Source organism: Amycolatopsis sp. La24, from assembly GCF_029087445.1.
GTDB classification, from domain to species: domain Bacteria; phylum Actinomycetota; class Actinomycetes; order Mycobacteriales; family Pseudonocardiaceae; genus Amycolatopsis; species Amycolatopsis nivea.
Genome location: NZ_JARACH010000028.1, coordinates 57,538 through 113,059 on the forward strand (window position 1 = coordinate 57,538; position 55,522 = coordinate 113,059).

Annotated in this window: 54 protein-coding genes (2 of these 54 running past the window's edge); 24 read left to right on the top strand and 30 right to left on the bottom strand. The window is 68.6% G+C overall.

All coding sequences use genetic code 11. The annotated features are described in order from the left end of the window. From PUT80_RS25150 to PUT80_RS25185, 8 genes are all read left to right on the top strand, one after another. Nucleotides 1-551 carry the 3' portion of a substrate-binding domain-containing protein gene (locus PUT80_RS25150; protein WP_037808854.1) on the top strand. Its footprint begins 469 nt before the window's first position, so the window shows 551 of its 1,020 coding nt (coding positions 470-1,020); its start codon lies off the left edge, out of view; its stop codon occupies nt 549-551. Next, nucleotides 548-1,537 (top strand): ABC transporter permease, encoded by a 990-nt coding sequence (locus tag PUT80_RS25155; protein WP_009084957.1) that lies wholly within the window; start codon nt 548-550, stop codon nt 1,535-1,537. The genes PUT80_RS25150 and PUT80_RS25155 overlap by 4 nt, the downstream gene beginning before the upstream one ends. Further along, the gene (locus PUT80_RS25160) at nt 1,534-2,358 is read left to right on the top strand and encodes an ATP-binding cassette domain-containing protein (RefSeq protein WP_037808853.1); all 825 of its coding nucleotides are present in this window, start codon (nt 1,534-1,536) and stop codon (nt 2,356-2,358) included. The genes PUT80_RS25155 and PUT80_RS25160 overlap by 4 nt, the downstream gene beginning before the upstream one ends. Before the next feature lie 7 nt (nt 2,359-2,365). Next, the gene (locus PUT80_RS25165; RefSeq protein ID WP_134727762.1) at nt 2,366-3,232 is read left to right on the top strand and encodes a PfkB family carbohydrate kinase; all 867 of its coding nucleotides are present in this window, start codon (nt 2,366-2,368) and stop codon (nt 3,230-3,232) included. Further along, nucleotides 3,229-3,864, top strand: coding sequence for a nucleoside/nucleotide kinase family protein (locus tag PUT80_RS25170; protein ID WP_009084950.1), 636 nt, complete (start codon nt 3,229-3,231; stop codon nt 3,862-3,864). Before PUT80_RS25165 ends, PUT80_RS25170 begins: the two co-directional genes overlap by 4 nt. Nucleotides 3,865-3,872: 8 nt before the next feature. Then, nucleotides 3,873-4,394: a hypothetical protein gene (locus PUT80_RS25175; protein ID WP_037808850.1), complete on the top strand. Its 522-nt coding sequence runs from the start codon at nt 3,873-3,875 to the stop codon at nt 4,392-4,394. Nucleotides 4,395-4,404: 10 nt separating this feature from the next. After that, on the top strand, nt 4,405-5,148 hold the full coding sequence (locus tag PUT80_RS25180; RefSeq protein ID WP_275293692.1) for an SDR family oxidoreductase: 744 nt from the start codon (nt 4,405-4,407) through the stop codon (nt 5,146-5,148). Nucleotides 5,149-5,280: 132 nt separating this feature from the next. Continuing rightward, complete coding sequence (locus tag PUT80_RS25185; RefSeq protein WP_043834805.1) at nt 5,281-5,691, top strand: VOC family protein; 411 nt, start codon at nt 5,281-5,283, stop codon at nt 5,689-5,691. 4 nt (nt 5,692-5,695) lie between these two features. Here the strand turns inward: PUT80_RS25185 and PUT80_RS25190 are convergent, their stop codons facing one another. From PUT80_RS25190 to PUT80_RS25205, 4 genes are all read right to left on the bottom strand, one after another. Further along, nucleotides 5,696-6,373: a DedA family protein gene (locus PUT80_RS25190; RefSeq protein ID WP_037808846.1), complete on the bottom strand. Its 678-nt coding sequence runs from the start codon at nt 6,371-6,373 to the stop codon at nt 5,696-5,698. Between the two features lie 165 nt (nt 6,374-6,538). After that, nucleotides 6,539-7,363, bottom strand: a complete 825-nt coding sequence (locus PUT80_RS25195) for a YceI family protein (protein ID WP_275293693.1) — start codon at nt 7,361-7,363, stop codon at nt 6,539-6,541. Next, nucleotides 7,360-9,987, bottom strand: a complete 2,628-nt coding sequence (locus PUT80_RS25200) for an MFS transporter (protein ID WP_275293694.1) — start codon at nt 9,985-9,987, stop codon at nt 7,360-7,362. Before PUT80_RS25200 ends, PUT80_RS25195 begins: the two co-directional genes overlap by 4 nt. Continuing rightward, nucleotides 9,984-10,511, bottom strand: a complete 528-nt coding sequence (locus PUT80_RS25205; RefSeq protein ID WP_037808841.1) for a MarR family transcriptional regulator — start codon at nt 10,509-10,511, stop codon at nt 9,984-9,986. The genes PUT80_RS25200 and PUT80_RS25205 overlap by 4 nt, the downstream gene beginning before the upstream one ends. A 252-nt stretch (nt 10,512-10,763) precedes the next feature. Between PUT80_RS25205 and PUT80_RS25210 the strand changes: the two genes are divergently transcribed. Then, on the top strand, nt 10,764-11,189 hold the full coding sequence (locus tag PUT80_RS25210) for a PPOX class F420-dependent oxidoreductase (RefSeq protein WP_134664355.1): 426 nt from the start codon (nt 10,764-10,766) through the stop codon (nt 11,187-11,189). A gap of 83 nt (nt 11,190-11,272) precedes the next feature. Here PUT80_RS25210 and PUT80_RS25215 read toward each other — a convergent pair whose 3' ends face one another. Then, on the bottom strand, nt 11,273-11,833 hold the full coding sequence (locus PUT80_RS25215) for a TetR/AcrR family transcriptional regulator (RefSeq protein ID WP_275293695.1): 561 nt from the start codon (nt 11,831-11,833) through the stop codon (nt 11,273-11,275). A gap of 89 nt (nt 11,834-11,922) precedes the next feature. On the opposite strand from PUT80_RS25215, the gene PUT80_RS25220 reads away from it, so the two are divergent. Beyond that, nucleotides 11,923-13,437: an MFS transporter gene (locus PUT80_RS25220; protein WP_275293696.1), complete on the top strand. Its 1,515-nt coding sequence runs from the start codon at nt 11,923-11,925 to the stop codon at nt 13,435-13,437. A gap of 562 nt (nt 13,438-13,999) precedes the next feature. Here the strand turns inward: PUT80_RS25220 and PUT80_RS25225 are convergent. After that, nucleotides 14,000-14,575 carry a TetR/AcrR family transcriptional regulator gene (locus PUT80_RS25225; RefSeq protein ID WP_275293697.1) on the bottom strand — a complete coding sequence of 192 codons (576 nt, stop codon included), beginning with the start codon at nt 14,573-14,575 and terminating at the stop codon, nt 14,000-14,002. Nucleotides 14,576-14,663: 88 nt separating this feature from the next. Here PUT80_RS25225 and PUT80_RS25230 point away from each other — a divergent pair, with 88 nt between their 5' ends. The 3 genes from PUT80_RS25230 to PUT80_RS25240 all read left to right on the top strand — a co-directional run bounded on the left by PUT80_RS25230 (nt 14,664) and on the right by PUT80_RS25240 (nt 17,646). Continuing rightward, nucleotides 14,664-15,545, top strand: a complete 882-nt coding sequence (locus PUT80_RS25230; protein WP_275293698.1) for an SDR family oxidoreductase — start codon at nt 14,664-14,666, stop codon at nt 15,543-15,545. A gap of 74 nt (nt 15,546-15,619) precedes the next feature. Then, nucleotides 15,620-16,201 (top strand): class I SAM-dependent methyltransferase, encoded by a 582-nt coding sequence (locus PUT80_RS25235; RefSeq protein WP_275293699.1) that lies wholly within the window; start codon nt 15,620-15,622, stop codon nt 16,199-16,201. A gap of 50 nt (nt 16,202-16,251) precedes the next feature. Further along, nucleotides 16,252-17,646, top strand: coding sequence for an FAD-linked oxidase C-terminal domain-containing protein (locus PUT80_RS25240; protein WP_275293700.1), 1,395 nt, complete (start codon nt 16,252-16,254; stop codon nt 17,644-17,646). Between the two features lie 63 nt (nt 17,647-17,709). On the opposite strand, the gene PUT80_RS25245 is transcribed toward PUT80_RS25240, so the two are convergent. From PUT80_RS25245 to PUT80_RS25260, 4 genes are all read right to left on the bottom strand, one after another. Beyond that, entirely contained in the window at nt 17,710-18,414 is a 705-nt protein-coding gene (locus tag PUT80_RS25245; RefSeq protein ID WP_275293701.1) for a VTT domain-containing protein, read from the bottom strand. Between the two features lie 140 nt (nt 18,415-18,554). Continuing rightward, nucleotides 18,555-19,112, bottom strand: coding sequence for a hypothetical protein (locus PUT80_RS25250; protein ID WP_275293702.1), 558 nt, complete (start codon nt 19,110-19,112; stop codon nt 18,555-18,557). Nucleotides 19,113-19,144: 32 nt separating this feature from the next. Beyond that, nucleotides 19,145-20,335: an N-acetylglucosamine-6-phosphate deacetylase gene (gene nagA / locus PUT80_RS25255; RefSeq protein WP_043834785.1), complete on the bottom strand. Its 1,191-nt coding sequence runs from the start codon at nt 20,333-20,335 to the stop codon at nt 19,145-19,147. 52 nt (nt 20,336-20,387) lie between these two features. After that, nucleotides 20,388-20,963: a SigE family RNA polymerase sigma factor gene (locus PUT80_RS25260; RefSeq protein ID WP_051172562.1), complete on the bottom strand. Its 576-nt coding sequence runs from the start codon at nt 20,961-20,963 to the stop codon at nt 20,388-20,390. A gap of 197 nt (nt 20,964-21,160) precedes the next feature. Here PUT80_RS25260 and PUT80_RS25265 point away from each other — a divergent pair, with 197 nt between their 5' ends. Then, a complete protein-coding gene (locus PUT80_RS25265) occupies nt 21,161-21,445 on the top strand; it encodes a YciI family protein (RefSeq protein ID WP_037808820.1) in 285 nt (94 codons plus the stop codon). On the opposite strand, the gene PUT80_RS25270 is transcribed toward PUT80_RS25265, so the two are convergent. From PUT80_RS25270 to PUT80_RS25285, 4 genes are all read right to left on the bottom strand, one after another. Next, nucleotides 21,442-22,440, bottom strand: coding sequence for a PDR/VanB family oxidoreductase (locus tag PUT80_RS25270; protein WP_275293703.1), 999 nt, complete (start codon nt 22,438-22,440; stop codon nt 21,442-21,444). The genes PUT80_RS25265 and PUT80_RS25270 overlap by 4 nt on opposite strands. Next, entirely contained in the window at nt 22,437-23,297 is an 861-nt protein-coding gene (locus tag PUT80_RS25275; protein ID WP_134727676.1) for a metal-dependent hydrolase, read from the bottom strand. Before PUT80_RS25275 ends, PUT80_RS25270 begins: the two co-directional genes overlap by 4 nt. Then, on the bottom strand, nt 23,294-24,763 hold the full coding sequence (locus PUT80_RS25280; protein ID WP_275293704.1) for an NAD(P)/FAD-dependent oxidoreductase: 1,470 nt from the start codon (nt 24,761-24,763) through the stop codon (nt 23,294-23,296). The genes PUT80_RS25275 and PUT80_RS25280 overlap by 4 nt, the downstream gene beginning before the upstream one ends. A 75-nt stretch (nt 24,764-24,838) precedes the next feature. Continuing rightward, the gene (locus PUT80_RS25285) at nt 24,839-25,606 is read right to left on the bottom strand and encodes a helix-turn-helix transcriptional regulator (RefSeq protein WP_275293705.1); all 768 of its coding nucleotides are present in this window, start codon (nt 25,604-25,606) and stop codon (nt 24,839-24,841) included. Nucleotides 25,607-25,675: 69 nt separating this feature from the next. Between PUT80_RS25285 and PUT80_RS25290 the strand changes: the two genes are divergently transcribed. Continuing rightward, nucleotides 25,676-26,719 carry a zinc-binding dehydrogenase gene (locus PUT80_RS25290; RefSeq protein WP_275293706.1) on the top strand — a complete coding sequence of 348 codons (1,044 nt, stop codon included), beginning with the start codon at nt 25,676-25,678 and terminating at the stop codon, nt 26,717-26,719. Here the strand turns inward: PUT80_RS25290 and PUT80_RS25295 are convergent. From PUT80_RS25295 to PUT80_RS25305, 3 genes are all read right to left on the bottom strand, one after another. Next, nucleotides 26,716-27,189 (bottom strand): pyridoxamine 5'-phosphate oxidase family protein, encoded by a 474-nt coding sequence (locus PUT80_RS25295; protein ID WP_037808811.1) that lies wholly within the window; start codon nt 27,187-27,189, stop codon nt 26,716-26,718. The genes PUT80_RS25290 and PUT80_RS25295 overlap by 4 nt on opposite strands. Before the next feature lie 8 nt (nt 27,190-27,197). After that, a complete protein-coding gene (locus PUT80_RS25300) occupies nt 27,198-28,088 on the bottom strand; it encodes an SDR family oxidoreductase (RefSeq protein ID WP_134664376.1) in 891 nt (296 codons plus the stop codon). 81 nt (nt 28,089-28,169) lie between these two features. Beyond that, nucleotides 28,170-29,084, bottom strand: a complete 915-nt coding sequence (locus PUT80_RS25305) for an aldo/keto reductase (protein ID WP_275293707.1) — start codon at nt 29,082-29,084, stop codon at nt 28,170-28,172. A gap of 62 nt (nt 29,085-29,146) precedes the next feature. On the opposite strand from PUT80_RS25305, the gene PUT80_RS25310 reads away from it, so the two are divergent. The 3 genes from PUT80_RS25310 to PUT80_RS25320 all read left to right on the top strand — a co-directional run bounded on the left by PUT80_RS25310 (nt 29,147) and on the right by PUT80_RS25320 (nt 31,847). Continuing rightward, nucleotides 29,147-29,968 carry an LLM class F420-dependent oxidoreductase gene (locus PUT80_RS25310; protein WP_275293708.1) on the top strand — a complete coding sequence of 274 codons (822 nt, stop codon included), beginning with the start codon at nt 29,147-29,149 and terminating at the stop codon, nt 29,966-29,968. 104 nt (nt 29,969-30,072) lie between these two features. Next, nucleotides 30,073-31,104 (top strand): class II fructose-bisphosphate aldolase, encoded by a 1,032-nt coding sequence (gene fbaA, locus PUT80_RS25315; protein WP_037808805.1) that lies wholly within the window; start codon nt 30,073-30,075, stop codon nt 31,102-31,104. An 86-nt stretch (nt 31,105-31,190) separates the two neighbouring features. Next, nucleotides 31,191-31,847, top strand: coding sequence for an MBL fold metallo-hydrolase (locus PUT80_RS25320; protein WP_275293709.1), 657 nt, complete (start codon nt 31,191-31,193; stop codon nt 31,845-31,847). Nucleotides 31,848-31,926: 79 nt separating this feature from the next. Here PUT80_RS25320 and PUT80_RS25325 read toward each other — a convergent pair whose 3' ends face one another. Both PUT80_RS25325 and PUT80_RS25330 read right to left on the bottom strand, forming a co-directional pair. After that, nucleotides 31,927-33,189, bottom strand: a complete 1,263-nt coding sequence (locus PUT80_RS25325) for an ATP-binding protein (protein WP_037808801.1) — start codon at nt 33,187-33,189, stop codon at nt 31,927-31,929. 117 nt (nt 33,190-33,306) lie between these two features. Further along, a complete protein-coding gene (locus PUT80_RS25330; protein WP_275293710.1) occupies nt 33,307-34,719 on the bottom strand; it encodes an alpha-L-fucosidase in 1,413 nt (470 codons plus the stop codon). A gap of 203 nt (nt 34,720-34,922) precedes the next feature. Between PUT80_RS25330 and PUT80_RS25335 the strand changes: the two genes are divergently transcribed. After that, nucleotides 34,923-36,689, top strand: coding sequence for a hypothetical protein (locus PUT80_RS25335; protein ID WP_275293711.1), 1,767 nt, complete (start codon nt 34,923-34,925; stop codon nt 36,687-36,689). Here PUT80_RS25335 and PUT80_RS25340 read toward each other — a convergent pair. Further along, nucleotides 36,686-38,614, bottom strand: a complete 1,929-nt coding sequence (locus PUT80_RS25340) for a UvrD-helicase domain-containing protein (RefSeq protein ID WP_275293712.1) — start codon at nt 38,612-38,614, stop codon at nt 36,686-36,688. The two genes, PUT80_RS25335 and PUT80_RS25340, sit on opposite strands and share 4 nt — an antisense overlap. Nucleotides 38,615-38,626: 12 nt before the next feature. After that, entirely contained in the window at nt 38,627-39,796 is a 1,170-nt protein-coding gene (locus tag PUT80_RS25345; RefSeq protein ID WP_275293713.1) for a hypothetical protein, read from the bottom strand. 234 nt (nt 39,797-40,030) lie between these two features. On the opposite strand from PUT80_RS25345, the gene PUT80_RS25350 reads away from it, so the two are divergent. Together PUT80_RS25350 and PUT80_RS25355 are read left to right on the top strand one after the other, a co-directional pair. After that, on the top strand, nt 40,031-40,447 hold the full coding sequence (locus tag PUT80_RS25350) for a DUF3151 domain-containing protein (protein WP_275293714.1): 417 nt from the start codon (nt 40,031-40,033) through the stop codon (nt 40,445-40,447). 123 nt (nt 40,448-40,570) lie between these two features. After that, nucleotides 40,571-41,464, top strand: a complete 894-nt coding sequence (locus PUT80_RS25355; RefSeq protein WP_037808795.1) for a Scr1 family TA system antitoxin-like transcriptional regulator — start codon at nt 40,571-40,573, stop codon at nt 41,462-41,464. On the opposite strand, the gene PUT80_RS25360 is transcribed toward PUT80_RS25355, so the two are convergent. The 3 genes from PUT80_RS25360 to PUT80_RS25370 form a co-directional block, all read right to left on the bottom strand. Further along, complete coding sequence (locus PUT80_RS25360; RefSeq protein ID WP_275293715.1) at nt 41,445-41,951, bottom strand: GNAT family N-acetyltransferase; 507 nt, start codon at nt 41,949-41,951, stop codon at nt 41,445-41,447. The two genes, PUT80_RS25355 and PUT80_RS25360, sit on opposite strands and share 20 nt — an antisense overlap. 72 nt (nt 41,952-42,023) lie before the next feature. Then, a complete protein-coding gene (locus PUT80_RS25365; protein WP_051728675.1) occupies nt 42,024-43,208 on the bottom strand; it encodes a GGDEF domain-containing protein in 1,185 nt (394 codons plus the stop codon). Nucleotides 43,209-43,531: 323 nt separating this feature from the next. After that, a complete protein-coding gene (locus PUT80_RS25370; RefSeq protein WP_275293716.1) occupies nt 43,532-44,791 on the bottom strand; it encodes an MFS transporter in 1,260 nt (419 codons plus the stop codon). Between the two features lie 317 nt (nt 44,792-45,108). Between PUT80_RS25370 and PUT80_RS25375 the strand changes: the two genes are divergently transcribed. Then, complete coding sequence (locus tag PUT80_RS25375; protein ID WP_275293717.1) at nt 45,109-46,986, top strand: FAD/NAD(P)-binding protein; 1,878 nt, start codon at nt 45,109-45,111, stop codon at nt 46,984-46,986. Here the strand turns inward: PUT80_RS25375 and PUT80_RS25380 are convergent. The 3 genes from PUT80_RS25380 to PUT80_RS25390 form a co-directional block, all read right to left on the bottom strand. Beyond that, a complete protein-coding gene (locus PUT80_RS25380) occupies nt 46,976-47,875 on the bottom strand; it encodes a glycosyl hydrolase family 18 protein (protein ID WP_275293718.1) in 900 nt (299 codons plus the stop codon). The two genes, PUT80_RS25375 and PUT80_RS25380, sit on opposite strands and share 11 nt — an antisense overlap. Nucleotides 47,876-47,924: 49 nt before the next feature. Beyond that, a complete protein-coding gene (locus tag PUT80_RS25385; protein WP_275293719.1) occupies nt 47,925-48,563 on the bottom strand; it encodes an HNH endonuclease family protein in 639 nt (212 codons plus the stop codon). Between the two features lie 152 nt (nt 48,564-48,715). Then, a complete protein-coding gene (locus PUT80_RS25390) occupies nt 48,716-49,387 on the bottom strand; it encodes a hypothetical protein (protein ID WP_275293720.1) in 672 nt (223 codons plus the stop codon). A 76-nt stretch (nt 49,388-49,463) separates the two neighbouring features. Here PUT80_RS25390 and PUT80_RS25395 point away from each other — a divergent pair, with 76 nt between their 5' ends. After that, complete coding sequence (locus PUT80_RS25395; RefSeq protein ID WP_037808782.1) at nt 49,464-50,750, top strand: adenylosuccinate synthase; 1,287 nt, start codon at nt 49,464-49,466, stop codon at nt 50,748-50,750. A 51-nt stretch (nt 50,751-50,801) separates the two neighbouring features. Here the strand turns inward: PUT80_RS25395 and PUT80_RS25400 are convergent, their stop codons facing one another. Then, entirely contained in the window at nt 50,802-51,299 is a 498-nt protein-coding gene (locus PUT80_RS25400) for an OsmC family protein (RefSeq protein WP_275293721.1), read from the bottom strand. A 150-nt stretch (nt 51,300-51,449) separates the two neighbouring features. On the opposite strand from PUT80_RS25400, the gene PUT80_RS25405 reads away from it, so the two are divergent. After that, nucleotides 51,450-52,352, top strand: coding sequence for a TIGR03564 family F420-dependent LLM class oxidoreductase (locus PUT80_RS25405; protein ID WP_043834744.1), 903 nt, complete (start codon nt 51,450-51,452; stop codon nt 52,350-52,352). Here PUT80_RS25405 and PUT80_RS25410 read toward each other — a convergent pair. Next, a complete protein-coding gene (locus PUT80_RS25410; RefSeq protein WP_275293722.1) occupies nt 52,333-53,970 on the bottom strand; it encodes a Na+/H+ antiporter in 1,638 nt (545 codons plus the stop codon). The two genes, PUT80_RS25405 and PUT80_RS25410, sit on opposite strands and share 20 nt — an antisense overlap. Before the next feature lie 1,066 nt (nt 53,971-55,036). Continuing rightward, nucleotides 55,037-55,522, bottom strand: partial view of an amino acid permease gene (locus PUT80_RS25415; protein ID WP_037808775.1) — the 3' end only. 1,050 nt of this gene lie beyond the right edge of the window; 486 of the gene's 1,536 nt are visible here — the last part of the coding sequence; its start codon lies off the right edge, out of view — the gene reads right to left on this strand; it ends in the stop codon at nt 55,037-55,039.

Consider the following 55,522-nt stretch of genomic DNA (forward strand, 5'->3'; position numbering starts at 1 on the left):
TCAAGGCGGCGCTGAAGGGCGCGGACCCGAAGCTCCTGATGGTCGACGGCACCGCGGGCAGTTCGGTCGACACCCAGCGGCACGGCGGGTTCCTTAAGGGCATCGGGCTCAAGGACGGCGCGCCGGAGATCAAGGGCCACACCAACGCCAACGGCGACCAGAGCCTCGCCCAGCAGGGCATGGAGAACCTCCTCCAGCGCACCACCGACCTCAACGCGGTGTACACGATGAACGAGCCGATGGGCCGCGGCGCGTACGCGGCTCTCAAAGCGCGCGGCCTCACCAACCAGCTCACCGTCGGTTCGATCGACGGCGGCTGCGAGGGCGTGCAGAACGTCAAGAACGGCCAGTTCGCCGTCACCGTGATGCAGTTCCCGCGGAAGATGGCCGAACAGGGCGTGCTCGCGGCGGTCGAGTACGCGAAGACCGGCAAGAAGCCGAGCGGGTTCGTCAACACCGGCTCGACCGCGATCACCGACCACCCGATGCCGGGGGTGCCGAGCAAGGACACCGCCTGGGGTCTGCAGAACTGCTGGGGAGGCGGGAAATGACGACCGCGACGGTCAACAACCGCGAGCGCGAGACGCTCGGCGAGTTCTTCCTGCGCGCCCCCGCGGTCGGTCCCGCGCTGGCGCTGGTCGTGGCGGTCCTGGTGTTTTCCTTTGCCACGGACACCTTTTTCGACCTGGACAATCTGTCCACAGTGGTCCAGCAGTCGCTGGTGGTCGGCACGCTCGCGCTCGGCCAGACGCTGATCATCCTGATCGCGGGCATCGACCTTTCCAACGCGTCGTCGATGGTCGTGGCGACGCTGGTGATGGCGAAACTGGCCGCGGTCACGAACGTTTTCTTCGCCCTGCTTGCCGGAGTCGCGCTGACCGTCGTGGTCGGCCTGTTCATCGGCACGCTGGCGACGCGGATCAAGCTGCCCGCCTTCATCATCACGCTCGGCACGTTCACCGGCCTGACCGCGGTGGCGAAGCTGATCGCGGGCGGCCAGGCGGTTCCGGTGTCCGACGGACTGCTCACCTGGCTCGGCACGAAGCGGTACCTCTTCGGCGGCATCCCGATCACCTACGGCATGACGCTCGCGCTGCTCATGTTTCTCGCCGTCTGGTACGCGCTCACGAAAACCGCGTGGGGCAAGCACGTTTACGCCGTCGGCAACGCGCCGGAGTCCGCGCGGCTGTCCGGGATCAAGGTCAACCGCACCGTGCTGTCGGTCTACCTCGTCGCCGGGCTGTGCTTCGGCATCGCCGCGTGGCAGGCGCTCGGCCGCACGCCGAACGCCGACCCGAACCAGTTCCAGCTCGGCAACCTCGACTCGATCACCGCGGTGGTGCTTGGCGGCACGAGCCTGTTCGGCGGACGCGGTTCGGTGCTGGGCACGCTGTTCGGCGCGCTGGTCGTCGCCGTGCTGCGTTCGGGGCTGACGCAGATGGGCGTGGACGGCAACTACCAGGACCTGGCGACCGGCGCGTTGCTGATCGCCGCGGTGGTCGTGGACCGGATCGCACGGAGGCAGCAGCAGTCATGACTTCCTCGAACGAGCAGCAGCCGACCCTTTCCGCGCGCGGCCTGGTGAAACGCTACGGCCGGGTCACCGCCATCGACGGCGCCGATTTCGATCTCTACCCCGGCGAAGTGCTCGCCGTCGTCGGCGACAACGGGGCCGGGAAGTCCAGTCTCATCAAGGCATTGTCCGGTGCGGTGGTGCCGGACGCCGGAGAGATCAAAGTGGACGGCAAGACGGTCCACTTCAAGTCCCCATTGGACGCGAGGCACTACGGAATCGAGACGGTGTACCAGGATCTGGCCGTCGCGCCGGCGCTGGACATCGCGTCGAACATGTTTCTGGGCCGGGAAAAGCGGCTGAAGGGACCGTTCGGCATCGGGTTGCGCAAGCTCGACAGCGCGACCATGCGCACCGAGGCGCAGCGGATCCTGGACGACCTCGGCATCAAGGTCAAATCCATTACCCAGCTGGTGGAAACGCTGTCCGGCGGGCAGCGGCAAGGCGTCGCGGTGGCGCGCGCGGCGGCGTTCGGCACCAAAGCGGTGATCATGGACGAGCCGACGGCCGCGCTGGGCGTCGCGGAATCCGCGAAGGTGCTGGAACTGATCGGCCGGATCCGCGACCGCGGCCTGCCGGTGGTGCTGATCAGCCACAACATGCCGCACGTCTTCGAAATCGCCGACCGCATCCACGTGCACCGGCTCGGCAAGCGCGTCGCCGTGGTGACGCCGAAGACGCACAGCATGAACCAGGTGGTCGGCCTGCTCACCGGTGCGTTGAAGCTCGACGACAACGGCGAGGTCGTCGAGGTCGCGTCCACCACGCACGCCGGGTTGACCTGACGTGCGAGTGCTGCTGGCGGGGTTGTGCACCGTCGATGTCGTACAGCGGGTCGCGGAATTCCCGGAGCCGAGCGAGAAAGTGCAGTCGCTGCAGGTGGATGTCGCGGCCGGTGGGCCGGCGACGAACGCCGCGGTGACCGTCGCGGCGCTCGGGGCCGAAGCGACTCTTGTGACGGCTCTCGGTGCGCACCCGCTGGCCGCGCTCGCCCGGGCTGACCTCGAAGCCTGCGGCGTCGATCTGGTCGACCTCGCTCCGGAACGTGCGCAGGCGCCGCCGGTCAGCGCGGTCGTGGTGCGGGACGGCGACGGCGAACGCACCGTCGTCTCCCGCAACGCCGCCTCCGACGAGCCACTGGAACTGCCTGACCTCACCCAGATTTTCGAGCGCGTGGACGCGGTCCTCGTCGACGGGCATCATCCCGAGCTAGCGCTTGCTGTCGCCGAGGAAGCCCGCGCCCGCGAAGTGCCGGTCGTCCTCGACGCGGGCAGCTGGAAACCGGTACTGGACCAGTTGCTGCCACTGGTCCACGTGGCAGCCTGTTCCGCGCGGTTCCGTGCTCCCGCACCGAGTTTGGCCGAACGCGGAGTGTCAGTGACGATCACGACGGCGGGCCCGGAGCCGGTCGCCTGGAGCACTACGGAAGACTCTGGGCAGGTCCCCGTGCCGCTCGTCGAAGCGCGGGACACCCTGGGGGCCGGAGACGTGTGGCACGGTGCGCTCGCGTACGCGGTCGCGACGCGGGAAGGCGCGGTCGCCGACTGGATCGGATACGCGAACGCGGTGGCAGCGGAACGGGTCCGGCATGTCGGTCCGCGTTCGTGGACGGGGCCGGTCGGGGAACTGGCGAAGAGCAGAGAAGAGGGAGTGCGATGACGGCGTTCGAGGATCTGCTGGCGCGGGCCGAGAAGCTGGCCAAACCGCGGGAACGGCACGTGCTCGGCATCATCGGCGCGCCCGCCTCCGGAAAAACCACGCTGGCCTGGGCGATCGCCAACGCGCTCGGCTCGCGGGCCGCGGTCGTCGGGATGGACGGCTTCCACCTGGCCCAGGTCGAACTGCAGCGGCTCGGCCGCACCGACCGCAAGGGCGCGCCGGACACCTTCGACGCGGCCGGCTACGTGCACCTGATCCGCCGGCTCGCCGAGGGCCGCGAGACGGTGTACGCGCCGGAGTTCCGCCGCGAGATCGAGGAGCCGATCGCCGGCGCCGTCCCGGTCGCTCCCGAGGTGCAGCTGGTCATCACCGAGGGCAACTACCTGCTGCTTCCGGACGACCCGTGGAGCGGCGTGCGGCAGTACCTCACCGAGGCGTGGTTCCTCGCGCCGGACGAGCCGGAGCGGATCGAGCGGCTGGTGTCCCGGCACCGGCGCTACGGCCGTTCGCTGGTCGAGGCCCGGCAGCGCGCGCTCGGCTCCGACCAGCGCAACGCGGACCTGATCGCGAACACCCGCGACCGCGCCGACCTGGTGCTCGAGAACCTGCCGCTGACGAATTTCGCCCTCTGAGCAGGGTGATGTTCGACGATCCGGCGACGACGGATCCCTACGCCGGCGCGGTCACCTGGGACCGGGCCGGCGAAGCCCGGATCGCCGTGCTGTACCCGCCGTATGTCCCGCTCGTGCGCACGCACCTGAACGGGCTGCGGACGCTGGTCGACCGCCGACTGTCCGAACCCGCTGGTCAGGGGCCGGATCCGAGGCTGGCGCTGCTGGTCGAGCGGATGCGCGAGACCACCAGCGAACCGCAGCTCGAACCGGAGGTGCTCAGCGAGGTCCGGACCCGGCTGGACTGGGCGTTGTCGGTGCTGCCGGAACACGGCGGTGTCCTCGAGCTGCACACCCCGATGCATCAGTGGTGGTGGGGACGCGCGTTGCTCGACGTGTGCACGGCCATCACCGCGCTGCTGGGAGCATGGCTGCGGGGTGAAGCGGTCGACGGGCAGCACTGTCCGGACGACGCGACGTGGTGGATGTGGATGGCGCAGATGCGGTGGCTCGACGCCCAGTTCGTGGAGCCGCTCAAGCCTCGTTCGTAAGGAGTGACCCGTGGGGGTTTTGGTCGTCACCGGCGGCAGCCGGGGCATCGGCGCGGCGATCTGCGAACTGGCCGCGACCCGTGGTTACGACGTGGTGGTCAACTTCTCCGGCGACCCGGCCCCGGCCGAGGAGGTCGCCGAACGGGTGCGGTCCCACGGAGCGCAAGCGCTTGCGCACCGCGCCGATGTGTCCGACGAACAGCAGGTCAGCGACCTTTTTTCGGCGGCGGCCGAACTGGGCCCGCTCGTCGGCTTGGTGAACAACGCGGGCGTCACCGGCAACACGCCCGGCAGGCTGGACGAGCAGAGCGTCGAGACCGTCCGCCGGGTGCTGGACATCAACGTCACCGGGGTTTTCCTGTGCTGCCGCGAGGCGGTGCGGCGGCTGTCGACGCGCTACGGCGGGTCCGGCGGAGCGATCGTGAACGTCTCGTCCACGGCGTCGCGGAACGGGTCGGCGGGCGAATGGGTGCACTACGCGGCGTCCAAAGCGGCGGTCAACACGCTCAGCCTCGGCCTCGCGCGAGAGGTCGCCGACGAGGGAATCCGGGTCAACGTCGTGTCTCCCGGCCTGGTGGAGACCGGATTGCACGCCGCCGCGGGAATGCCGGACCGGATCGAGCGACTCAGCTCGGTCATCCCGCTCGGACGCGCTGGCCAGCCGGAAGAGATCGCCGCGGCCGTGCTGTGGCTGTTGTCCCCGGAGGCGTCCTTCACCGTCGGCGCGGTGCTCGAGGTCGGCGGCGGCCGCTGATCCATCTCGGACAGTGAGACGCCCGGCGACGGGCAGATCACGATTGACCCCGGAACTCGGTGAACTCGCCCGTGGCGGTCGTACCGGTGTGCGAGTCTGGAACGAGGGGTTGAAAGGACGGCCGCGAAAGTCATGCCCAAGCTCACGTCTGTGCACCATCTGGCGCTCACCGTGACCGATGTGGACCGAAGTGTTCCCTGGTACGTCCGGGTGCTCGACCTCGAGGAAAGCCATCGGCGCGAAGACCCGGAAACCGGGGTGCGCAAAGTAGTTCTGCGTTCGGCGGGAGACGGATTCTCCGTGGTGCTTGTCCAGCATCCGGACACCGAACGGCCCGCGTTCGACGAAAGACGCACTGGTCTGGACCACGTCGCGTTCTCGGTGTCGTCCCGGGCCGAGGTCGCCGAATGGGAGGACCGCCTGCGCGAATACGGCGTTTCCTACCTGCCCGCGACGGAATCGCAGACCTTCGCGGGTTCCGCGGTGATCGTGTTCCGCGATCCGGACGGCATCCAGCTGGAAGTCTGGTCCGACCCGGCCTGAAAAATCAGGCGTGCGCGTCGTCGGGTTCGTCGACCGGACGCCGCATTTCCTGGCGGTAGCGCAGCACGCCGTACGCGGTGCCGAACACGAAGAACGCGATGCTCACCCACAGCGCCGCGGTCTTGACCCACGGGATGGCGTCGAGCAGACCCGCGCCGTAGTAGCCGAGCAGCACCAGCGTCGGCACCCACAGCAGCCCGCCGACGGTGGTGGCGAGCAGGAACCGCCGCGAATCCATCCGCGCGGCGCCCGCGATGAGCGGGGCCAGCGTGCGGATCCACGGGATCCACCGTGCCGCGACGATCGCGAAGAAACCCTTGCGGTCCAGGAAAGCTTGCGCGCGTTCGAGGTTGTGCCGGTTGAGCATCCGCCCGCCGCGCCGGGCGATCAGCGTGGTGCCCGCGCCGCGGCCGATGTAGTAGCCGATCTGGTTGCCGACCACGGCGGTGAGCAACGCGGCCGCGGACAGCAGCCACGCGTTGAGGTCCGAGCCGTGCTGGGCGAGCACCACGCCCGCGCCGAACAGCAGCGAATCGCCGGGCAGGAACAGCCCGATGATGAGCGCGCATTCGATGAGCACGAACGACAGCACGATGACCCAGACGAGCACCGGGCCGGCGGTGTCCAGCCAGCTCAGGCCGATTCCCGCGGCGTGCGCGGGCTGGGCGGCGTCGAGGTTCACGCGAAGAGCCTACGTGGCTGGGACCGGCTGCAGTACGCAACCATCGAATCCTCCGCATTCGGTGACTTTGGGTATTCCTGGGGTAACCAGACTGTTCACCCTTTTCGCCCAGGACAACGAACAGGCCGCCCGGGACAGTTCCCGGGCGGCCTGTCGCGATTTTCTCTAGAACTGCGGCAGGGACTCGCCCTGCACCGCCTCGATGTCCAGCTCCACCTTGACGGTCGTGCCGATCGCGGCCACGCCCGCCCGCACCATCGCGCTGTAGTTGATCGCGAAATCGTTGCGGTGCAATTGCGTTTCGGCGTGGAACGCGGCACGCACGCCGCCCCACGGGTCCGGGCCGTGCCCGGTGTAGCGCAGGTCGAGCGTGACGTCGCGGCGTTCGCCGTGCAGCGTCAGCACGCCGCGCAACGCCCAGTTGTCCGTGCCGAGCTGGGAAAGCCCGGTGCTTTCGAACGTGATGAGCGGATACGCGTCGACGTCGAGGAATTCGGCCGAACGCAGGTGGTCGTCGCGCATCTTGATGCCGCTTTCGATGCTGCCCGCCTTGATCTCGGCGCGCACGCTCGAGCGCTCGACCGGCCGGGCGACCTCGATCCGCCCCGCCACGTCCGGGAACCGCACCTTGATGCTCGCGATGCCCATGTGCCGCGCGGTGGCGACCACCGACGAGTGCATCGGGTCGATCGTCCACGGACCCTCCGGCGGCAGCTCGACCGCGCCGGAAACCGGCACGAGCGCGATGTCGCCGAGCAGCCCGGCCCCGTCGGAGCCGATCTGCACGGTGCGGGCCAGCGGCGTGTACCCCGGCGCGGTGATCACGGCGGTGTAGACGCCCGGGGGCAGCGGGTCGGTGACCACTGCCCCCTTCGCGTCCGTGACCTGCCGCGCGATCTGGCGACCGTTGAGGTCGGTGACCGTGAGCACCGCGTTCTCGACCGGCCAGCCGCCGTTCGAGCGCAGCTGTGCGCGCAGGCCCCCGCTCATGACCGGTCGACCAGCTCGTCGAGCGCCTGGTCGTAGCTCAGCCGCACGTCGTGCTGCGCCTCGCCGTCGTTCAGCGTCACCTGGCTGGTGGCGGGCGGGTATCCGCTCGCCACGACCGTGTAGGACCCGATCGGCAGGTCGCTGACCACGTAGCGGCCCTCGCTGTCGGTGCGGGCCACCGCCGCGACGTTGCCGTTCGCGTCGAGCACGGTGATCCGCGCGTCCGGCACGATCCGGTCGCCCTCGGTGCGCGCGACGCCCTGGAGCAGCACCGCGCCGGCGAGTTCGACGTCGTGGCGCAGCACGCCGCTGTCCGGCACCGTCAGCGTGACCGCGACCGGGCGGTAGTGCGGGCCGCTCGCGACCAGCGTGTACTGCCCGGCGCCGACGCCGCTGAAGGTGTAGACGCCGTCCTCGGCGGTGATGAACGCGCCGTTGACCTCGCCGCGCGAGTCGGTCAGCGTGACCGTCGCGTTCGCCAGCGGGGTCGCGGTGCCGATCGAACGGACCACGCCGGTCAGCTCGCCGGAACCGGTGAGCGTGACGTCCAGGTTCGCCGGGTGCCCGCCGACCACCACGCTGGAGGCCTGCGGCTGGTGCCCGGGAGCGGACACGATCAGCACGTACGTTCCCGGACCCTGGGTCGGGATCGAGTAGCTGCCGTCGCCGTTGCCGGTCGCCCGCGCCACCTGACGGCCCTGCTGGTCGATCAGGGTCAGCGCGGCCGCGCTCACGTGGCTGCCGTCCTGGCGGCGCACGTGGCCGGTGACCGGGACGCCGCCCGAGCCGGTGGCCGTGCCGAATTCCGCGTCGGCCACCGAGTTGGTGATCGGCATCGGACGGGCGTCAGCCACCGCCTGCGCGTCGCCGTGGCCGTTGGTCAGGGCGTGCCTGCCGCCGGCTCCGACGAGCACCGGCTCCTTCGGGGCCTCCTCGAACAGCGAACCCGCCGTCTTCAGCTCAGCGGTTTCTTCCTGGGCCGGGACCGGTTCGTCCAGGTCTTCCAGCAGCGCTTCGCCGCCTTCGACCGCGGCCGCCGCCGGGTTCATGCCCGCCAGCGGGATCTCCTTCATGAACAGCAGCACCAGCGTGGCCAGCAGCGCGACGCCGCCGGCGACCCAGAACACCGTGGTGATGGACTCGGTGAAGCCGATCAGGATCGGCGTGCGCACCGCTTCCGGCAGCGTCTGGATGACGCTCGTGTTGCTCGACAGGTCGCCGAGGTTGGCGCCCCCGCCCGGAGGCAGGTGGCCGCCGAACGCCTTGGTGATGTTGCCCGGCAGCACGTTGAACAGAATCGTCAGGAACACCGCGACCCCCGCGGTACCGCCGATCTGCCGGAAGAACGTCGCCGACGCGGTCGACACGCCCATGTCCTTGCGCGGGCCCGCGTTCTGCACCGCGATGATCAGCGTCTGCATGCACTGGCCGAGGCCGAGGCCGATGATCAGCGCGGCGACCAGCGGGTGCCAGATCGGGGTGTCGTACTTGACCATAGCGAAGAAGAACGCGCCCGCCGCGATCAGGATCGTGCCGACGACCGGGAAGATCTTGTAGCGCCCGGTCTTCGAGGTGATCTTGCCCGAGATGATCGAGCTGGACATGATGCCGACCATCAGCGGCAGCATCAGCAGACCCGATTCGGTCGGCGTGTAGCCCTGCACGACCTGCAGGTACTGCGGGATCATCGTGATCGCGCCGAACATCGCCACGCCGACGATCACGCCGCCGATGATGGCCACGGTGAAGGTCGAGTTCTTGAACAGCCGCAACGGGATCAGCGCGGCGTCCTTCATCAGCTTCTCGACGACGATGAACAACACGATGCCGACGCCGCCGATGATGTACATCCAGATCGACTTCTGGTCGCCCCAGCCCCACTTCTGGCCCTGTTCGGCGACGATCAGGAACGGCACCACGGCGATGACCATGGTCAGCGCGCCCCACCAGTCGATCTTGTGGTCGTGGCGGTTGTGCGGGACGTTCAGCACCTTCGCGACGACGAACAGCGCGACGATGCCGATCGGCACGTTGATCAGGAAGACCCAGCGCCAGCCGTGCAGGCCGCCGAGAGTGTCGAAGCCGGCGAAGAAGCCGCCGAGCACCGGGCCGAGCACGGTCGAAGTACCGAACACGGCGAGGAAGTAGCCCTGGTAACGAGCGCGTTCCCGCGGCGGGACCACGTCGCCGATGATCGTCATGGCCAGCGACATCAGACCGCCGGCGCCGAGACCCTGCACCGCGCGGAACGCGGCCAGTTCGTACATCGAGGTCGAGAACGACGCGGCGGCCGAACCGGCGACGAAGATCGCGATCGCGGCGAGGTAGAACGGCTTGCGGCCGTAGATGTCGGAAAGCTTGCCGTAGATCGGCGTCGCGATCGTCGACGTGATCAGGTACGCCGTGGTCGCCCACGCCTGCAGGTCGAAGCCGTGCAGGTCGTTGGCGATCCGGACGATCGAGGTGCCCACGATCGTCTGGTCGAGCGCGGCGAGGAACATGCCGCACATCAGGCCGCTGATGATCGTGACGATTTGGCGGTGAGTCAGCCGCGGACCGCCCTCGCTGTCTTCAGCGGGCGCTCCCCCTCGCGACTGAGGTTGTTTTTCAACAGTGGACGTCATGCGTTCGAGGCCCCCTTGGCCTGTGCCGTCGCCGCGGTGTCGGACAGCGACGGATTGTTCTTTTCGATACCTGTGTTGAGCCGCGCGAGAAGCTCGTTGAGCGTCTCGCGCTCCTCCTGGCTCCAATCGCCGAGTACGTCGGCGAGCCACCGGGCGCGGTGCTTGCGGTTTTCGTCGAAGACGCGGAGGCCTTCGGCGGTCGGGGCGAGCAAGCAGGCGCGGCCGTCCTCGGGGTCGGCCTGCCGTTCGACGAGTCCGTGCTGCACGAGCGAGCTGGACTGCCTGCTGATCGTGGAGATCTCGGAGTGCAGGAACTCGGCCAGCTTGCTGGTGCGTTGCGGGCCTTCGTGGACGAGGCAGAAGAGGATCGCGTACGCGGCCCTCTCGATCCCGTCCGGCCCGTGTTTGGCGACCTGGGACTTCGCCTTGGTGATCAAGCGCATGAACCGGACCAGCTCGTGCCCGAGCTGGTCGGCAAGGTCGAGGTCGGCCTCTGGCCTGACGGCGGAGTTCTGAGGTGCCATGTGGGTCTTCCTTGGGGTGGAGCAAACCATTGGTTGGCGACTGCAACTAGTTGCCTTAAGCAAGAGTGTGCCCGTACGGCGTATTTCGCAAGCGGCCGGCCCATGGTTGTGTCACAAGACACTTTAGTTGCCGCATGCAAGCAGATTTCAACCGGAGGGGTATCGTCCGGTTTCTCCCGGTATGCGGACGCCGCTGGTCACTAGGGGTTTGAGGGCGGGAACAGATCCTTCGCGCCCGGGTTTCATAGGGGTATGACTGACGACACAGCGCTCTACGACCTCATCGCGGCGGGCAAGCACGGCGTCCTGGCGACCCTGAAACGAGACGGCCGCCCGCAGCTGTCGACGGTGTCGCATTACTTCGACCGCGACGCCCGCCAGCTGCAGGTGTCGATCACGGACACGCGCGCGAAGACGAAGAACATGCGCCGGGATCCGCGGGTGAGCTACCACGTGGCGTCGTCGAACGGCTGGTCATACGCGGTGGCGGAGGGGCGGGCGGTGCTGTCCCCGGTCGCTTCGGCTCCGGACGACGAGGCGGTGGAGGCGTTGATCGCGCTGTACCGCAAGGTGGCGGGCGAGCATCCGGACTGGGACGAGTACCGAGCGGCGATGGTGGCGGATCGGCGGCTGGTGCTGACGGTGGAGATCGAGCGGGTTTACGGGCTGGCTCGCTGAGTTGGTCGTCCATGAGCGGAGCCTGAGGGAGTTCTCCTCGCGGACTGAAGTCAGGGGCGTCGGTGCCTGGCGATCCCCGCGGCTCAGCCCTTCCGCCGTTCCGCCTGGACCGGTGCCCCGGCCTCGATCCGGTCCGCGATGTCCTCGATCTGCTCCAGCAGGCTGTCGGTCACCTCTTCGCCCAGCGCCGCGCGCATGTAGAGGCCCTCGCCGACCAGCATCACCAGCTCCGCCGTCACCGGGTCCTCGACGTGCTCCAGCATCAGCTCGCGGGTGCGCTCGGTGCAGCGCCGCGACACCTCCGCCGCGATCGGGTCGTTGAGGACCAGGCGGAGCGCGGCCATCGTCGTGCGGTGCAGCGCGAGGTCGCGCGTGACGTCGGTGATCGACGAGCGCAGGTAGTGCCGCACCACGCCTTCCGGGGCGCTCCGGGCGCGTTCGAGGTCCTCGTCGGTGAGCCGCTCGAGGCGTTCGAGCAGGCCGTCGCGCAGGGCGTCCTTCGAACCGAAGTGGTAGAGCAGCCCGCCCTTGGACACCCCGGCGTGCGCCGCGACGGCGTCGAGCGTGATCTCGGCGGGGCCGCGGTCGGCGAGGATGACCTCGTACGAACCGAGGATGCGTTCTCGTGCTGAAGGTTTAGCCATCACCTTGACTATACCGTCCAGACGGTTTACCTTCTACCTCAGGAACGAAACTGTACCGTCTGGACGGTATAAGGAAGGAAGAGTGCGCCATGGTGCGGCGCGGAGGCCAGTGGTGGGCTTTGGCGGTTCTGGTGCTGCCGGTCCTGTTGATCAGCGTGGACACGACAGTCCTGGGGTTCGCCCTGCCCTATCTCAGCGAGGATCTCGCGCCCACGGGTGCGGAGCAGCTGTGGATCGTCGACGTCTACTCGTTCGTCCTGGCCGGATTGCTGGTTTTCATGGGCACGCTGGGCGACCGGATCGGCAGGCGGCGGCTGCTGCTCATCGGCGGTGCGGCGTTCGGCGCGGCCTCGGTGCTGGCGGCGTTCGCCACGTCGCCGCTGATGCTGATCGTCGCGCGGGCGCTGCTGGGCGTCGGCGGTGCGACGCTGATGCCGTCCACGCTGTCGCTGATCCGCAGCATCTTCACCGAGGACCGCACGCGGCGCACCGCGGTCGCGATCTGGAGCGCGGCGTTCTCCGGCGGGATGGCGGTCGGCCCGGTCGTCGGCGGCTGGCTGCTCGAGCACTTCTGGTGGGGTTCGGTCTTCCTGATCAACGTGCCGGTGATGGTGCTGCTGCTCGTCGCGGGCCCGTTGCTGCTGCCGGAGTTCCGCGATCCGAACCCGGGCCGCTTCGACCCGTGGTCGGCGCTGCTGTCGCTCGGCACGATGCTGCCGGTCGTCTACGGCGTGAAGATCGCCGCGACGGAAGGGATCAGCTGGTCGGCCGGTGCCGCGATGGTGCTCGGACTCGCGCTGGGCGCGGCGTTCGTGCGCCGTCAGCGGCGGCTTGACCAGCCGATGCTGGACCTCGGCCTGTTCGCCAACCGCAAGTTCGCCGGATCGGTGATCACGAACCTGCTGGGCGTGTTCGCCCTGGTCGGGCTGCTGTTCCTGCTGCCGCAGTACCTGCAGCTGGTGCTCGGCCTGAAGCCGCTGGCCGCGGCACTGTGGATGCTGCCCGCCACGGTCGCCGGCGTCGTCGGCGCCCTGGCAGCCGCCTGGCTCGCCCGCCGAGTCCGGGTGCCGGTCCTGGTCAGCCTGGGCCTGCTCCTCGGCGCGGCCGGCTTCCTGGTCCTGACCACCATCGGAGCCGACGCCGGACTGGCCGCGGTCGTAGTGGCGTTCGTCCTGGTCGGCGGCGGGGTGGCCCTCTCGGAAACCCTGACGAACGACCTCGTGATCTCCGCCGCCCCGGTCAACCGCGCCGGCACCGCGTCGGCGATCTCGGAAACAGGCTACGAACTGGGCGGCGCCCTCGGCACCGCCCTGCTGGGCAGCCTCGCCACGGCGGTCTACCAGTCCGGCCTGCCCGCCACCGCCCCCGCCGCAGCCCACGACACCCTCGGCGGCGCGGTAGCCACCGCACACTCCCTGCCCGCCACCGAGGGAGCGGAGCTGCTGACCACCGCCCGCGAATCCTTCGTGACGGCACTGCACACGAGTGCGTGGGTGGGTGCCGCGATCCTCGTGTACACGGCACTGCAGGCGTACTTCCTGCTGGGCCGTCGGCGAAACCGCCCGCAGGACACCAAGCGGGAGGAGCCCGCGATGTGCGCATGATTCGGTGCCCGTCAGGGAGGCGAACACCACCCGCCTGCCTGACCGGCAGCGGAGTTCCGGTTGCGGGATAAGGGAAACGCTTCAGGTCGGACGCCTCTTCGCCAACACGGCCACCGCCCCGCGGAAGAGTCGTGAGGGCCTTCAGAACAAGCGGATTCCTTGGCACTGCTCGGATCCCGCCGGTTCGGTTCGACGAGTCGCTTGCGGCTCGAAGCTCCCGTTGGCGAGGGCGGCAGTCGTTTGTCCGGCGCAGATCCGTTCTGTGCCAAGGCGTGCGGGAGCCGTCTGTCCGGGCCAGCGAAGTGCTTGCTGCGCAAGGTTCTTCCGGATGCTCCACTGGGTCGGCGTCCGTCCCCGCGGTCGTGCTCCGAGCCCTCGGGATGGCCGCGTTCGACGTCGCCTCTCCGGCGCGGACCCATCCAGCGCCAGTGCGCGCGGGAGTGGGCAGGCACCGTCCGTGCAGCCCAGCGAAGCACTCGTCGAAGCTTCTTCCAGCGCTGCCACCAAAACTCCACCGATTCGGCGACCGGGCTCCCAAGCAAGAGCCGCCGGAAACGTGCCGTCACCCCAGCGAAGCGCTCGCTGCCCGCAACTCCTCCAACGCCGCGACCAAAAACTCCGCCGGATCAGCATCCCCGCGATCGCTCTCCGACCACGCGAAATACCCCCGCTTAAAAGCCAACACCCCCAACTCGCTAGCTAGCGCGGCAGTCGCCTCGGGTAGGCCTCGGGCGGTCAGGGCGGCAGTCATCGCCGCGGCTAGGCCGACGCTCTTCAGCGCGTCCCGTTCCTGGAGTTCCGTGCTGGCCGCGACCGCAGCCTTCAACCGAGGGGCGAGTTCCCGGTTCATCGGGCCCATGGCCGTCGCGGCGCGGCGCAGGCCTTCCGCTACTGCTTCCAGGGGGCTGGCGTCGGCGGGGGCGTCGGCGATTCCCTCCGCGAGCAGCTTGCTCAGCGTTTCCTGTCCGGCCACCAACAACTCCCGTTTGTCCGGGAAATGCCGGAAGAACGTGCTCTTCGTGACGCCGGCGCGCCCAGCGATCTGCGCGACCGTCGTGGCGTCGTAGCCCTGTTCGGCGAACAGGTCGACGGCCGCTACGACCAGCCGTTCGCGTGCTCCGGGTTCCCATCGGGCCATGGCGCCATCCTATGTGACGAGACCTTTGTCCCATCACGCTGGTAGCGTCTGACGGGACAAGAGTCCCATCACTCTGAGGGAGAAATCCATGCGCGTGTTCGTCACCGGAGCGACCGGGTTGGTCGGCTCCGCGGTCGTCGCCGAGCTGCTGGGCGGCGGCCATTCCGTCGTCGCGCTCGCTCGGTCCGACGACTCTGCCGCGGCGGCTGAGAAGGCGGGTGCCGAGCCGGTGCGGGGTGCGCTGGCTGATCTGGACGTCATCCGCGAGGCTGCGGCCAAAGCCGACGGGGTGATTCACCTCGCCTTCGCCAATGCGTTCAACAGCGCCGAAGCCCTCGCGCACGCGGTTGCCGAGGAAACGGCGGCGCTTAAGGCGCAGGCTGAGGTGCTCGTCGGAAGCGACCGGCCGTTCGTCACGGTTTCCGGGACGCCGTATGTGCCAGGGCGCGCGTCGACCGAGTCCGATCCGCTGTCGACTGACGGGCCCGTCGGCGGGAGGGGGCGCACGGTCACCGAGGTGCTGGGGTTCGCGGATCGTGGGGTCCGGACGTCCGCGATCCGGCTGCCGCGCACCGTGCACAACGACGGGAAGGGCGGGTTCGCCGGTCTGTTGACCACCATCGCCCGGCAAACGGGAGTGTCCGGTTATCCGGGCGACGGCACGCAGCGGTGGCCTGCGGTGCACGCGCTCGACGCGGCGGTTCTTTTCCGGCTCGCGTTGGAGAAGGCTGAACCGGGAACGGCCTGGCACGCGGTCGCCGACGAAGGGGTTGCGGTCGCTGGCATCGCGGAAGTGATCGGACGGCGGCTGGGGCTTCCGGTCGAATCGGTGCCAGAGGAAACGTACGGCACGCTCGGTCCGCTGTTCGCGATCGATCAGCCAGCGTCCAGCACGCACACTCGGCAAGCGCTTGGCTGGGTTCCGACGCATCCCGGGCTGCTGGCGGACCTGGAGAACATCCGGAGCTGATTTGCGGTTCCGGCAAAGAACCTTGTCGTTCAGCGCGGTCAGCGGAATCGTGAACGGCGGAGGTGGCAACGAAAATGGTTCCGTCCGGGGAGACCGCGCAGTTCTGGGAAGACCTCTACCGCAGCCGTGAGCAGGTGTTCAGCGGCGAGCCCAACGGGGTGCTCGTCACCGAGGTCGAGGGGCTGCCGCCGGGGCAGGCGTTGGACGTCGGGTGCGGCGAGGGGGCTGATGCGCGGTGGCTGGCCGCGCGCGGATGGCAGGTGACGGCGCTCGACATCTCGCGCACCGCGTTGCAGCGGGCGGCCGCGGCTAACGCCGGGATCGCTTGGGTGTGTTCGGATCTGGCCGCGAGTCCGGTTCCGGCGAGGGCGTTCGACCTGGTCAGCGTCCAGTATTTCCCGCTTCGCCACGACGACGGGGTGCTGCGGAAACTGCTCGACGCCGTCGCGCCCGGCGGGACTTTCCTTTTCGCCAGTCACGATCCGCGCGACCTGTCGCCGGAGCACGCCGGTTACTGCCAGCCGGACGACATCGCGCGGGCTCTCGGGGACGAGTGGACCGTCCTCGTCAACGAGAGCCGGCCGCGGGTAAAACCGGCTCCGCCGGGCACCGCGCACACCCGTGACACCGTGCTCCGCGCGCAGCGGACCAGCTAATATCGGAATTAATATTCCGCACTGCGGAGATCCCGGTTTACCATGCGGAGATGAGCAACGACGCCCTCCTCCAGCGGCTTCGGGACGACCTCGGCCCGGCCGCGGTGCTCACCGACGCTGACGTCACCGACGCCTACGCGCGCGACATGATGCCGCTCGCTCCCTCGGGAAAACCGTTGGCGGTAGTGCTTCCGGCGGATACCGCGGGAGTGCAGGCGACGGTCCGTGCCTGTGCCGAAGCGAGAGTCCCCATCGTGCCGCGCGGGGCGGGCAGCGGGCTTTCCGGCGCAGCCAACGCCATCGACGGCTGTGTCGTGCTTTCGCTGGTGAAACTGAACGAGATCGTCGAGGTCGACGCGGGCAACCGGCTCGCCGTCGTGCAGCCGGGCGTCGTCAACCTCGACTTCCGGTCCGCTGTCGAGAAGCACGGCCTGTTCTATCCGCCTGACCCGTCCAGCTACGACTGGTGCACCATCGGCGGCAACCTCTCCACCAACGCCGGCGGCCTGTGCTGCGTGAAATACGGCGTGACCACCGATTCGGTGCTCGGCCTCGAGGTGGTGCTCGCGGACGGATCGCTGCTGAAAACCGGCCGCCGCACGGTCAAGGGCGTCGCGGGTTACGACCTCACCAAGCTGTTCATCGGCAGCGAAGGCACGCTCGGCGTCATCACCCAGGCGACCGTCTCGCTGCGGCCGCTTCCGCAGGCCCCGGCCACTTTTGTCGCCGGGTTCAACACCACCGAGGCGGCCGGCGAGGCGGTCGCGCGGGCGGTGCGCGAGGGGCTGGTGCCGTCGCTGCTGGAGATTATGGACGCGGCGTCGATCAAGGCGTCCGAGACCTACCTCAACACCGACCTCGGCGCGGGTTCGGACTGTCAGGCCCTGCTGCTCGGCCAGTCCGACGCGGGCGGCGAGGCGGCGCGCCGCGAACTGGCGCTGCTCGAGCAGATCTGCACCGACTGCGGCGCGGACCTGGTCTACGCCACGGACGACCTCGAAGAGGGCAAGATGCTGCTGCAGGCCCGCCGCGTCGTGCTGACCGCGCTGGAGACCTACGGCGTCTGGCTCACCGACGACGTCAGCGTGCCCCGCACCCGGATCGCCGAGCTGATCCGCGGCTGCGAACGGATCAGCGAAAAAGTCGGGCTCAAGATCGCCGTCGTCGGCCACGCCGGGGACGGGAACATGCACCCGACCATCGTGTACGCGCCCGATTCCGAGGACGAATTCGCGCGCGCCCAGCAGGCGTTCGACGAGATCCTCGAAGTCGGCCTGTCGCTCGGCGGCACGGTGACCGGCGAACACGGCGTCGGCAAGATCAAGCGCGAATGGCTTGCCCGCGAAATCGGCCCGGTCGGGATCCGCGTGCACCGGCAGATCAAGCAGGCTCTCGACCCGGAGAACCTCTTCAACCCGGGCTCGATGTTCTCGATGGCCGACTGAACCCCGAAACAGCGAAGCGGCGTCCGGGAAAGTCCGGACGCCGCTTCGTCGTAAAACCAGGAATCAGTCGCGCACGCGCGGGATCTGCTGCGTGACGTCGGCCGAACCGTCGGCCGGGCGGGCCTTCTTCTCGCGGCGGCTCTTCAGGTACTCGATGGCGATCGGCACCACCGACACCAGCACGATGAGGACGAAGATCGCGTCGACGTTGTCCCGGATGAAGCCGATGTTGCCCAGCAGCGACCCCAGCACGGTGATGCCCGCGGCCCACAGGATGCCGCCGATGACCGTGTACGTGAAGTAGCGCTTCGGGTCCATCCGGCCGATGCCGGCGATCCAGGTGATGAACGTCCGCACGAACGGCACGAACCGGGCCAGCACGACGGCCTTCGGACCGTGCTTCTCCAGGAAGGCGTGCGTCTTGTCGACGTACTCCTGCTTGAAGAACTTCGAGTCCGGCCTGCTGAACAGCTTCGGCCCGACGAAGTAGCCGAGGTAGTACCCGACGACGTTGCCCAGCAGCGCGGCGACCGTGACCAGCACGCACACCAGCCACAGCGGAGCCTTCAGCGTGCCGTTCGCGATGAACAGGCCCGCGGTGAAGAGCAGCGAGTCGCCGGGAAGGACCGGGAAGATGCTGCTCTCGATGAAGATGATCAAGCACAGCACGGCGATCACGGGGGCCGTCAGCCCGTTCAGCAGATACTGCGGGTCCAGCCACGACGGCAGCAGGGACATGGTGGTCACTGTGTTCTGGGCGAGAATCACACCGAAAACGGTACAGGGTGACTCAGGGTGGCCTCATCGGGCAAGGAATCGCAGGTCATCGGTGTGGGATCGGGGTTAAGAACTCGGCCCGGGAGTGCCCTGCGGCAGTGGCCGTCCGGGCAAACCGCGCGCGGCGGGGCTCAGATCAGCGTCAGCAGGCCGATGACGGACCCGGCGGCGAGGCCGAGCAGCACCGCCAGCAGCAGGACCCAGTGCGCGGGCAGCGGGCCGTTCTGCGCCGCCTGGGCGGGGCGGCGGACGGTCGCGTCGGCGGACCCGACCGGCGGGATCGAGCCGGTGGTGCCGGGCGAGGTGTCGGCCGCGTCGAGGGCGGCGCGTTCGCGGGCGAGCGAGTCGGCACCCGCGCCGGACAGCAGGCCGTAGTTGGGCGGCAGTTCGGTGGTGGGGCCGGTCTGCGACGGCGCGCCGGTCTGGGCCGAGGTGCCGAACGAACCGGTGCCGGACGCTGGAGCGGCACCGAACGAACCGGTTCCGGCAGTACCGGGGCCGGAGATGCCGGGACCGCCTGCCGCGCTGAACGAGCCCGTGCCGGAAGCACCGGGCTGGACCGAGCCGGTGCCCGAAGCTTCCGGACCGGCCTGGTCTTCCGCTGGATTCGGCAGGACGTGCGGAGCGAAGACGGCTTGTGCACGCAGCGCGTCGGCCAGTAACCGTTCCGGGTCTTTCGGCTCGCTCATCCGCTCCGTCCGCCTGTCGAAGTGCTAGCTCGTCACGTACTCAAGGTAGCCCGGCCCGCCTCGGCCACCCATTCGCCCCGGTGCAGTACCCGGGACGGGCGCAGGTCGTCGTCCAGGATCACGGCGTCCGCGGCGAGGCCGGGGCGCAGTGCGCCGGTGCGGTCGGCGATGCCGAGCAGTTCGGCCGGTCGCGCCGACGTCGCCCGGACGGCGTCCAGTACGTCGAGTTTCGCACCCTTCACCAGGTTGCGGAAGGCGTTGTCCATGGTCAGCGTGCTTCCGGCGAGCGAACCGTTGTCCAGGGTGGCGACGCCGTCGTGGACGTCGACCTCCAGCCTGCCCAGCGTGTAGCGGCCGTCGGCGGCGTCGGTGGCCGACATGGCGTCGGTGATCAGCACCGTCCGGCCGCGGCCCGCGTGCTGCGCGGCCAGCCGCACGACCGTCGGGTGCAGGTGGACCAGGTCGCAGATCAGCTCGACCGTCACGCGCTCGTCGTCGAGCAGCACGCCGACCGGGCCCGGCTCGCGGTGGTGCAGCGGGCGCATGCCGTTGAACAGGTGGGTGGCGACCGTCGCGCCGGCGTCGATGGCCGGAACCAGCTGGTCGGCGACCCCGTCGGTGTGGCCGATCGCGGCGATCACGCCGGATTCGGCGAGCTGCCGGACCGCCTTGACGCCGCCGTGCAGCTCGGGCGCGAGCGTGACCATCCGGATGGCGCCGTGCCCGGCGCGCAGCAGCTTCTCGACGGTCCCGGTGTCCGGTTCACGCAGAGTGTCCGGATCGTGGGCGCCGCAGCGGGCGCGCGAGATGAACGGGCCCTCCAGGTGGATGCCCGCGAGGTCGCCCTCCTGCACGAGTTCGCGCAGCGCGGCGATCTGTTCGGTGAGCAGGTCGATCGGGTCGGAGACCAGGCTCGCGAGCATGGTGGTGGTGCCGTGCCGCCGGTGCGCGCGGACCGCGGTGCGGATCTCGTCCGGGTCGAGCGTCGAGAACGACGCGCCGCCGCCGCCGTGGCAATGGGTGTCCACGAAACCGGGCACGACCAGCGCCCCGGCGACGTCGACCGTGGCGGCGTCCGGGCTGCTCGGGGGTGTTCCGGTGCCTACCGCGGCGATCTGTCCGCCGGACACGGCGAGCCAGCCGTCGTCGAGTACGCGGTCCGGGGCCACGACGCGGCCGCCCGTGATGACGAAGTCTCCGGGGTGCTTCACGCGGTCCAGCATATATTGGTCTGGACCAAGGAGGGTCGACCAGCGCGAGATTGGTCCGCCCAGGTCACTGAGGCGGCTGCATTGCCTTCTGCAACGCTTCCAGCGCCCGGCTGGCGGTTGACTTCACGGTGCCCTTCGAAATGCCCGCGGCTTCCGAAATCTCCGCTTCGCTCAGCCCGCCGTAGTAGCGCAGCACGAGCACCTCGCGCTGGCGCGGCGGAAGCTTCGACAGGGCGTTGACCACGGCCTGGTGCTCGCTGGAGAGCATCGCGAGGCTTTCCGCGGACCGGGCGTTCACCGCGTGCGGGGGCACGTACTCGCGGGCGGTCTTGCGCCGGCGCAGCACACTGCGCGATCCGTTGACCACCGCGGTGCGCAGGTAGCCTACGGCCGCGGCGGCGTCGCGCAGCCTGCCCCAGTTGCGGTGCAGGCCGGTGAACGCCTCCTGCACGACGTCCTCGGCCGTGGCCGGCTCGTCGACCAGCAGGATGGCCAGCCGGACCAGCCGCATCCGGTGCTGCCGGTAGAGGTCTTCCAGGTTCAACGGGGCGGTCGGCGGCTGCGCCGGGACCGGCCCGTCCATGGTCCGCAGGTGGCCGAGGGTCGCCTCGACGCTGCGTTCCGCGTTCCCCTCCAGCATGTATCCCCGCCTGTCCTCGACGTGTCCGCTCCGCAGGCCCCAACGCGTGCGCGATAGGCACAGCGTGCACACAGGTTCCGCCCGCGCCTAGCCTATCGGGTTGGCCTCCCGCTGCCACCGCTCGCATGGTGCGTCCGCCCGGCTGTCACCGGTAGCGTCTGCGGCGTCACTGTCGTGCTCACCCCAGGAGTAAGCGCATGGCCTGGTACCTCGTCGAAATCCGCTATGTCCAGGAGAAGCTGGCCGACGTCCGGCCGCGGCACCGGGACTACCTGAAAGAGCACGTCGAGGCAGGCCGCGTCGCGGTGGCCGGTCCGCTCGCCGACAACTCCGGCGGGCTGGTGCTCTGGCAGGCCGAGGACGAGGCGGCGCTGGCCGAGCTGATCGACAACGACCCGTACGCGCTCGAAGGCGTCGTGGCCGAGCGCAGCGTCCGCGAGTTCAAGCCGCTGCTCGGCGACTGGGTTCCGCCGCAGAACTAAAGCTCCAGGACGGCGGGCCCGCGGTCGACGCAGATCCGCACGCGCCCGCCGTCTTCGGCCGCCACCTCGCAGGTGCCGCAGAAGCCCTGGCGACACGAGTACGGCACGTCCGGCAGCACCTCGCGCACCACGTCGAGCGTGGAGCGGTCGGCAGGAACGTCGAGGGTGCGGCCGCTGCGCCGCAGCACCACGCGGAACGGTTCGCCGTCCACGATCGGCGGCGGCGAGAACCGTTCGAAGTAGACCGCGGCCGCGCCCGTGCAGGCCAGGTCGACGCGGACGCCGGTGATCATCGGCACCGGGCCGCAGCAGTACACCGACGCGCCCTCGGGCATTTCCTCCAGCAGTTCCGCGCCGGACGCCGGGATGCCGAACTCCGTGTCCGGCCGGATCCGCACTCGCTCGGCGGGAAGTTCGTCGAGGAACGGCATCGATTCACGAGAACGGCCGGTGTAGACCAGCCGCCAATCCGCGCCGATCTCCTGCGCACGGCGCACCATCGGCAGGATCGGCGTGATCCCGATTCCGCCCGCCACGAAGTGATACGCGGGTGCGGCGACGAACGGAAAAGCATTGCGCGGCCCGCGCGCGGTGACGCGAGTTCCGGCGGTGAGCGCGTGTACCTCGGCGGACGCGGAACCGATGTGCCGCACGGCAATCCGGTAGTGCGACAGGTCCGAAGGCGAACCGCACAGGGAATACTGCCGCACTGTTCCGGAAGGCAGGATGAGATCGATATGCGCGCCGGGACGCCACGCGGGCAGCGGTGTCGAGTCCGGCCGCACGAGCCGAAGACTCACCACGCCGTCCGCTTCGGCGCACACGGCGTCGACGACCAACGGCAGCCGACGGTCGACCTCTTGCACCGGCGGACGCCGTCGACCGGAAACCTCGGCCAGCTTTCGATAAGCCGCGCCGACCGCGACCAAAGTGGACATCAGCCGGTCGCGCCTGCCGCTGCCGTCGAGTCTGGGCGGGAACTGCGGTGCGGTCATCGCGGAGCGTCGGCGGCCTTGGCCGCGGGCGAACTCGCCAGGTACGCCACCGCCTGGTCGGTGTTGCCGGTTTCGGTGGGGTGATACGACTTCCGGAAGTACGGCCGGATCTCGTGCAGCAGTTCGCGCGGTCCGGGCAAGAAGCCTTGCCGGGCGGCGCGCCGGTAGGCCCGCCAGCTGGTGCGGCCGGGACGCGTCGGGTCGTTCTTCATCAGGAACCGGGTGCCGCGCAGGAAAATCCACGCCAGCACCGGCGTCACCACGAGCATCGAACGCACTCGGCGACCGTAGCGGCCGTCGAGGTGGCAGAACAGGTCGTAAGCCACCGACCGGTGCTCGACCTCCTCCGCGCCGTGCCAGCGAAGGAGATCCAGCATCGTCGCGTCCGCGCCGGCCGCGTCGAGTTCCTTCGCGTCGAGGATCCACTGGCCGAGAAACGCCGTGTAGTGCTCGATCGCCGCGACCAGCGCGAGCCGTTCGATCAGCCATTCCCGGCTCGATCCGGGCCGGTCGCCGAGCAGCCGCCGGAACATCCACTCCATCTGCGCGATGTAGGGCCGCACGGAAACCCCGGCGGACTCGAGGTGTTCGGCCGCGCCGTCGTGCGCGACGGCGTGCATCGCCTCCTGGCCGATGAACCCGAGCACGTCCTCCTTGAGCCGCTCGTCGCGGATCAGCGGGACGGCCTGCTTGAACACCTCGACGAACCAGCGTTCGCCCTCGGGCAGGGCCAAGTGCAGCACGTTGATGCTGTGCGTGGCCTGCGGCTGCCCGGGAATCCAGTGCATCGGCAGCTTCGACCAGTCGAACTCCACGTCGCGCGCGTGGAGCACGATCTGTTCGTGGTCGGCACTCATGACCGGCCGCTCAGCTCGTAATCGCTCGGCTCGACGCGCCGCGTCTCCAGCCAGTACCGCCAGGTGAAGCCGGGCCAGATGGTCCGGTTGACGCCCTTCGCGTCGAGGTACCAGCTCTTGCAGCCGCCCTGGGTCCACACGCCCTTGACCAGCTTGTCCTGGATCTGTTCCTGGAATTCGTCCTGCACCGACGGCCGCACGTCGAGTGCCGCCGCGCCGCGGGAATCGGCCAGCCGGATCGCGTCGACCACGTAGCGGGACTGCGATTCGATCATGAACACCACGGAGTTGTGGCCGAGCGCGGTGTTCGGGCCGAGCAGGAAGAACAGGTTGGGGAACCCGGACACGGTGATCCCCTTGTGCGTCTGGATCCCTTCGGTGGCCCAGGTTTTCGCCAGATCGCGGCCGCCGACGCCGGTGATGTCGAGGTACTCCAGCGCGTCGGTCACCTTGAAGCCGGTGCCGTAGATGATCGCGTCGACCTCGTGCTCGACCCCGGCGGTGTCGACGACGCTGTGCGCGCGGACCTCGGCGACACCGTCGGTGACGACATCGACGTTCGGCCGGTCCAGCGCGGGGAAGTAGTCATTCGACAGCAGGACGCGTTTGCAGCCCATCGTGTAGTCGGGCGTGACTTTCCGGCGCAGCGCGGGGTTTTTGATGCCCTTCGCGATGTGCCTGCGCGCGAGGATTTCGGCGGCCTGCATGAGTTTCGGGTGCCCGTTGAACCCGATCGCGCGGGATTCGAGCATCCAGTACAACGCGTTGCGGTACAGCCGCTGCGTGCCCGGAACGCGCTTGAACAACTGCCTGGCCCAGCCCGGCATCGCGTGGTCCGGCTTGGGCATGATCCACGGCGGCGTGCGCTGAAACAGCGTCAATTCGCCGACCTCGGGCGCGATCTTCGGCACGAACTGCACCGCGCTCGCGCCGGTGCCGATCACCGCGACCCGCTTGCCCGCCAGGTCGAACTCGTGGTTCCACTGCGCCGAATGCCAGGTCTGGCCCTTGAACTTGGCGATGCCGGGCAGTTTCGGGATCTGCGGGATGTGCAGTCCGCCGACGCCGGCGACGAGGAACTGCGCGGAAAACTCGGTGCCGCCCTTGGTTTCCACCGTCCAGCGGCGTTCGCCCTCGTCCCAGTGCGCGCCGGTGATCTCGGTGCCGAACCGGATCTTGTCGCGCAACCGGTACTTGTCGGCGACGCCCTTGAGGTAGTCGAAGATCTCCGGCTGCGGCGAGAACGACCGGCTCCAGTCCGGGTTCTGCGCGTAGGAGAACGAGTACATGTGCGACTGCACGTCGCACGCGCAGCCCGGGTACGAGTTGTCCCGCCAGGTGCCGCCGACCTCGTCGGCCTTCTCCAGGATCACGTAGTCCCGGATGCCCGCTTTTTCGAGCTGGATCGCCTGGCCGAGCCCGGAAAACCCGGTGCCCACGATCACGACCTTGAACCGCTCGGTCATCTTGTCGGCCTCCGCTGCGCTGGGGGTCTGGCAGCGTTGATGTTACCTCAGGTAACAGTTACTTCAAAGTACTTCCTACTCGCCAGTACCACTCGGCAGCCGATAGACCACCAACGTCTGCTCCGGACGCTCGGCCACGTGTAACGCGGCGTGCGTCGCCGTCACCACGCCGAGCCTTGGATGCCGAAAGCGCTTCTGACCTGCGTGGCTGAACTGGATTTCGTAGTGCGGCCACCACTCGCGCACCTCGGGGCTCGCCTCGGTCAACTCGGCCACCAGCCGGGTCACGCGCGGGTGATCGGGATGGCGTCCGGCGATCGCGCGCAGCCGGGCCAGGATGTTGCGCGCCTCCTGCTCCCAGTCGACCAGGACCTCCCGGGCGGCGGGCTCGGTGAACATCCAGCGGACGACGTTCGCGCCCGGCTCGATGTTCCGGAACAGCTCCGCGGCTGCGTCGTTGTACGCGAGCAGGTCGTAGCAGATGCCGGTGACGTACGCGGGGTTGTCGCCCAGCATCGCCGGGACGCCCGCGACCTCGGGCGCGGCTTCCTCGGGCGCGTCCTCGGCGGTGGCTCCGCCATCGGCGAGCCGGCGCAGGTGTTCCTGCTCGGCGCTGGTCAGCCGCAGCGCCCGGGCCAAGGCGTCGAGCACCTGGTCGGACGGACGGACGTCGCGGCCCTGTTCGAGATAGGTGAGCCAGGTGGCGCTGATCCCAGCCAGCAGAGCCAGTTCTTCGCGGCGCAATCCGGGGGTGCGGCGGCGTCCGGTGACCGGCAGGCCCGCGTCGGCCGGGGCGATCCGCTCGCGGCGGCTGCGCAGGAAGGTGCCCAGTTCGACGCTCACCCTAGAACCTCCAGTACCAGAATAACGCGATTCTGGATACCAGCTTAACGGCGCGCGAGGCTGGGTCCTATGCGAGCTTGGAATGTCGACGCGCAAGGCCTGCGTCTCTCTGAACTGCCGGAACCCGCTCTCCAGGGCGGTGGCGTCGTCGTGGAGGTGCTCGCCGCGCACGTCCCGGCCTACACGAAGGCGGTGGTGACGGGCGGGCGCGGCGGCCTGCCGGTCCCGCTGGTCCTCGGCTCCTCGTGCATCGGACGCGTGACCGACGTCGCGCCGGACGTCTTCCACGTCGCGCCGGGCGACATCGTGCTGGACACAGCGCTGCTCAACGCGGGCGACGGCGACGAGATCCTGGTCGGCTGGGTCGGCCTCGGCGCGGCCGGCCGCAACGAGCGCACGGACCGCATGCACGAGGTGTGGCATGACGGCACCTTCGCGGAGAAAGCGTTGTGCGCCAAGGAAACGATGATCAAGCTGCCCGGTGCCGAGAATTACCCGGACCCGGCGCGGCTGGCGTTTCTGCCGTGGCTCTGCGTTGCCGCCGCCGGCCTGCACACCGCGGGTCCGCTGGCCGGACGCGACGTCGCGGTGATCGGTGCGACCGGTCAGATGGGCGGCGCGGCCGTGCTGCTGGCGCTGGCGGAAGGCGCGGCGACGGTGACGGCGGTGGGCCGCAACAAAGTGGCACTCGACCGCTTGGCTGAACTCGATCCGCGTGTGCGCACCCACCAGCTGACCGGCGATCGCGCGACGGACGCAGCGGCGATCGGCCCGGTGGACGTAGCCCTCGACGCTCTCGGTGCCACCCCGACGGCGGACGCGACGATGGCCGCCTACGACTGCCTTCGGGTGCGCGGCACGCTGGTGCTCGTCGGCGGCGTACGTCAGGACCTGACCATTCCGTACGGCGAATTCATGCACCGCAGGCTCACCCTGCGCGGCTCCTGGATGAGCGACGACGAGACGGTGCGGACGGTGTGGAACCTCGTCCGGTCAGGCGCGCTGGACCTCTCCGCCGTCGAACTCCTGAAGGTGGGCCTCGACGATCCGGAATCCGCTCTCGACCTGGCGGAAGGCACTTCCGGACTGAGCTTCGTCGCCCTCGTGCCCTAGTAGACGCCGCCGAGTTTCGAGTGGTCCCAGCTCGCGATCTTCGTCGGACGCAGGATCAGCCCGACCCGCTTGGGCGCCTGCCGTTCGATGAAGGTCCGCAGCTCGTCAGGAACCGGCGCGCCCGGTTCGGCCCCGGAGTAGCGCATCATCAGCGCGATCCCCATCGCCGTGACCTGCTCGGTGTCCTCGACGAACTCGACGTCCGCCTCGAAGGAGAGCCCGCGCAGCTGGTCGTACGAATCGCCGCTTTCGATCAGCACGGTCGCCTCGGGCAGCCGGCGCAGGTTCTTCGCCTTCTGCGAGGTGCCGTAAGTCCACGTCGCGACCCCGCCCTCGTGCGGGTAGTACCAGAGGGCGGTGAGGTGCGGCCTGCCGTTCGGGCCGACCGAGGCCACGTTGATGACCTTCTGCTCGGCCAGGTAGGCCTGCACCTCGTCCGGCTTCATCCGGATCTGGTCGCGACGGGACATGACGCTCCTCAGCTGCGCTTGGTGGCCGCGCGTCCGCCGTGGCCGGTGACCGAAGCTTCGAACGCGCCGCGCTCCTCGACGTCCTTCAGCGCGGCCCGGTCCGCCGCAGGCACCCGCGTCCGCGCGCCGAGTTCGACGATCGGCGGCAGGAACGAGCGCAGCAGCTTCAGGCCGCCGACCCAGCGTGGCACGTGGATCGTCCGCGCGCGGCGCAGAATCCCGGCCTCCAGGTCGTCGAGCGCGACGTCCAGCGGGTACGTCTTGCCGAGCAGGCCCGGCATCCCGGCGCGCAGCTTGCCGAACACCGGGTGCGCGTCGGCGCTTTCGACCAGGTCGGTGCGGATCCAGGTGGGGTGCGCGACGCCGACCTTCACGCCGAGGTGCGCGACCTCCGCGCGGAGGCTGTTGCAGAACGCCTCGACGCCCGCCTTCGCGGCGGCGTAGTTCGCCATGCCGGGCGCGTGCGTGATCGCGGCGAGCGAGGAGATGCCGAGCAGGTAGCCGCGGCGTTCGATGACGTGCGGCATCGTGACGCGGAACGTGCGCCACACGCCGAGCAGGTCGACCTCGATCACCCGCTCGAACGCGGTGCGGTCCACCGAACGCACGAACCCGGCGGTCGCGATGCCCGCGTTGGCGATGACGATGTCGATGCCGCCGAAGTGCTCGACCACGCCTTCGGTGACGCGCTCGAGGTCGTCCCAGCTGGTCACGTCGGCTTCCCAGGACTTCGCGTTCGGTCCGATCCGCTTGGCGACCGCTTCCTGTTCGTCGGCCTCGAGCCCGACGAGCGCGACCTTGGCTCCGCGCGCGGCGAGCCGCTCGGCCAGACCGGCTCCGATCCCGCGAGCGGCTCCGGTGATGAGCACGACCTTGCCGTCGACCTGCTTCTGAGCCACGGTGCCCTCCTGAGCCGGTTTTGCCTGTCCGGAGGGCACCGTACAACAACCTACCCGCAGTAAGCTACTGTTCGGTAAGTATCAGTTCGACGCTTCGCCCAAAGCGGTGAGTTCGGCGTCGGTCAGGGTCAGCTCGACCGAAGCGAGCAGGTCAACGAGCTGCTCCGGGGTCCGCGCGCTGGCGATCGGCGCGGCGACGGTCGGCTGCTGGCGGAGCCACGCGAGCGAGACGCTGGCGACCGAGGCCTGGTGCGCGGCGGCCACCTCGTCCAGCGCGGCGAGCACCCGTTTGCCCCGGGCGTCGAGGTAGGCCAGCGCCCGCGGGGCACGCGGCGAGTCGCCCGGTTCGTCCTTCGAACGGTACTTTCCGGTGAGGAATCCCTTGGCCAGTCCGAAATACGGCAGCGTCGCCAGGTTCTCCTTGGCGACGAGCGGGGCCAGTTCTCGTTCGTAGTCGCGCTCGACCAGGTTGTAGTGCGGTTGCAGGGCAACGTATCGGGCGAGCCCGTTCCGGTCCGAAATGGACAATGCGGAGGCGAGCCGGTCCGGCTCGTAGTTGGAGGCCGCGATGTAGCGGACCTTGCCGTCGCGGACGAGCTGGTCGAACGCGCCGAGGGTTTCTTCCTGCGGGGTGTCGAGGTCGTCGATGTGCGCGTAGTACAGGTCGATGTGGTCGGTTCGCAGGCGCTGCAACGATTCGTCGACCGCCGCGGCGATGTTCTTCGCGGAGAGGCCGGGCCGCTGGTCTCCCCCGCCGACCTTGGTGGCGATGACGATGTCGTCGCGGCGGCCGCGCTTGGCGAGCCAGTTGCCGATGATCGTTTCGGAACCGCCCCCGCCGCCGTAGATGTTGGCGGTGTCGAGGAAGTTGCCGCCGGCCGCGGTGTACGCGTCGAGAACAGCGAATGACGTGGGTTCGTCCGCGGTGTTGCCGAAGACGTTGCAGCCGAGGTTGAGGCCGTGGATGTCCAATTCCGTGGTGCCGAGCTTCGTCATGCTTTCGAACCTAATCCGGCCGGGACGGGAGGAAAACCGGGTTCTCGCGCGTTGGGCGGGACATGGCTATCGAACTGGGCAAGCTAGGCGTGTGGCGGATGTCGACCGCGGTGGACAGCGCGTTCGCCGCCGAGGTGGAGGAACTGGGCTACGGCACGATCTGGCTCGGCGGGTCTCCCGGCGGCGACCTGGCGATCGTCGACGAGCTGCTGGCCGCGACCGAGGGGATCAAGATCGCCACCGGGATCGTCAACATCTGGGCCGACGCGCCCGAGGACATCGCGCGGGCGTTTCACCGCATCGAGGGCAAGCACCCGGGACGGTTCCTGCTCGGCGTCGGCGCGGGCCACCGCGAGCACACGCAGGAGTACAAGAAGCCGTACGCGGCGCTGGTCGACTACCTCGACGCGCTCGACGCGGCCGGGGTGCCCGCGCAGTCGCGCGCGCTGGCCGCACTCGGCCCGAAGGTGCTCGAACTCGCCCGCGACCGCACCGCGGCCGCGCACCCGTACCTGACCACTCCGGAGCACACCCGGGCGGCGCGGGAGCTCCTCGGTGCTGGAGCCGTGCTCGCCCCCGAGCAGAAGGTCGTCTTCGACACCGATCCGGAGCGGGCGCGCGAGACCGGCCGCAAGACGGTGCAGTTCTATCTCGGCCTGTCCAACTACACCGCGAACCTGCTCAAGCACGGCTTCTCCGAGGAGGACATCGCGGGGAAGGGCAGCGACCGGCTGATCGACGCGCTGGCCGTCCACGGCGACGGAAAAGCGCTGGCCAAGGGCCTGCAGGCGCATCTCGACGCCGGGGCTGAGCACGTCAGCGTGCAGTCGCTGGACGACGATCCGTTCCCTGCCTACCGGGCAATCGCGGCGGAGCTGCTCTGAATCGCTCCAGTCGGTTTCGTCTCGTGTGAGGTAGGACCGGTCGCCCCGGCCGGTCCACCTCGTACGATGCCGCTGTAGAAGCCAGTCGTCTCGAGGAGGAACCGATGCCCATCGCCACCCCCGAGGTGTACGCGGAGATGCTCGACCGGGCGAAGAAGGACGAATTCGCCTTCCCGGCCATCAACGTGACCTCGTCGGAAACCGTGAACGCCGCGATCCGCGGGTTCGCCGAGGCGGAGAGCGACGGGATCATCCAGTTCTCCACCGGCGGCGCGGAGTTCGCGTCCGGGCAGAAGGTGAAGGACATGGTTGTCGGCGCGACCGCGCTGGCCGAGTTCGCTCAGGTGGTGGCGGCGAAGTACGACGTCAACGTCGCGCTGCACACCGACCACTGCCCCAAGGACAAGCTGGACGGCTTCGTCCGCCCGCTGATCGAGATCTCCGCCGAACGCGTCCGGGCGGGCGGCCTGCCGCTGTTCCAGTCCCACATGTGGGACGGTTCGGCCATCGACCTTGACGAGAACCTGCAGATCGCGCAGGAACTGCTCGCCAAGGCCGCGGCGGCGAACATCATCCTCGAGGTCGAGATCGGCGTCGTCGGCGGCGAGGAAGACGGCGTCGAGGCGGAGATCAACGAGAAGCTGTACACCGCCGAGGGCGACTTCCTGAAGACGATCGACGCGCTTGGCGCCGGCGAAAAGGGCCGCTACCTGCTGGCCGCGACGTTCGGCAACGTGCACGGCGTGTACAAGCCGGGCAACGTGAAGCTCCGCCCGGACGTGCTCAAGGGCGGCCAGGAAGCAGCGGCGAAGAAGCTCGGCCTCGACGCCGGCTCGAAGCCCTTCGAACTGGTCTTCCACGGCGGCTCGGGCTCGCTCCCGGAGGAAATCCGCGAGGCGGTGTCCTACGGCGTGGTGAAGATGAACGTGGACACCGACACGCAGTACGCGTTCACCCGCCCGATCGCGGACCACTTCTTCAAGAACTACGACGGCGTGCTGAAGATCGACGGCGAGGTCGGCAACAAGAAGGTGTACGACCCGCGCAGCTACCTGAAGGCCGCCGAAGCGGGCATGGCGACCCGGGTGGTCGAGGCCACGCAGGCGCTTGGTTCGGCTGGCAAGAAGCTGGGCTGACGGATTTCCTGGCGGGAGGCCGTCTCGACTTGCTGTCGGGGCGGCCTTTCTGCTTGGTTCTGGAGTCGCAACGAGGGAGGAGCTCCATGACCTACACCGGAGTGGTGACCACTGGCGGCCCCGCCGACGTGCGGGAGACCAGTGGCCTGACCATCTCGAAAGTCTCAGTCGGCACGATCGACAACAACGCGTACCTGCTGCGCTGCCGAGCCACCGGGGAACAACTGCTGATCGACGCGGCGGCCGACCCGCAGACGCTGCTCGCCCTGGCCGGCGACGGCGGTCTCGCGTCCATCGTGACGACGCACCAGCACTGGGACCACTGGATCGCACTGGCGGAGGTCGCCGAGGCAACCGGTGCTCGCACCTATGCCGGGCGCGACGACATCGATGGGATCAAGGCCCGCATCGACGTCCCGGTGGACGACGGCGACACCATCCGGGTTGGCGAGGTCGAGTTGACGGCGCGGCATCTGGTCGGTCACTCGCCGGGGAGTATCGCGCTTGTTTACCGTGATCCGGAGGGGATTCCGCACCTCTTTACCGGCGATTCGCTGTTCCCGGGCGGGATCGGGAACACGGAGAAGGATCCGGCTCGCTTCGCGTCGCTGCTGAAGGATGTGGAGGAGAAGATCTTCGCGGAGTTGCCGGACGAGACGTGGTTCTATCCGGGACACGGCGGGGATTCCACGTTGGGGGCTGAGCGTCCGAAGCTTCCGGAGTGGCGCGAACGCGGCTGGTGAACAGGGGGGCCGTTCAGTATTTGCGGCGGCCCCGTCGTTCTCAGCCTCGATACCGAGAATCCTGTCGCGGCGGCAAGCTTCAACTGTCCGATCGCCAGAGCGCGGAGACCGGGACAGCCCAGATGCGGTCGCCCAACGGCAAAGTCTGGGAACCGGTGTGAACGACCAGACCGGTGATGAAGCGGCTGCCCAGCTTGTCCCGCAGCATCATCAGGTGTTTGGCGTGCCGAGCTGTCGGCGTGCTGGTCAGCTTGATTTCCAGGCCGGCCAGTTCTCCGGTCCGCCGGTCCTCCACGATCAGGTCCACCTCGGCTCCGTCACGGTCGCGGAAGTAGGACAGGTCGACGCTTCGCTCGCTCCACGTCGCCTGCTTGAGGACCTCGGTAATGACGAAGGTTTCGAACAGCGACCCTGCCGCTGTGCCGTCCGCGGTCGGGCTGAAGGTTTGCTCGCCAAGCCCACAGAGGTCGGCCGCGAGCCCCGTGTCCGTGACCACGATCTTGGGACGTCGCTTCGCCCGGTTCGTGATGTTGGTAGACCACGCGGGCAGCAACGTCACCAGGTGGAGGGCTTCGAGCAGCGCGACGTAATTCGACGCGGTTTCTCGGCCGACTTCGGCGTCGCCGGCGATGCCCGAGACGACGAGTTCCTGGCCTGTTCGGGCAGCCAGAAGGCGCAGCAGCCTGCGCAGCTCCGCCTCCAGCCGGACCTCGGCGACGGGGCGGAGCGCCTCCCGTGAAACGACGTCGTGAACGTAGGCTTCGAACCAGTTCCGACGTTGCCGTCCCGACAAACCCTCGGTGACGATCTCGGGATAACCGCCTTCCAGCAGCGTCCGGATCAGATCCGCGCGGGGCAGGGTTTCGGTTTTTCCCGGCCAGCTGGCCGGCTCGAACAGCAAGTCCAGAAAGGCCTCTCGGACGCCGAGCCGCTCGCCCATCGACAGCGGCCACAGCACCAGCCGTCCGGCTCGGCCGGCCAGCGTCTCCGACAGGCCTCGATCGGCGAGATAGTTGGTCGACCCGGTCAGCAGCAGCTGCCCGCGGGTGCGATCTTGGTCGGCTGCCTGCTTCACCGCGAGGAGGAACCCTCGTCCCGCTCTCTGGAACTCGTCGACGGCTGCTGGACGCGGCAAGGCCTCGACGAACCCGACCGGATCGTCTGATGCCCGAGCCAGAACGGCCTCGTCGTCAAAGCTGAACCACGCATGGCCTGGCAGGTCGAGCAGGTCTCGCACCAGCGTGGTCTTCCCCGTCTGCCGCGCCCCGCCGAGCAGCACGACCCGGAACGACGAAAGCAGCTCGGTCACCCTGGGGGCTGCGTTGCGCTGTACGAGGCTCATCACAGAGGCAGTCTAACCGACAAAACGCGGAACTTCTAACCGACAAAACGCGCTACCGGTAGGCCGCAGAACGCGGCACCTCGGGCGGACGACCGGATGTCACTTCGCACGGTGCACCTACCAATCCGTCACCGAGAGCACCGCCGGGAACTCCTCCGGGAAGTCATCCGTCCGTCGCCTGGGCAACTCGATCACGATCCCGTCCGTCGTGCGGGTCCACGGCAGTGGCCGGGAATGCCCGCCCAGCAGGCGGATTCGCGACCGGGTCCCGATCGGCACATCCCCCGGCACGAGGAGCCGGCCGTTTGGCCAATAGAGTGGGATCAGGTTGAACGCGCCGCTCGTCCGCGTGTAGCAGGTGTCGCCGTCCATGGCTCGGGTCCACGGCGTGGAACCGTAGATCGCGCGGCCGTTGATTCGCAGCCAGCGGCCCATGTCCAGCAGCCGCGAACTCATCCAATCCGCGATCGTGCCGTCCTCGCGGGGGCCGATGTTGAGCAGCAGGTTTCCGTTCTTGCTGACGACTTCGGCGAGCAGCCGGAGCAACTGTACCGAGGATTTGATCTTCGCCGGATCCTCGTTTTCGTTGTAACCCCACGACTTTCCGATGTTCAGGCAGGCTTCCCACGGATCCGGGCGCAGGACGTACTTCTTGTTGTCGCCCTCGACGGTCGCGAAATCCGCGTGCGAAGCTTCGAAACGGTCGTTCGCCAGTACGCTCTTCGGCCAACGGCGATCGGCGGCGTTGCGGTAGTAGTAGGACAGGATTTCGTCGCTGCGCCAGTCCCACGTCTTCGGCCGGAAGATCGGGCCGCCGCCGAATTCGTGGTAGCCCTGGCCGTCTGCCCACAGGATATCCGGATCGTAGTGGTCGATCAGGGTTTTCAGGTGTACGTGCTCGTATTGGGTCACGTAGTCGGCGACTGGACGGTATCCGGTATAGGGGATTTCCGCGCCGGTGTAAGGGTTTCTGGGGGCGGTGCCGAGCGCGGGGCTGTAGAACTCGCCCAGTGAGTAGTAGAGGCCTCGTTTGAGCCGGGTGTGCGCGGCGGCCGAGAAGAGTTCGCCGACCAGGTCGCGGCCGGGGCCCAGGCGGACGGAATTGCGGTCGGACGCGGTGTTGCGGAACAGCTGGAAACCGTCGTGGTGCTTGGAAGTCAGCACGAAATACCGGGCTCCCGCTTGTTCGAAAAGGCGTACCCAGGAGTGGGGGTTGTAGCGACGGGCGGTGAAGCGTGGGATGAACTGGTCGTACGCGAAATCCGCGCCGTAGGTTTTCAGGTGGTGGTCCCGAGTTCCGGTGCCACGCGCGGGATCCGTGACGTTCATGGCGTACAGGTACCACTCGGCGGCGTGTCTGGCGTCGCCCCAGGCTGCGGCTGAATAAGCGCCCCAATGGATGAAGATGCCGAATTTGGCCGACGGGTACCAAGGCGTCGCGGCGGGGGTGGCTCGCGCCGGTGTCGCGGTGAGTCCGAGCAAGCCCGCGGCTGCGAGCATGCTGCGGCGGCTGATTCCTGCCTGGTCCATGAATGCATCCACTCCCGTCGGCGGCGGCGGTCATCAGATGTCTTGGCCTTTCAGGGGTACCAGCTCGGCGAACGACCGGCAAGCGTCCTGTCTGGTCAAGACAGCTGTTCACAAGCATGAACACGACGGTTGGCCGATTGACGCGGTCGAATGCCGTTCTTATGGTCAGGTGAATACATCAGATCTATTGAAGGGTGGCCGCAATGGGTGCAGCGTGGGAAACCAGTCGGCGGACGGCGTTGCGCGGCGGGGTCGCCCTTGCGGCTCTCGCTGCCACCGCGGGGACCGCGTTCGCCGATCCGAAGCTGGGGCGACGGCTGCCGTTCCTGCTCGACATGGTCCAGAACAACCCGGGCGAACCGCTGTTTTCCAGTCGCTTCAACGATCCCGCGACATTGAAGAGCTACGGCTACGACGGTCAGGTGATCAACGAATTCACCCCGCCGCAAACCGCGATCACCTTCGAGACGTTCGACGAGCGTATTTTCCCCGCTGGCTCACCGGGTCGCGCCTGGGTCGAGGCCACCGCGAAGAAGATCGACGCGCACATCGCGCGAGCGCACGCGGCGGGCATCGCGGCGTATTTCTTCACCGACATCATCGTACTGCCGAAACGCCTGGTCGAACTGTACGGCGACCAAATCCTCGACAGCCAAGGCCGAATCAGCTTCGACCGTCCGCTCACTCAGCAGATCCACCGGCTGATGCTGCGCGAGATCTGCGCGCGTTTCCCCGGCCTGGACGGAATTGTCGTGCGCACCGGCGAGACGTACGTGCAGAACGTGCCGTTCCACACCGGAAACAACCCGATCACCAACGGTGCCACGAGCCACCTCACCCTGCTCGGCATCCTCCGCGACGAGTTGTGCGTACGCGCTGGCAAGCGGGTCTTCTACCGCACCTGGTCGACCGGCAGCGACAAGCTGACCAGCGACCCCGACTTCTACCGGCAGGTCACCGACCAGGTCGAAACGCACGAAAACCTGGTCTTCTCGATCAAGCACACCGAGAAGGACTTCTGGCGGACCATTCCGTTCAACCGCACCATCGGAGTCGGCAAGCACCGGCAGATCATCGAAGTGGAATGCCAGCGCGAGTACGAGGGCAAAGGAGCGTTCCCGAATTACGTGATCGACGGCGTGGTAAACGGTTTCGAAGAATTCCGCACCCAGCCGCGCACCGGTCCGATCGGACTCGCCGAGGTGGCCGACAATCCGATCATCGCCGGAATCTGGACCTGGTCCCGAGGCGGCGGTTGGCGCGGACCGTATCTGCAGAACGAACTGTGGTGCGACCTCAACACCTGGGTGATCGCCCGTTGGACCCGCGACACCGGCCTCGGCGAGGAAGGCGCGTTCACCGAATACGCGACGACGCGCCTCGGCCTGCACGGCGACCAAGTCCGCCGCTTCCGTCGGCTCGCGTTGCTCTCGGCGGCCGCCGTACTGCGCGGGCACTACAGCGTGGTGCACCCGATGACCAGGCTGATGTGGACCCGCGACCAGTTCCTCGGCGGCTCCGACAAGGATCTGACCAGCGATTACGCCGCGATCGTCGCCGCTGGCCGGGTCGAACCGGTGCTCGCCGAGAAGGCCCAGGCGGCCCGGATGTGGGACGAAATCGTCGCGCTGTCCGGCACGCTCCCGCTGCGCAATCACGCCGACCGGACGTACCTGCGAGTGTCTGCACGCTACGGCCAATCCTGGCATCGCGTCGTGCACCACGGCTGGGAAGTCATGCTGCGCGGTTACGCCGGCGCACACGACAAAGCCACGATGCGCTACCACCTCGCCCGCTACGACGCGGAATGGCAACGCTGGCAACGACTTGCGAAGACCGAACCCTCCTGCGCGACGCTGTACCAGCCGTACAGCTTCGGCCCGAAAGGTCCAGACGGCCTCTACAACGCCGATCCAAACCACGGCATCAAACCGGCGACCGACTATTACCGTCGCCTTCTGTCCAGTTAGGACTGGACGACGCCCCACCACAGAAAGTCCCGCGCTCGGGTAGTCGCGACCAGCCGTTGCCTGCTGAGCAACTCACGCTGTTCCTCTTGCTCAGCAGGGTCTTCCGGTGCAGGACGCGGCAGTTGGACGACCAGCACCGCGCGGAAGTCGAGCCCCTTCGCCCGGTGCACAGTCCCGACGTGCAGCCGATCTTCCGCCGCACCGACGTAGCGTTCGAGCGCACGCGTCGGCACGCCAGCGGATTCCAGGAACCGCCGACACTGATCGGCATCCGCATTGCTGAAGGTGATCAGTGCCGTTTCGCCGAGCGGAATTTCCAGCGCACGGACCGTCCCAGCCAACGCATCCGGAAGTTCGGCGGGCGTGCCAGTCCACGACTGCACGACGCCGCCCTCGTTGACCGAATCCGCGTCCCGCAGCGCAACTCCCGCCGCGCCGTCCAGGTCGTCGACCGCGTTGATCCGCCGGGCGAAGTCGAGAATGCTCGCGCGGTTGCGGTAGTTGACCTTGAGCACCTCGCCGCGCCCCTGGATCGGGATCCCGGCGTCGGACAACCGCCAGCCACCGGGATAGACCTGCTGCTGTCCGTCGCCGACGAGCAGCAGCTGGTTCGGTCCGTCGCCCGCGATCGTGCGCAGCAGCCGGAGGCCGGTCAGCGTCATGTCCTGCGCTTCGTCGACCACCACGGCCGCATAAGGCTCTTCGAGCGGCTGCCGTTCGAGTTCGGTGCTCGCCCGGGACAGCAGGTCGTGGAAGTCGTGCAACCCGTTCGCGGCCAGATTCTCCTCGTACGTCATGTACAGCTGCCAGACCTTCTCGCGCTGCCCGCGATCGAGCCGAAGCCCGCGCCGGGCCCGGTGGATGGACTGGTACTTCTCCAGCGTCCGGATGCCCTGGCCCTTGATGATGCGCTGGACCTCGGTCTCCCAGTAGTCGTAGTTCGGACCCAGCCGTTCCAGGGGTTCGCGGTGCTCCTTCCAGGCGCGCCCGAAAGCGTCCTTGGTCAGCCGCGAATGGGTGTTCAGCTCGATCCCGCGGCGCTTGAGGAACTCCCGTGCCCACGCGTGCAGGCTGATGAACTGCGCCCGGTCCGCCAGCTCCGGGGCCAGCCGCCGGAACGTCGTCTCGTTGACCGGCGGGAGCGTGCGCACGAAGGTCGTGAACAGCAGCGGACCGGTGCTTCGGCGGCCGACATGCCGCATCCGGTGCAGCGCGACCACCGTCTTCCCGGTCCCGGCCGGACCGCTGATCCGCGCCGGGCCGGAGTAGTTCCGCGCCGCCAGCGCGGCCTGGTCGGGATGCAGGAACGTCATCCACGTTTCGAACGGCCGCTCCACCGCCGCGATCAGCTGATCGTCCGCGACACTCTCCGCCGAGAGCAACTCGAACGACCCGGCTTCCTTCTCCGGCGCCGAGACCGTGAGCCACTCGTAGCCACGCAACCGCGCGGCGAGCCCGTCGGCGATCTTGGCGGCTTGCCGAACGGTCAGATGCACCGTGTCACGGCGGAAAAGCTGGTCCAGTTTGGCCGCGGGCAGCACCCAGAACGGCCCGGCGTCGCGCGGTCCCCGCGGAGACTGCGCGCCGACGATCGCGACCAGGGTCACCGCGCTCCGGGCGATGCGCTGTCCGCCTGGACCGGGCAGCCCGGCGAACCGCTCTTCCGCGTCCCGCGCCACCTCTCGCATCGTCGCTTCGTCCGGCGGCGGATCGGTGACAACAACTGCAAACACCCCGGCGCGGCCGATCAGGAAGGCGTCGGCGGTCCCCGGATCGCCGGTGCGCACCGCGAGGTGCCAGCCTTCGGCGGTCCGCTCCAGCAACCCGGTCAACGCGTTGCGCCGCAAGGGATCCCGGAACCGCTCCGCGATCAGGTGCGTGGCTTGCCGCTGGACCTGCCTGCGGGCATGCGCGCTGAGTGCCACGGAGCCCCCGCGTTACGCCGCGACCGCACGCCGCGAAGCCCACCACTCCTTCGCCGGACCGGCCCCAGCCCACAACGCGAACACCGCCGCCACCGCGACCAGCGCCGTCCAGTACGCCACCGGCGGCGCGGACTCCGTGTGCTGTTCCCCGAGCAGCCAAGGCCGCATCTGCGACTGCACCCAGAACGCGCCATACCCGAGCGCAGTCACCAAAACCGCGCCCGCCACCGCGGGTCGCGGCAGGAGGAAGGCCAGGTCCACCGCGAGCCCGACGGCCAGCAGATAGAACGGCACCGTCGACACCGGGAAGCCCAGCGCCAGCAGCAGCGGCCACATCACGCACCGGTACGCGACGTACGCGCCGGCCACGGTCAGCCCGGCCCAGCGCTTTCCGACGGTCTGGCGAGCGAGCACCAGGATCAGCGCCGAAACCCCGATGCCCCACAGCGGGTACACCCACTCCGGGATCGGCATCGTGAAGTGCACTACCGCGGCCCGGTCGACCGGGTGGCCGATCTGGTTGGCGGCGAAGGAAAGCAGCGTCGGCTCCGCCTCGGGCGTGCCGCGTTCCCAGGCACGCAGGCCGAGGATGCCGTACTCCTGCTGCCCGTTCGGGAAGAAGGTGTTCTCCAGGAAGAACGCCCACAGCGCGAGCAGCACCCCGGTGCGGAAGCGGCCCGGCGGGGACAGCCGCAGCCAGCCGAGCAGCACGCCTGCCTGCATGATGCCGGTGCCGAGGTACAGCATCATGTGCGACGGGCTCCACGCGGTCAGGTCGAGGCCGTTCACGCGGTGGTTGATCACGTCGAGCGGCGCGGCGACCAGGAACACGATCAGCCCGGCCTGCATGAGCCGCAGCGAGCGCCGGTCGCAGCCGAGACCGGTGTAGCTGTGGATCGCCACCAGCACGACGATGATCACCGTGCCGACGGTGTTGATCAGGTGCGGCGGGGCGAGGTCGTCGCGCAGCCACTTGAAGTGCCACGACATGTCCCACGACGACCCGACGAGCTTGAACGCGAACGCGGTCAGCCACATGCCGTAACAGAACCGCAGCACCCACGCCGGCGTCGGTGCCCCGGGTGCGCCGCGGTGCCAGTGCGTCGCGAAGAAAAGCCTGGTCTTGCCCACTGGTCCGCGCGGGACCGCGGGGCCGGCGACGTCTTCAACCGCCTTCGTCATAGGCGCCATCATTCCCTGCCGCAAGGGGACGCGGCGGGAGAAGGGGCAAAAACCGGGGTTCACCCCTACGGGTGGCGGATTTGCCCTCGCGCCGCCCGGCACGGCAGGGTGTCGGCCCATGATGCCGAAACGAGCTGTCGCCGCCGTGCTGATCGCAGCACTCGTTCTGGCCGGCGGAGGCGTGCTGACCAGCCTGTTCCTCTGAGCCGGGAGCATCGTGGGCACAATGGCGGCATGACGCACAACCTGCTGGGCCCCGAGCCCACGCTGCTGCCCGAGCACACCGAAGCGCAGGCCGCGCTCGATTCCGGGACGGACCCGTCCTCCGTGGCCGCCGAGCACCCCGACTACAGCGAGGCCTGGGCCACGCTCGCCGAACGCGCGCTCGCCGACGGCGAGACCGTCGCCGCCTACGCCTACGCCTACGCCCGCACCGGCTACCACCGCGGCCTCGACCAGCTTCGCCGCGCCGGCTGGAAGGGCTTCGGCCCGGTGCCGTGGGCGCACCGGCCGAACCAGGGTTTCCTGCGCGCGCTCGCGGTGCTCGGCACCGCCGCGGGCCGGATCGGCGAGTCCGAGGAGTACGAGCGCTGCAAGACCTTCCTCGCCGACTCCGACCCGGCCGCGGCCGAGGCGACCGGCCTGAAGTGACCGGCCTGAAGTGACCCCGCGCCGGTCGCGCCCCGGCGAAAACCCGGGCGCGACCGGGCCGGTTGCCCACCTTCGGGTGACAGCTAGAGGTGTTCGCATTTGGTGACACCTACAAAGACGGCCATGCGAGGCACGGCCATGCTCACCCCCCGGATCCGCACCCTCGGCACCGCGCTGCGCGAGGCCCGGATCGACGCCCGTTTCGGACTGCGCGAACTCGCCCGGCGAGTCGGCACCAACCCCGCGTTGGTGTCGAACTGGGAGCTGGGACAACGGGTTCCCGCGCTCGAGGACGTCGCGGGCATCCTCGGCGCGCTCGGCGTCGTGGGTGCGGAGAAACAACGGATCCTGCAACTGGCGCGCGGCACCGCCGAACCGGGCTGGGTCGCCCGCGGCAAGCAGTCCGACCCGGACCACCTCGGCGGGCTGCTCGCCTGCGAACGCGCCGCGACGTCGGTCGTCGAATGGCAGCCGATGCTCGTGCCGGGACTGCTGCAGATCCCGGATTACGCGCGGGCGCTGTTCCTCGCCGACGGACTGCCGGTGCAGGACGCGGAACGCCAGGCGGAGATCCGGATGATGCGCCGTCCGCTCGTGGTCGGTCCCGGCGCGATCCGGTGTGAGGTGTTGCTGGGCGAGGCAGCATTGCGCAATCCGGTCGGCGGACCCGCGACGATGGCCCGGCAGCTGCGTTTCCTCGCCGACCTCATGGCGACGTCGGCGAAGCTGTCGGTCCGCGTCGTGCCCGCGGGCATCGGCGGGCATCCGGGTCTGGCCGGCCGGTTTTGCGTGTACCACGTGGAGGTCGGCGACCCGATCGTCTATTTCGAGCACCAGCACGCGGGTGCCTTCCTCCTCGACGAGGGGACCGAGACGTACTGCGAGGTCGCGGACCGGGTCCGCGAAATCTCCCTGGACTCCCGCGCGTCGGCGGCGTTCGTGCAGCGCACCGCGCAGGAGTTCAGGGAGATCGCGCAGCGGCAAAAGTCGGAGGGGCCTAGGAATATGCTCGGTTAGCCGGAACGTCGACGGCGATCCGCAGTTCGGCTTGCAGCAGGTTCTTCGACACCGAAAACCCGTGCCGCAGGTAGGCCGCGATCGCGCGATCCGAGGAATGCACGGTCACCCGCTCCAGTCCGAATTCCGCGGCCAGCCGCAGCGTCGCCTCGATCAGCAGCCCGCCGACGCCGCTGTCGCGTGCTTCCGGCACGACGTAGACGCATTGCACGTCGCCGCAGATCCGCGAAAAGTCTTGGGGTGTCGGCACTCTGGGGGTCAGCGCGAGGAACGCCATGCCGAGCACGTGCTCGTCCCGCACCGCGACCAGACAGCGATGCGTTTCGGCGTGCGCACGGGCCCAGGCGGCGAACTCGTGGACGAAATCGTCCTGATCCTGGGGCAGCGGACCGCTCTGGTCGGCGACCCACCGCCAGCGCAACGCGGCGACGGCGGCGAGTTCGTCGTCGCGGGCCGGGCGGATCTCGGTGAGCGGCACAGGTTCCATGTCGGAAATCCCGAAGCTGACGAAGGATGGACCCGGCCGGCCGGGGGAGGGTGCCGGCCGGGTCCGAGGTCGTCAGGCGACTGCCGCGAGTTCCCGGGTCGGGGTTACCGAGCCGACGACCCGGTTGCGGCCGCTGTTCTTCGCCGCATACACCGCCGCGTCCGCCGCGGCCATCACTTCCTCGATGCTCGTCCCGTCCAGCGGGAACGCGGCTACCCCGATCGACGCGGTCCGGTTCTCGATCGAGACCGACTCGCCTTCGTTCGTCTGCGTCGGGATCACCAGTTCGCTGATCCGCTGCCGGATCCGTTCCGCCGTCACGATCGCGTCTTCCTTCGACGTCGACGGCAGCAGCGCCACGAACTCCTCGCCGCCGAACCGGCCGACGAGGTCGTGTGCCCTCGTCTCCTGTTTCACCACGGCGGCAACGGCTTTGAGCACGTCATCGCCCGCGAGGTGGCCGAACGTGTCGTTGATCCGCTTGAAGTGGTCGAGGTCGATCATCAGCGCGCCGAAGCTGCCGTTCTCGCGCTCGGCACGGGAAATCTCGCGCTGCGCGCCGTCCTGCCAGGTGGTGGCGTTGAGCAGCTGGGTCTTCTGGTCCGTGGTCGCGAGTTCCTCGAGCCGCTTGATCAGCATCGAGCGCTGCAGCACGTACAGCGGCAGGATCACCAGCACCGACAGCAGCGGTTCGTGGCTCAGCACCATCACGAGCAGCCCGCCGACGCACAGGGTCGCCAATTCCAGCAGGTTGTCGTCCATCGTGCCGAGGCACGATTCGGCCGTCGCCTTCGCCGGATCGGTCAGGAACAGGCCAAGGCCGGTCAGCGCGGTGTTGACCAGGAAATATCCGAGCGCGCCCGCCACCACGGTGGTGACGCTGTGGCCGTCCGCGAGGTGTCCGGCCAGCGCGGCGCCGAAGCCGGACAGGATCATCGTGGTCGCGTTGGCCGCGACGCGGTGCGCCTCACCGGGGCGCGTGCCGTTCCAGCTGCGGAACGCCAGGTAGACGTAGATGATCACGCCCAGCGCGGCCACCAGCTGCGGCGGCACCAGCAGCGCCGCCGGAAGCAGCCACACCGAGGTCACCGTGATGTGCGGGCCCTGGCTCAGCATCCGGCGCTGCCGCTCGATCTGGCGCGTGACCTCGGTCTGCGCGATCGCGAGTCCGGCGAGCATGCCGAGGATGCCGATCTGGCTCAGGCTGACCGGGAACACCAGCGCGCTGACCACGGTGAGCACCACCGTGACGGCCATGCTCGTCAGCGTGACCGCGACCCACTGCCGCGGCCGGGACCAGAGCGACCACCGGGAAACCGCATCGCGCAGCCCCAGACCAGAAAATTCCCCCAATGTGACCATTCTTCCCCCCGGGTCTTGCGCGGATCTCCAGTGACACTCGCCTTACTCACAGTTTCAGACCGTTTGCCGCCTGTCCACAAGGGCCTTAGGTGTGTACATTTTTCCCGAACACGCCGGATGAAGGGTGACCAGCGATGCGCAGCAAGGAACAGTGACCGCGTAGCAGCACCGCAAGGTCGCGCAGGTCAGAGCCTCACGCGCGGGGCATGTCGGGGTATTCAGGCATGTTCGGCGCGTGTGGCTTCCTTCGCTGACCCGTCTTCGGCCTGCCTGGAAAAGGTGCGCTGCCACGCGATGGCGAGCGGAATCGTGATCAGCAGGCCGGCCAATCCGAAGATCCCGACCGTCGTCTGGGCGCTCACGTGGTCCGCGATGGCCCCGCCGATCAGCGGAGTGACGCCCATCGTCGTGGTCAATCCGGTGTTCGACAGCCCCATCGTCTGCGCCCGGCTCTCGTCCGGGACCGCAACCGTCAGCGACGCCGTCGCCTGCAGCAGCGCGATCGTGCCGAAGCCGCCGGAGATCACGAACAGGACCACCGACACGATCGGCCCCGGCTGCAGGAAGCAGAGCAGCAGCGGGATCGCGGCGAGCGCGGTCATCGGGCCGATCAGCTTCGGCCGGATCGCCGCGGGCACCCAGCGCGTGTAGATGAACGTGAAGATCACGCTGCCCACCGGGTCGGCGGCAAGCAGGAAACCGATCATCTCGGACCCGCCGCCCGACGAAGCGACGTACGGCGCGGCGATGCCCTCGTACACCGGCATCAGCCCGGCGAGCCAGGTGAAGACCATCAAGGAACGCAACGCCGTGGTCGCGAAGGCGACGCGGCCGCCCGCGCTCAGCGAGGAGAAGAACGGCTTGCGCTTTTCGCCGCTGGCCGCCGCGGGGCGGGCCTTCAGCCCGAAGCGGAGGAAGAGCGCGGAGAGCACGAAGGTGCCCGCGTCGAGCACCAGGGCGAGGCGGGCGTCCATCGCGAGCAGCAGCGCGCCGCCGCCGGCGAAACCGAGCAGCTGCGCGGATTGGACGGTCATGCTCCGGATGCCCATGCCGACCACGAACCGGTCGCCTTCGAGCACCTGCGGGAGCAACGCCAGCTGAGACGCCTTGAACGGCGGATTCAGGAGTGAAACACAGCCGACGAGCACGCATAGTGCCCAGAACGGCAGTCCGGGAATGGCTACGCACAGAATCAGCACCGCGCGCGTGAGGTCGACGGTGACCATGACCGCCCGGCGCGGGAAGCGGTCGGCGAATCCGGTGAGGAAGATGCCGCCGAGCAGCGACGGGAAGAACGTGAGCGCGTAGGTGAGGCCGGTCAGCGTCGCCGAACCGGTGTTGGCGTAGACGAGGACGGACAACGCGACCCTGGCCAGCTGGTCACCGGCGATCGACAGCAGTTCGCCGAACCACATCGCGCGGAACTCGGCGACTCCGAACACCTCGCGGAACGTGACCCGGTGTGGTGCTGTCGTCATGCGTGTTCTCCCCGCTGCTGTGTGCGGACTGTGCCGCACTAGTGACCAACGGGTGACCCTAGATCCTCCTGGTCACGGGCCGGTCACACGAAGTGAGTTGTCAAGCTCAGTGTCTCGTGACTGTTGGTGATTCTCTAGGTTCTTTCGCCGGTATCCGACAGGTCACGGTCAGTTCGCCACGTGTCCAGACGATAGCGCTCCGCACTCTCCGCCGGGGACGTTTCGATCTTTGTGGTTTGTGACACATCCTTTCGGGTTGTCCGTCCGCAGTGTGGAACGGCCGCCGCGGAGGCGCCCAGCCGCGTAGCTTCGCCCGAGTGACGGCTCTCCCGACGTTCACGCTCGCCATCGTGGGCGCCGGACCTCGCGGGGTCGGCGTCCTCGAACGGCTGTCCGCGAGCGCCTCCGGCCTGCTCGGCGACCGGCGGATCGAAGTCCACCTCATCGACCCGTTCCCGCCCGGCCCCGGCCGGGTGTGGCGGTACGAGCAGTCGCCGCTGCTGCGGATGAACTCGATGCCCGAGGACGTCACCGTGTTCACCGACGACTCCGTCCGGATCGACGGTCCGGTGCGGCCGGGTCCGTCGCTGATCGAGTGGGTGCGGCAGGTGCGCGCGGGGACCCTCGACTATCCGGTGCCGGACGACGTCCGCGCCGAGTTCGAATCCCTCGCCTCCACGGATTTTCCGACCCGGCGGCTGCAGAGCCGGTACCTGGAGTGGTTCTACCGCAAGGTGGTGGCCGAATTGCCGCCCGGCATCACGGTGGTCGAGCATCTCGCCACGGCGGAGAGCATTGACGACGACGAGACCGTTCGGCTTTCCGACGGCACGACCGTGTCCGCCGACGCCGTGGTGCTGACTGTCGGCCACCTCGACGCGGTGCCCGATTCTCGCGAACGCGAACTGGAGGCATTCGCCGAGCAACACGAACTGTCCTACTACCCCGCTGGCTACACCGCGGACGTCGACTACTCCGCGGTGCCTGCCGGAGAACCGGTGCTAGTGCGCGGTTTTGGCCTCGCGTTCGTGGACCTGATGCTGTTGCTCACGGAGGGGCGCGGCGGCCGGTTCGAGGAGCTGCCGTGCGGCGGACTGCGCTACCACCCGAGCGGTGCCGAGCCGGTGTTGCACGTCGGTTCCCGGCGCGGGGTGCCGTATCACGCGAAGACCGGCTACCGGTTGCGCGGGAAACCGTTGCAGCTGCCCAGATTCTTTGACAAGCGAGCCATCGACGGGTTGACCGGGCCGCTCGACTTCCGCGCGGACGTGTGGCCGCTCATCGCGAAAGAACTCGCCTGGGCGTATTACACCGAGCTGTTCACCGGACATCCGGATCGCGTGCGCATGGATTTCGCAGTGTTCGCAGACAAATTCGCCGACCTGCCATGGTTGTCGTCCGAAATGGACGCGCTAATCGCGGACGCGGTGCCAGCGCTAGAAGATCGGCTCGACCTGGAGCGGCTGGACCGTCCGTTCTCGGGCCGCCGGTTCGATTCCGGCGAGGAATTCGGGAAAGCGGTGCGGAAATACATTGAGTCCGACCTCGCGCGCCGGGCCGACGTGCACCACAGTGCGGACCTCGGCGCGTTCCTGGCCCTGCTGTCAGTGGTCAGCCAATTGCCCACGCTGCTCGCGACCGGACGGCTGACCGCCGCGTCTCAAGTGTCCGATATGGATGGCTGGTTCCACGGCTTCTTCTCTTACTACGCAAGCGGCCCGCCGCCGCGTCGGCTCGAAGAGCTGCTCGCCCTCGAGGACGCTGGCGTCGTGTCGTTCCTCGGTGCGGACATCTCGATCGCCGCCGACGAGACGACCGGGACGTTCGTCGCGTCGAGCGTCAGCCACCCGGACACTGTCACCGCACGCACGTTGATCGAGGCGCGCCTGCCGGACGCGAGCGTGCCGCGAGTGTCCGATCCGCTGTTGCGCAACCTACGGGACTCTGGCGCGCTGGTCGAGGAAACCGTGCCGGATGTCGACGGTGCGACGTTGCCGTCCGGGCGGATCGCCACGACGCTCAGCGACTTCCGACTGGTCACTGTGGACGGAGGGGTGCATCCGCGACGGTTCGCGGTGGGTCCGCACACGAGCGTCCGTTCGGCGGGAGCCTTCACCCGGCCGCGCACGAACGCGATTTCATTCCGGCAGAACGACGCGCTGGCAAGGGAAATCCTGCGGCTGGCTAACCCTTGACCGTCGGCGCGATCTGCTGCGCCCATTCCCACGGTGCGGCGGTGTCGCCGGGCAGCGAGTTGAAGTACTCCCAGCCGTCGATGCCGCCGAAGTCCGAGTACTTCTGGACGAGGCTGCCGACGGTGTTCTTCAGCGTCGGCATGTCGACGTAACCGTTGCAGTTAGCGGGATTCGTGACCGTTCCGGCGACCACCTTGCTCGCCGGGACGACGCCGTGATTGATGATCTGGTCGTAGCCCGAGGTGTCCGCCAGCGAACCCCAGCCGCAGTAGAACTGGGCGTTGAACCAGGAGATCTGGTCGCCGCGCTCGCGATAGAGCCGGTCGTAGTCGAGCCCGGAAAGACCGCCTCCGCCGCTGAGTTCGGTCGCGACCGGCGCGAGGGTGATCAGGAAGTCCGGGCCGAAGTCGCCCCGCAGCGCGTCGATCACCCGGTTCAGCGCGTCGTTCGACATCTGTTCTTCGACGTCGAGATCGATGCCGGACAGCGAATGGTCGCGGATCAGGTTGCGCAGCAACGGATAGTAGGTGTCGAAGTCCTGCTCTAGGCGCTGGAAGCTGCCCTTCGCCGCGCCGCCGACGAAGGCGAGTGCGTGCACGCCTTTGCTTTGCATCGTGGCGAGATCGGCCCACATCTGCGTGAACTTGGCGTCCGACGGCGGGTCGTCGTTGAGCGTCATGGTTCCGCCGTCGTTGAGATGCACGGCTCCGACGATCACATCAGTGACGCCAGCGTCGTGGTCGGTGAGCCCCAACGGGGAGATGTACGACCCGTTCTGGTGCGTTGTTTGGTAGTACACAACGACTCTGCGTCCGGTCGCCGCCGTCGCCGGGGCTGCTCCGCAGAGCACCAGGAGCACCGCCAGCACCGCCGCCGTGATCTTCCGCATAGGTTCGGACCATAGGACGGCAGCGGTGCCCGCGGTAGGGCCGATCGAGTCAGCAGCGGCCCAGCATGTCCGTCAGCGCAGACTTCTCCGCCGAATTCACGGTGAGCTTGAACTTGTACTTGACCGTCACCCACATCTTGGCGTAGGTGCACCAGTAGCCGGTGGACGGCGGCTTCCACTGGTCCGGCGACTTGTCGCCCTTTTCCTGGTTCACGTTGTCGGTCACCGCGATCAGCTGCGGGTCGGACAGGTCGTTGGCGTAGGCCTGACGCTGGTCCTGGGTCCAGGACGAGGCACCGGTGCGCCACGCGTCGGCGAGCGGCACCACGTGGTCGATGTCCACATCGGACGGAGAGCTCCAGGTCGCCCCGTCGTACGGCGAGGTCCATTTCCCGGACGTCGGATAGCAGTCGGAGCCGACCTGGACGTTCGTGCCGTCGCGCTTGAGCACCATCTCGCGCGTGTTGCAGCTGTTGCCCTGGTCGATCCAGTGCGGGAACTTGTCGCGGCTGTAGCCGTCCTGCGAGCCGTCCGGTTTCACCGTGAGGTCGGCGAGCTGGCTCTTCGCGGTGTCCGCCGACGGGATGCCCGGCGGGGTGGCGTCGGCGACGCCGACCGTGACCGAGCCGAGCAGCGCGACGCCGGCCAGGACGGTCAAGGAGTTGCGAACTGTACGTGTGGTCGGCATATTGCTGCCTTCCTGGTCAGATGCGGGACTGATTCACCTTTGACCACGAAAGTGGCGTGCGCAACACCGTCAGGTGACAGCTAACCGACCTTCTGTAAACGGAAAGTCACCGAGAGTCCCAGTTCGCTTAAACCCCGCCCGGCGCTATCGGGTCAGCCGCGGACCGCCCGAAGATCGACTGTGTGCCGGTACCAGGTCCGCCGGGTGACCTCGCGCTCCTGCGGTACACCGTCGATGACCAGCGAAGACGTCGGCAGGCAGCCGAGCTGGAAGGCGCGGCCGCGGAACGTCGAGGACCGTTTGACGAGCTTGCCGCGGGTGATTCGGGCGGTCACCCCTGAGTCGTCCGGTGCGACCTCGATGCCGGAAACCGAACCGTCGAAAGCCACCTGTTCGTCGCAATACGCCTGGCCCTTGACATCGCGCAGGGTCGCGTGCCCGAGGAGTACGCCGCCGGTGTCGTCGCGCACGAGGGAGGTTTCGGCGTCCTCACCCTTCCAAGCGAGCGCGAACGCCTCGTCCGGGTCCGCGGGCAGCCGCCAGTGCGCGGAAACGCGAGAGCCGGACTCGGTGGCCACGAAACCGACGGACACGCCCGGGAGGACTTCGCGGCGCATGAGACGCACCACCACGGCGGCGAGGTCGGCGTCGGAGCCCAGCACGACGAGCCGGTCGTGTTCCCCCAGCAAGGGGTCGATTTCCGCCTTGCCAGGACGGTGCCCGGTGTGCACCAGCGGGACGTCGCCGAGCCGCGCGGGGAGATCCGCCGCGGCGCCGCAGGCCACCACTATTCCGCGCACTCCGGCGTCCTCCGTTAAAGTCATGCACCGGCATTTACCAGCGCCACCCGTGTCCCCGTCCGGGGTCACTATTCCTATTGCCGAACACCTGGAGTGTCACATGCCGGCCATCGTGCTGATCGGTGCCCAGTGGGGGGACGAGGGCAAGGGCAAGGCCACCGACCTGCTCGGCGACCGCGTCCAGTGGGTCGTCCGCTACCAGGGCGGCAACAACGCGGGCCACACGGTCGTGCTGCCGAACGGCGAGAACTTCGCGCTGCACCTCATCCCGTCGGGGATCCTGACGCCGGGCGTGACGAACGTCATCGGCAACGGCGTGGTCATCGACCCCGGCGTCCTGCTGGACGAGCTGGCGGGTCTCGAGGAGCGCGACGTCGACACCAGCAAGCTGCTGATCTCGGCCGACGCGCACTTGATCATGCCGTACCACGTGGCGATCGACAAAGTCACCGAGCGCTACCTCGGCAGCCGCAAGATCGGCACCACCGGCCGCGGCATCGGCCCGTGCTACCAGGACAAGATCGCCCGTGTCGGCGTCCGCGTGCAGGACCTGCTCGACGAGAAGATCTTCCGCCAGAAGGTCGAGGCGGCACTGGAGTTCAAGAACCAGGTGCTGGTCAAGGTCTACAACCGCAAGGCGCTCGACGCCGACCAGGTCGCCGACGAGGTCCTCGCGGCGGGCGAGAAGTTCGCGCACCGCATCGCCGACACGCGGCTGCAGCTGAACCAGGCCCTGGAGCGCGGCGAGACGGTGCTGCTGGAGGGCTCGCAGGGCACGCTGCTCGACGTGGACCACGGCACGTACCCGTTCGTCACGTCGTCGAACCCGACGTCCGGCGGCGCGAGCGCGGGCTCGGGCATCGGCCCGGGCCGCATCACGACCGTGCTGGGCATCCTGAAGGCCTACACGACGCGTGTCGGCTCCGGCCCGTTCCCGACCGAACTGGACGACGAGTCCGGCGAGTACCTGCGCAAGCAGGGCGGCGAGTTCGGCGTCACCACCGGCCGCTCCCGGCGCACCGGCTGGTTCGACGCGGTGATCGCCCGCTACGCGGTGCGGGTCAACGGCATCACCGACTACTTCCTGACCAAGCTGGACGTGCTGTCCGGCCTGGAGAAGGTCCCGGTGTGCGTCGGCTACGAGGTGGACGGCTTCCGCACCTCGGACATGCCGATGACCCAGACCGACGTGCACCACGCGGTCCCGATCTACGAAGAGCTGCCGGGCTGGTTCGAGGACATCTCGAACTGCCGCACGTACGACGAGCTGCCCGCCAACGCGCGGGCTTACGTCGAGCGGATCGAGGAACTGTCGGGCGCGCGGGTCTCGGCGATCGGCGTCGGCCCCGGGCGGGAGCAGACGATCGTGCGGCACGAGTTCGCCTGATCTTTTCGGTGGAGCGGCCAGGCTGGTTTCGTACCGGCCTGGCCGTTTTGTTTAGCGAACCGTTGTGGTTACTGGGGTTTGGTTGCGGAACAGGTCGAGCACCGGGCAGTGCTCGTCCACCGCGCTACGGAGTCGTTCGTAGGCCTCGGGTCCGGCCGGACCGTCGAGTTCCACGGACACCCGTACGTCGCTGAAGCCGGGGCGGGTCGATTCGTCGAAGCCGAAGAAGCCGTGCAGGTCCAGGTCGCCGTCCACTTTGACGCGCACCGCGTCGAGCGGAATGCCGAGGCGCGCGGCCCAGAACTGGTACGTGATCACCTGGCAGGACCCGAGCGCGGCCAGCGCGTACTCGACCGGGTTCGCCGCCTGGTCGGTGCCGCCGAGCGCGGGCGGTTCGTCGACGGTGAACGCGTGGTCGCGGACCCGGACGTCCACCACGGTCGCGGTGTTCGCGGCCAGCGCGTGGTCGACGCTGAACGACACCGCCGCGTTGTGCCGGTCCGTCCGCACGGCCTGGCGGGTGCCGTCGATGACGTCGGTCAGTGACATCGTTCCTCCTGGAATCGTCGGGCGTCCAGGGTGCGGGCCGGCCCGGTCGACGGACAGGGGCTCTCGTCGGCTGAGAATCCGGCTGGCACAAAGCCGCGCGGTTGTTTCGACTGGTGAGAAACCGGTGGTGCGCCTGAATAATTTGAAGGCATGAGCGTCGGACTGACTTTGCCCGCCCTTCCGCGGGAAAACATCACCGTGACCGAAGTGCTGGACCAGGCGCGGGAGGCGGAGGAGGCGGGCGCGGCGTCGATCTGGTTCGCCCAATTGCCCTGGGGCCCCGACGCGCTGGCGGTGGCCGCGCTGGCGGGCCAGGTGACGTCGCGAGTTGAGATCGGCACCTCCGTCGTGCCGATCTATCCGCGACACCCGCTGGTCTTGGCGGCCGCCGCACGCACCGCGAGCGAGGCGTCCGGCGGGCGGTTCACGCTAGGCATCGGCCTTGGCGCGAAGAACTTCCTCGAACCCGTCTACGGCACGCCGTATCCGCCGCCGGTGCGGCACCTGCGCGAATACCTGACTGTCTTGCGGGCGCTGTTCGCCGGAGAACAGGTCGACTTCACCGGCTCGACGGTGGAGGCGCACCTGCCGGAGCCGGCGTCAGCCACCCCGGTGTCGGTGCTCGTCGCCGCGATGGGCCCGCAGGCGTTGCGCGTCACCGGGGAACTGGCCGACGGCACGCTGCCGTACTTGGCCAGCCCGCGGGCTATCGCGAACCTGATCGTGCCCGGGATCGGCCCGGGCAAGCGGGTGATCGCGGCTGTCCCGGCCGTGGTGACCAGCGACGTCGACGCGGTGCGCGAAATCGCGGCACAGCAACTCGGGTTCTACGGCTCGATCCCGTCGTACCAGCGCATCCTGAAGGAGGGTGGCGTCGAAAACGCGGCGGAATTGGTGCTGATCGGCGACGAGGAGACCGTCGCCGCCGGGGTGCAGCGCTACTTCGACGCCGGCGCGACCGACGTGCTGCTCACCCAGACCGCCCTGCACACCGACGAAGACCGACGGCGGACTTGGCGGCTGACCGGCGAGCTCAACTCATCCGGTTCGTAAGGGTTGTCGTTACGGACATTTCCTCCAGATCGAGTTCGCGCAGGACCTTCTGCAGAACATCGTCGTCAAGGCGTCCGGCGCGGTTCTCCTCAATCATCGCCGCCCGCTGGGTGATGAGGAGTTCCCGCCGCGCCTTGGCGAACTGCGCCTGCGGACTGTCACGACGCTCCTCCCCGGACAGCGTGATCGCGGCCTGCGCGAACCGATAACGGGTGTCCACCACGCGTTCCAGCCGTTGCTCGAGCCGCTTCATCTTCTCCGGCTCCATGTCCAAAGTGGACAGTTGGTCGCGAGCAAGCTCGCGCAACCGCTCGTGCGCGGCCTTCTGCGCGACCTTGCGCGCGGCCAGCTCCTCGGCCTGGTCGCGCGCGTCCTCGTCCGGATCCTGGACTTTGAGCAGCCGGATCAGTGGAGGCAGCGTGAGCCCCTGGATCAGCACAGTCCCGACCGCGACGGCGAACGCGAACAGCTGAATCTCCGCGCGACCAGGCGTATCCGCAGGCACCCCAGACGCGGCGGCGATGGTGACGACGCCGCGCATGCCGGTCCAGGAAATCACCGCGAGCGACCGCCAAGCGGGCGGATCGTGCCGAGTACGTCTGAGCAGTTGCAGCGACCGCGGCAGATAGCTGGACAGGAAGACAGCCGGAATCCGCACGAACATCGTGGCGAGCAACACGACGATCGCCGACAACGCGAGCGTCCCGTTGTCCCGCGCAGCATGCTGCGCCCCGTCAAGCACGAACGGCAGTTGCAGCGCCATCAAGGCGAACACCAGCGCCTCGAGCATGACGTCGATCGACGCCCAGACAGACCGGTCCTGCACCCGCGTCGCCGGCGACGCCCGCAGCGACCGATGCCCGAGGAACAACCCGGCCGTGACGACCGCCAGCACCCCGGACCCGCTGAACTCGGCCCCGAACGGATGCAGGTGTTCGGCGGTGACGTACGCCGCGAACGGCACCACGATCCCGAACGCCGATTCGAGCAGCGGATCGTCCAGCCTCGTGCGGATCACCTCGACGACCCCGCCCGCGACCAGCCCGACCAGAATGCCGACCACCGTCGCGACGGCGAAAACCGCGAACCCGTGCCCGAGCGACCCGGCCGTCCCGACCACCGCCGCGAGCGCGACCTTGTACAGCGTGAGCGCCGCCGCGTCGTTGACGAGACTCTCGCCGGTGAGCACCGTCATCACCCCGCGCGGCAACCCCAGCCGCCGCCCGATCGCGACAGCGGTCACGGCATCCGGCGGAGACACGACCGCCCCGAGCACCAGCGCCGACGCCCACGGCAAATCAGGCAGCAGCAGGTGCACGACGAACGCGATCACGAACGCGGTGGCCACCACGAGCAGCACGCCGAGCGTGATGATCGGCCGCAAGTTCGCACGAAAGTGGGAGATCGAACTCTCCAGCGACGTCGAGTACAGCAACGGCGGCAACACGACGGTCAGGATCAGCTCGGGCTCCAGCTCGACCCGCGGAACGCCGGGAATCAACGCGATCCCCAGCCCGACCACCACGATGAGCAGCGGCGCGGACAGGTTGAACCGCCGAGCGACCGCGGTCAGCCCCAGCGACCCGGCGAGCACGCCGACCAGCGTCAAGGTCTCCATGCTTCGCATCTTGACTCATGGATCAGACGAGGCGCGGATGGTGTGGGTTCGTGTCGGACTCCCTTCGGGGTGAGGCGGATGGGTGGGTGGTGGGCGGCTTGTTTGGCGGGCCGCGTGGAGCGTTGGCGAGTGGGATGGGCATGGCGCTTTCCGGTGCGGCGGTGCCGGGTTCGGCGGTGGTCGGTGGGCGTGGATTGGTGGAGGGTGCCGGGCTTGCTACTTGGAGGGCAGCGCCCACGGTTTTGACGGCGGGTGGCCGCGGTGGTTGGGGGCGGCGATGGTTGGGGTGCGGGATGCCTCCGGAAGGGTCGTGGGCTCGGACTTGCTGCGTGGTGTTGCCGCGGAGGCAGGTGGCCGGGGTCGGCGGTCGGTAGACGGTTCGGAGGTCGGGGCAGCGACGGGCGAGGTCGCCTGACGGCACCGCGTGAATGGCGGACATGCGGCGCTGAGGAAGCCGGGCAGACGGACGCTGCGACGTGGTTGCGGTCGGTTCACCTCACCGCGGGACGGGCTCGTGGTCGGTGCGCGATGGTTCGGCGAACGGCTGGGTCTGCTCGCGGACTCCGGTCAGGTGTTCGGCGGCGAAGCGATGCGGGACCAACTCCGCCGGGTGGAGTGATGCCGGACGACGGTGGAGCATTGGCGAACGCACCGCCGCCGAACGCACCGCCGCTGAATGGCGAGATGCAGGACCAAGCGGTGCCGGGTGGCGCGGCATCGGACGACCGCGCAGCCGACCTCGGAGTGTTGTCGAGCGGAGCGGTGCCGGACGAACGTGGAGCACCGCCGAACAGAGCGTCGCCGAACGGAACCCTGCCGATGGGAGCGCCTCCGAAGGGAGCCCTGCCGAACAGAGCATCGTCGAAGGGAGCGCTGCCGAAGGGTGCCCCGCCGAACGGAGCGCTGCCGAAGGGCGCGCCGCCGAACGGAGCCATGCCGAACAGAGCCCTGCCGGAGGGAGTGTCGCCGAAGGCAGTCCTGCCGAACGGAGCGCCGCCGAAGTGAGCCGCGTCGGACGGGACGGCGCCGGGTGGAGAGCGGTCGTCCGTCCCGAGAGCCCTCCGGATTAGCCGAGTTCCTTCAGTTCCTTTTCCACCGCAGCCAATTCCTCCGCCGAACCTTGCACCTTCGGGCCGGTGAACCACTTCCGTGCCGACAACACCCACCACAGGGCTGCTCCGCCCAGGACTACCAGGAAGGCGATCGGCGTGTAGTTGAACGTGTCGACCGTGATCGGGCTTGCTTGGGGCAGCATGAAGAGCACGAAGATCACCACGACCCACACCGTCGCGACGATGCCGATGGGTTTGCCCCAGCGGCCCAGGTTCCATGGGCCCTTCTCGAAGCTGTCGCCGCGGCGGACGCGGAGGAAGACCGGTATCACGTACGCGACGTACAAGCCCACCGTCGCGATCGAGGTGACTGCTGCGTAAGCCGTCGCGCTCCACAGGTACGGCAGCGCTAGTACCAGTGCGCCGCCTGCTGCCAGCCATACTGCGTTGGTTGGGGTTTGGGTTCGTTTGTTGATGTTGTGCCAGATCTTCGAACCCGG

Coding starts and splice junctions, on each gene's coding strand:
- PUT80_RS25230 (WP_275293698.1), top strand. CDS start 14,664: ATGCGCGTGTTCGTCACCGGAGCGACCGGGTTGGTCGGCTCCGCGGTC.
- PUT80_RS25345 (WP_275293713.1), bottom strand. CDS start 39,796: ATGACGAAGGCGGTTGAAGACGTCGCCGGCCCCGCGGTCCCGCGCGGA.
- PUT80_RS25400 (WP_275293721.1), bottom strand. CDS start 51,299: ATGTCACTGACCGACGTCATCGACGGCACCCGCCAGGCCGTGCGGACG.
- PUT80_RS25260 (WP_051172562.1), bottom strand. CDS start 20,963: ATGCTGGAGGGGAACGCGGAACGCAGCGTCGAGGCGACCCTCGGCCAC.
- PUT80_RS25205 (WP_037808841.1), bottom strand. CDS start 10,511: ATGGCACCTCAGAACTCCGCCGTCAGGCCAGAGGCCGACCTCGACCTT.
- PUT80_RS25265 (WP_037808820.1), top strand. CDS start 21,161: ATGGCCTGGTACCTCGTCGAAATCCGCTATGTCCAGGAGAAGCTGGCC.
- PUT80_RS25270 (WP_275293703.1), bottom strand. CDS start 22,440: ATGACCGCACCGCAGTTCCCGCCCAGACTCGACGGCAGCGGCAGGCGC.
- PUT80_RS25225 (WP_275293697.1), bottom strand. CDS start 14,575: ATGGCCCGATGGGAACCCGGAGCACGCGAACGGCTGGTCGTAGCGGCC.
- PUT80_RS25310 (WP_275293708.1), top strand. CDS start 29,147: ATGGCTATCGAACTGGGCAAGCTAGGCGTGTGGCGGATGTCGACCGCG.
- PUT80_RS25170 (WP_009084950.1), top strand. CDS start 3,229: ATGACGGCGTTCGAGGATCTGCTGGCGCGGGCCGAGAAGCTGGCCAAA.
- PUT80_RS25365 (WP_051728675.1), bottom strand. CDS start 43,208: ATGGCCGTCACGGTGGTGCTCACCGTGGTCAGCGCGCTGGTGTTCCCG.
- PUT80_RS25175 (WP_037808850.1), top strand. CDS start 3,873: ATGTTCGACGATCCGGCGACGACGGATCCCTACGCCGGCGCGGTCACC.
- PUT80_RS25325 (WP_037808801.1), bottom strand. CDS start 33,189: ATGAGCCTCGTACAGCGCAACGCAGCCCCCAGGGTGACCGAGCTGCTT.
- PUT80_RS25305 (WP_275293707.1), bottom strand. CDS start 29,084: ATGACGAAGCTCGGCACCACGGAATTGGACATCCACGGCCTCAACCTC.
- PUT80_RS25290 (WP_275293706.1), top strand. CDS start 25,676: ATGCGAGCTTGGAATGTCGACGCGCAAGGCCTGCGTCTCTCTGAACTG.
- PUT80_RS25280 (WP_275293704.1), bottom strand. CDS start 24,763: ATGACCGAGCGGTTCAAGGTCGTGATCGTGGGCACCGGGTTTTCCGGG.
- PUT80_RS25320 (WP_275293709.1), top strand. CDS start 31,191: ATGACCTACACCGGAGTGGTGACCACTGGCGGCCCCGCCGACGTGCGG.
- PUT80_RS25350 (WP_275293714.1), top strand. CDS start 40,031: ATGACGCACAACCTGCTGGGCCCCGAGCCCACGCTGCTGCCCGAGCAC.
- PUT80_RS25235 (WP_275293699.1), top strand. CDS start 15,620: ATGGTTCCGTCCGGGGAGACCGCGCAGTTCTGGGAAGACCTCTACCGC.
- PUT80_RS25405 (WP_043834744.1), top strand. CDS start 51,450: ATGAGCGTCGGACTGACTTTGCCCGCCCTTCCGCGGGAAAACATCACC.
- PUT80_RS25360 (WP_275293715.1), bottom strand. CDS start 41,951: ATGGAACCTGTGCCGCTCACCGAGATCCGCCCGGCCCGCGACGACGAA.
- PUT80_RS25210 (WP_134664355.1), top strand. CDS start 10,764: ATGACTGACGACACAGCGCTCTACGACCTCATCGCGGCGGGCAAGCAC.
- PUT80_RS25355 (WP_037808795.1), top strand. CDS start 40,571: ATGCGAGGCACGGCCATGCTCACCCCCCGGATCCGCACCCTCGGCACC.
- nagA (WP_043834785.1), bottom strand. CDS start 20,335: ATGCTGGACCGCGTGAAGCACCCCGGAGACTTCGTCATCACGGGCGGC.
- PUT80_RS25155 (WP_009084957.1), top strand. CDS start 548: ATGACGACCGCGACGGTCAACAACCGCGAGCGCGAGACGCTCGGCGAG.
- PUT80_RS25220 (WP_275293696.1), top strand. CDS start 11,923: ATGGTGCGGCGCGGAGGCCAGTGGTGGGCTTTGGCGGTTCTGGTGCTG.
- PUT80_RS25185 (WP_043834805.1), top strand. CDS start 5,281: ATGCCCAAGCTCACGTCTGTGCACCATCTGGCGCTCACCGTGACCGAT.
- fbaA (WP_037808805.1), top strand. CDS start 30,073: ATGCCCATCGCCACCCCCGAGGTGTACGCGGAGATGCTCGACCGGGCG.
- PUT80_RS25370 (WP_275293716.1), bottom strand. CDS start 44,791: ATGACGACAGCACCACACCGGGTCACGTTCCGCGAGGTGTTCGGAGTC.
- PUT80_RS25395 (WP_037808782.1), top strand. CDS start 49,464: ATGCCGGCCATCGTGCTGATCGGTGCCCAGTGGGGGGACGAGGGCAAG.
- PUT80_RS25200 (WP_275293694.1), bottom strand. CDS start 9,987: ATGACGTCCACTGTTGAAAAACAACCTCAGTCGCGAGGGGGAGCGCCC.
- PUT80_RS25380 (WP_275293718.1), bottom strand. CDS start 47,875: ATGCGGAAGATCACGGCGGCGGTGCTGGCGGTGCTCCTGGTGCTCTGC.
- PUT80_RS25240 (WP_275293700.1), top strand. CDS start 16,252: ATGAGCAACGACGCCCTCCTCCAGCGGCTTCGGGACGACCTCGGCCCG.
- PUT80_RS25330 (WP_275293710.1), bottom strand. CDS start 34,719: ATGGACCAGGCAGGAATCAGCCGCCGCAGCATGCTCGCAGCCGCGGGC.
- PUT80_RS25295 (WP_037808811.1), bottom strand. CDS start 27,189: ATGTCCCGTCGCGACCAGATCCGGATGAAGCCGGACGAGGTGCAGGCC.
- PUT80_RS25215 (WP_275293695.1), bottom strand. CDS start 11,833: ATGGCTAAACCTTCAGCACGAGAACGCATCCTCGGTTCGTACGAGGTC.
- PUT80_RS25390 (WP_275293720.1), bottom strand. CDS start 49,387: ATGACTTTAACGGAGGACGCCGGAGTGCGCGGAATAGTGGTGGCCTGC.
- PUT80_RS25335 (WP_275293711.1), top strand. CDS start 34,923: ATGGGTGCAGCGTGGGAAACCAGTCGGCGGACGGCGTTGCGCGGCGGG.
- PUT80_RS25385 (WP_275293719.1), bottom strand. CDS start 48,563: ATGCCGACCACACGTACAGTTCGCAACTCCTTGACCGTCCTGGCCGGC.
- PUT80_RS25160 (WP_037808853.1), top strand. CDS start 1,534: ATGACTTCCTCGAACGAGCAGCAGCCGACCCTTTCCGCGCGCGGCCTG.
- PUT80_RS25250 (WP_275293702.1), bottom strand. CDS start 19,112: ATGAGCGAGCCGAAAGACCCGGAACGGTTACTGGCCGACGCGCTGCGT.
- PUT80_RS25195 (WP_275293693.1), bottom strand. CDS start 7,363: ATGAGCGGGGGCCTGCGCGCACAGCTGCGCTCGAACGGCGGCTGGCCG.
- PUT80_RS25275 (WP_134727676.1), bottom strand. CDS start 23,297: ATGAGTGCCGACCACGAACAGATCGTGCTCCACGCGCGCGACGTGGAG.
- PUT80_RS25410 (WP_275293722.1), bottom strand. CDS start 53,970: ATGGAGACCTTGACGCTGGTCGGCGTGCTCGCCGGGTCGCTGGGGCTG.